Source organism: Streptomyces sp. NPDC088810, from assembly GCF_044750305.1.
Taxonomy (GTDB): domain Bacteria; phylum Actinomycetota; class Actinomycetes; order Streptomycetales; family Streptomycetaceae; genus Streptomyces.
On the sequence record NZ_JBIVJQ010000006.1, the window covers coordinates 167837 to 223004 of the forward strand.

Consider the following 55168-nt stretch of genomic DNA (forward strand, 5'->3'; position numbering starts at 1 on the left):
CTGCTGTGCTGGGCGACCGCCGCGCTGATGACGGCCGGCGCGCTGCTGGCCGGCACGGTGGCGGCCGCCGTACCGCTGGCCGCCGCCGTGTTCCTCGGGCCCACGGCGAACGCCGCCCTCTTCGCCCACCAGGCCGCCGTCACCCCCGACCACCTCCAGGGACGCGTGGTCGGCGGCGTCCTGCTCGCCGCCGGCTCGGCCGCCGCGCTCGCCCCCGCCCTGGCCGGCGCGCTGCTGGCCCGCTGGAGTCCGGTCCCGGCCACGCTGGTCTTTCCCGCGCTGGTCACGGCCGCCGCGCTGACGGCCACCCTGAGCAAGGGCATCCGGACGATGTCCGGCTAGCCCGCGGTCACAGGGGCTGCGCAGGCGGCTCATACGCGCTGTAATGGCGAGGTGGTGAGTGAGGGCGCTGCGGTCAGCGGGACGAGAACGGCGCCGGAGCGTGCCGAAGTCGCCCTCGCCTCGCTGATGGCGTCCCCGGACACCCCCGACCGGCTCCGCCGCCTCCTCGAACAGGCGCTCGTGTTCGCCGGGGCGTCCTTCGCCGGGGTGTACACGCCCGGTGACGACCCCACCCAGCTCTGCCTGGCCGAGTCGGCCGGCCTGCCCCGCACCCTGTACGGCCTGCGGGACTGCTACCCGGTCACCGGCGGCTTCCCGGTCACCGAGGTGCACCGCACCGGACGCCCGCTGTGGCTCGGCCCCGCCGAACTGGCCGGCTGCCCGGACGCGCGCCGCACCCCGTCCCCGGACTTCTCCGTGGCCGTCCTGCCGCTCGGCCCGGCGGGCGCGGGCTGCCTGCTGGCGGTCGGCGAGCACCCCGGCGGCTTCGGCACCGACGACCGGGCCTGCCTGGAGCTGATCGCCGGCGCGGTCGTCGTCCCGGCCCCGGCCGCCGCGGGCGAGACCGGCGAGCTGCCCGAGGACACCTTCAGCCTGGCCATGGACAGCGGCCGGGTCGAGGTCGGCGAGGGCATCCTGCGGCTCTTCGGGATCGGCCGGGACGACTTCGACGGGCGTGTCGAGTCCTTGCTCGGCCGCGCGGTCCCCGAGGACCTGCCCGCCCTGATGTCCGTGGTCGAGGCCGACCACATGTCCATCGGCGACCGCGAGCTGGAGTTCCGCATCCTGCAGTCCACCGGCCCGCCCAAGTGGCTGCGGCTGCGCGGCCGGCTGCTGCCCGGCGGCGAGGGCCGCACCGCCCGGCTGGTGGGCACCGTCGCCGACGCCTCCACGCTGCGCTCCGACGTCACCGACGTGGCCCGGGTGCAGCGCCTGGCCGCCGCCCTCGCCACCGCCGGCACCGTCAAGGACGTCGGCCATGCCGTCGTGGCCGCGCTGCGGGGGCCGCTGCAGGCCGACCGGATCGCGCTGGCCGAACTGGAGAACGACCGGCTGGTCGTCACCGTCCTCGACCCGCCCGAACCCGAGGCCTGGCCCGAGGTGTGGCGCAGCGAGTGGCGCACCGAGTGGCCCGACGCGCCGGTGCGCGCCATGCCCACCCTGGCCGCCGCGCTGCGCGAGGGCCGCGCCCGGATCTGGCCCGCAGGCAGCCCGCTGGAGCCCGCCCTCGCCGAGGTCGGACCGGGCGGCCTGGCCGTGCTGCCGCTGCCCGCCGGCAGCCGCATGGCCGGCGCCTGTCTGATCGGCTGGGACCGCCCGCACGAGTTCGCCCCCGACGAGCGCGCCCTGCTCACCGCCTGCGCCGGCCTCGCCGGCCAGGCCCTGCTGCGCGCCCACGCCTTCGACGCCGAGCACGAACTCGTCGGCATGCTCCAGCGCACCCTGCTGCCCCGCCGCCTGCCCAGGCTGCCCGGCGCGGTCGCCGTCGCCCGCTACCTGCCCACCACCGCGGGCCTGGAGGTCGGCGGCGACTGGTACGACGTGATCCCGCTCGCCGACAACCACGTCGCCCTCGTCATCGGCGACGTCCAGGGGCACAACGCGGGCGCCGCCACCCTGATGGGCCAGATGCGCACCGCCCTGCGCGCCTACGCCGCCGAGGGGCACTCCCCGGACGTGGTCGTCGCGCACGCCAACCGGCTGCTGCTGGACATGGAGACCGACCTCTTCGCCACCTGCGCCTACGTCGACGTGGACATGGAGCAGGGCACCGCCTGGTGTGTACGCGCCGGGCACGTGCAACCGGTGCTGCGGCACCCGGACGGCACCGCGGAGGTCGTGCATGCCGAGGGCGGCCCGCCGCTCGGTGTGCTCGCCCAGGCCGAGTTCCCGATGACCCCGCTGCGCCTCCAGCCCGGCACCGTGCTCGCGCTGACCACCGACGGCCTGGTGGAGTCCCCCGCCGTCGACCTGGACGCCGGCATGGACCGGCTGGCCCGCCGGCTGTCCGCCGCCGACCCCGCCCACCTCGGGCTGGTCGCCGACGCCCTGCTCTCCGGCGCCCACCGCGGCGACGACGTGGCGCTGCTGCTGGTGCGCTACGACGGCATGGCCGTACGGCCGCTGCGGGAGAGCTGGACGGTGTGGCGGGTGCCCGAGGCGGTCCGGCACGCCCGCCGCTTCACCCGGCGCACCCTGCGCGCCTGGGGCGTGTCCCCGGACACGCTCGACGCGGCCCTGCTGGTCGTCTCCGAACTCGTCACCAACGCCCTGGTGCACACCGGCGGGCAGGTCCGGCTCGACCTCAGCCTGGTCAACCACCGGCTGCGGCTCGCCGTGGCCGACGCCTCCCCGCGCAGCCCGGTGAAGCCCACCAGCATCGGCTGGGAGGCCACCGGCGGCCGGGGCATCCTGCTGGTGGAGGCCGTCTCGGAGGCCTGGGGGACGGTCCCGGTCAGCGGCGGCAAACAGGTCTGGGCGGACCTCGTCCCCGACGGCTGACCCCCACTCGGGTGCGCGGGAAAGCCGTTCAGACAGGCTGGAGAGGCGTGCTCCGGCACCCGTGCCTAGGGTCGGTTGATGTGGCACACACCTTCGAAGAACTGGTGCAGAAGCAGCGCGCGGCCGAAGCGGCCCGCACCATGGTCGAGGAACTGCGCGACGCCTACGGGCCGCCGGCCGAGCGGCGGATGACGGGCGCCCAGTCGGGCACCTACGAGACCGCCCTGCGCGCCTGGCGGGACCTGGCCCGCGATGTGCAGACCGCGGTGAGCGAGTACGCCAAGGAGACCGGCCGGCCGCGGCGCGAGGTCGAGGCCGAGGTGGAACGGGCGGCCGCGTCCCAGGACGACCGGTGAAAGGCGGCGGCACCCGCCGCGCCGAGCGCGCCGCCGCGGCCCTGGACGCGCGGCTGCCGCTCACCGAGGGAGGTTCGCTGCTGCGCAAGGCGTTCCCGGAGCACTGGTCCTTCCTGCTCGGCGAACTCGCCCTGTACAGCCTGGTGGTGCTGATCCTGACCGGGGTGTGGCTCACCCTGTTCTTCCAGCCGGAGATGCGCGAGGTCGTGTACGCGGGGTCCTATGTGCCGTTGCGCGGGGTGCGCATGTCGGCCGCCTTCGACTCCACCCTGCGCATCAGCTTCGACGTGCGCGGCGGCCTGCTGATGCGGCAGACCCACCACTGGGCCGCGCTGGTCTTCGTCGCCGCGATCGGCCTGCACATGCTGCGGATCTTCTTCACCGGCGCGTTCCGCCGGCCCCGCGAGCTGAACTGGGTGATCGGACTGACCCTGTTCGTGGCCTCGCTCGCCGAGGGCTTCGCCGGCTACTCGCTCCCCGACGACCTGCTCTCCGGCACCGGGCTGCGCATCGCCCAGGGCATCATGCTGTCCCTCCCGGTGGTCGGCACCTACGTGGCCTTCTTCGCGTTCGGCGGCCAGTACCCGGCCCACGACGTCATCACCCGGCTGTACCCGCTCCACATCCTGCTGCTGCCCGGCGTCCTCATCGGCCTGGTCACCGTGCACCTGATCCTGGTGTTCCACCTCAAGCACACCCAGTGGCGCGGCCCCGGCCACTCCCACCGCAACGCCGTCGGCAAGCCGATGTTCCCGCAGTTCTCCGGCACCTCCGCGGGCCTGTCCCTCACCGTCTTCGGCGTCCTGGTGCTGCTCGCCGGCCTCGCCCAGGTCAACCCCGTCTGGAAGTACGGCCCCTACCGCGCCGACCAGGTCTCCACCGCCTCCCAGCCCGACTGGTACGTCGGCTTCCTGGAGGGCGCGCTGCGGCTGGTGCCCCCCTGGGAGACGAACGTCGCCGGGCACACGTTCATGTGGAACGTGCTGCTTCCGGCCGTCGTCCTGCCCGGCCTGCTGTTCGCCGTGCTCTACGCCTACCCGTTCGCGGAGCAGCGCCTGACCGGGGAGTGGCGGCACGAGCAGCACCTGTGCGACCGGCCGCGCGAGCGTCCCGTACGCACCGGCCTCGGCGTGGCGGGCACGGTGTTCTACGGCGTGCTGGTGATCGCCGGCGGCAACGACGTCATCGCCCAGACCTTCCGCGTCTCCGTCAACGGCATCACCTGGGTCCTGCGCATCGGGCTGATCGTGGCGCCCGTCCTGGCCTTCCTGGTGACCCGGTGGCTGTGCCGGGCCCTGACCGAGGCGGAGCGGGAGCGGCTCGACGAGGGGGTGCCGACCGGTGAGATCCGGCAGACCGTCAGCGGCGGCTACGACTCCGACCACGAGCCCGTCACGTCGTTCCGGCCGGGCGCCCCGCGCAGGCCCCTCACCGGTGCGCGTACTGGAACACCATCCCGAAGACCCCGCGAGCCAGAATCCCCAGACCGATGAGGAACAGCCACAGCCCGAAGACCACGCCGCTCGCCGTCACCGCGAAACCGAGCGCGGTGACGATCGGCCAGCCGCTCTCGTCGGGGAAGAACGCCACCGGCCCGGCCGCGTCCACCACCTCGGCCTCCGTGCGGTCCTGCGCGCGGCTGCCCCGGCGCCGGTACTGGATCAGGCAGAAGAAGGCGACCAGCGCCGCCATCGCGCACGCCACGACCAGCGCGACCGTGCCGGTCTCGTCCTGCGACCACACCCCGTACAGGGCGGCGCTGCCGCCGAAGAAGAACGCCACCCCGCCGAACAGCAACGCCTCCGTCTTCACCGGATCAGCTCCTCTCCGGGCGGCTGCTGGGTCTCGGGGTGGTGCAGGTCGAAGGCGGGCGACTCGGAGCGGATGCGCGGCAGGGCCACGAAGTTGTGCCGCGGGGGCGGACACGCCGTCGCCCACTCCAGGCCGCGTCCCCACCCCCAGGGATCGTCCAGGGTGACCCGCTCGCCCCGGACGGCCGTACGCCAGACGTTGTACAGGAACGGCAGCGTGGAGACGCCGAGCAGCAACGCGCCCAGCGAGGACAGGGTGTTCAGCAGGGTGAAGCCGTCCGCCGGGAGATAGTCCGGGTACCGGCGGGGCATCCCCTGCTCGCCGAGCCAGTGCTGCACCAGGAAGGTGAGCTGGAACCCCGGGAACAGCAGCCAGAAGTGGATCTTGCCGAGCCGTTCGTCCAGCATCCTGCCGGTGAACTTCGGCCACCAGAAGTAGAACCCGGCGAACATCGCGAACACCACCGTCCCGAACAGCACGTAGTGCAGGTGCGCCACGATGAAGTAGGTGTCGGTGAGATGGAAGTCCAGCGGCGGCGAGGCGATCAGCACCCCGCTCAGCCCGCCCAGCAGGAACGACACCATGAAGCCCAGCGCCCACAGCATCGGTGTCTCGAACGAGACCGACCCGTTGACCATGGTCCCGATCCACGCGAAGAACTTGATGCCCGTGGGCACCGCGATCAGGAACGACATGATGGAGAAGAACGGCAGCAGCACCGCCCCGGTGGCGAACATGTGGTGTGCCCACACCACCGCGGACAGCATGGTGATCGAGGTCGTCGCCCCGATCATCGGCACGTACCCGAACAGAGGCTTGCGGGAGAACACCGGGATGATCTCGGAGATGATCCCGAAGAACGGCAGCGCCACGATGTAGACCTCGGGGTGCCCGAAGAACCAGAACAGGTGCTGCCACAGCAGCGCGCCGCCGTTCGCCGCGTCGAAGACGTGCGCTCCGAACTTGCGGTCCGCCTCCAGCGCCAGCAGCGCGGCGGTGAGCACCGGGAACGCGGGCAGGATCAGGATCGACGTGAACAGCACGTTCCAGGTGAACATGGGCATCCGGAACATCGTCAGGCCCGGGGCGCGCAGGGTCACGATCGTGGTGATGAAGTTGACGGCGGTCAGGGTCGTGGACACACCGCTCACCACCAGGCCCATCGCCCACAGGTCGCCGCCCGCGCCGGGGGAGAAGTAGGAGCTGTTCAGCGGCGCGTACGCGAACCAGCCGAACGCCGCCGCTCCGTCCGGCACCAGGAACCCGGACACCACCATCAGCCCGCCGAACAGGTACATCCAGTAGGACAGAGCGTTCAGCCGGGGCAGGGCCAGGTCCGGGGCGCCGATCTGCAGCGGCATCACCGCGTTCGCGAACCCGGCGAACATCGGTGTCGCGAACAACAGCATCATGATGGTGCCGTGGATCGTGACGAACTCGTCGTAGCCCTGGTTGCTCAGCAACTGCAGCCCGGGCCGGGCGAGTTCCGCGCGCATGCCCAGCGCCAGCAGTCCGGCCAGCAGGAAGAAGCAGAACGCCGTGACCATGTAGAGCCGGCCGATCACCTTGTGGTCGGTCGTGGTGGCCCAGCGCAGCAGCGCGCGGCCGGGGCGCGGAGCGGGGGCCGTGTAACGCGTGACGATCTCGAACGTTTCCGGCACCTCTGGCAGATCGGTCATCCCGGGCGAGGTTACTCGCGGTGACCGAGGGGCCGGTCGCGCCACGCCCTGCGCACATCCGGTCGTATCCGCCGCCCGGGCGGGTACCCGGCGCACATGAACACTGCCATGTACCAAGCGGCCACCGGCGCTCAGGTGTTCGGGTATGTCCTGATCCTGCTCGCCGGGCTGGTCTGCGTCGCGGGACTGATCTGGGCCTTCCGGCTGGGCATCAAGGTGCGGGAACGGGAACCGGCGCCGCCGCGCCCCGAGGAGCAGCCCAAGCTGCCGGCGTCCGGGCCGGTCCACGAGATCCGCGAGGTCCGTGAGCCCGACGAGGTGCCGCGCGCGGCCGGCGACAGCGAGCGCTTGACCCCCCACCAGCTCGGCAATGTCGGCAGCAAGCCCGCCGACGACCAGCGCCGCCCCCGCTGGTCGCCCGGTTCCAGCGGGTCCTTCGGCGGCGGAGGCGGCGGCCGGACCTGAACCGCCGCGGACCGGGCCCGTGTTTGCGGGCCCGGCCGCCCGGGGACCCGGTCGGGCACAGATGCACAGCCCCGGGCCCCGGCGGGCCCGGCGAACGGCTCCCGCAGCGGGCGGGGCCAAGAAGGAAGATGAACGACGTGACCGCGCATGCCAGCGAGAAACCGGCCATACCTGACGCGGAGACGGGCTGGGCCGCCGCCCACCGCCTGCGGAACCGGGGAGTGCGCACCTGCGTGCCCGCCGTCCTGGACCGCACCTCGGCGCAGCGGCAGGGCCCGGACACCGAGGACAACATCGTGCGCGGCGAGGACTGACCCCGAGGTTCAGGCCCCGACGTTCAGGCCCGGGTCTTGGCGAGCAGTTCCAGGATCTCCGCGGTCGTGCCGGTCTCGCCGAGCCGCGGGAAGATCCGCTCGACGCTGTTGGCGTGTGCCTCGGCGTCGGCGTCGGCCATGGCGTCCGTGGCCAGGGTGACGTGGTAACCGTGCGCGTAGGCGTCGCGGGCGGTGGACTCCACGCCGATGCTGGTGGCGATCCCGGTCAGCACGATCTGCGTGACGCCCCGGCGGCGCAGCTGGACGTCCAGGTCGGTGCCGTGGAAGGCGCTCCAGTTGTGCTTGGTGACCTGGATGTCACCGGCGTGCCCGGACAGTTCGTCGACGACGACGTCCCAGCCCTCGGGGAAGGCGAGCCCGCGCGGCCCGCGCTCGGTACGGCCGGGCACGGCGTCCGCCCCGTCGGGCGCGAAGGAGACCCGGACCAGGACCACGGGCAGCCCGTGGGTGCGGAAGGCGTCGGCGAGGCCGGACGTGCGGGCCACGACGTCCGGGCCCGGGTACGGCTGGGTGGGCATGGCGACGATGCCGTTCTGGAGGTCGATCGCGACCAGGGCGGTACGGGGGTCGAGCGTGGTGAGCGACATGGGTCGGGTCAGGCCTTTCGGGAATCTCGGGGATCGCGCGGGGTGAGCCGGCCGGGGGAGCGGCCGGGCAGGGTCGTCGCCGGCAGCAGGGCCCAGCCGGCGAGCATGAACAGGGGCCGGCCGGGCAGCCCGGCCGCGGCGGCGGTCCGCTCCGGCTCGGCCTGCCGGTACAGGGCGCTCTGCATGGCGAGGCCGATCAGGCCCTGCGGGACGCCCGGCGGCACACCGGCCCTGAGGCGGCAGCCGGAGCGGGCTGCGGGCGCCGACCGGCAGCGCCAGCCCGGCGGGGAAGGGGGTTCTCCCTCCCGGTGCGGGCGGTGAGCCTCTGCCTCACGGCCGGGACAGCCGTTCCATCAGCTCCAGGGCCGCGAGGACCGTCTGCCGCTCCTGCTCGGTGTAGCGGTCCTGGAAGGCGCGGGCCAGCCACTCCTCCCGGACCTGCCGGTTCCCCTCGACGCGGGCCCGGCCGCCGTCGGTCAGCGTGACCAGCTGGCGGCGGCCGTCGTCGGGGTCGGGGGCGCGACGGATCAGCCCGTGCTGCTCCAGGGCGGCCAGCGTGGTCGCCATGGACTGCGGGCGCACCCCCTCGGCGGCGGCGAGCGCGCTGGCCGTGGCCGCGCCGTGCTTGCCGACCAGGGTGAGTGCCGACTCCTGCGAGGGGCTGAGGTCGGCGTCCTGCGCCACCTCACGGATGCGGCGCCGCAGCCTGCTGAAGACCACGCGCAGATCGCGTGCGGCGCGGGCGGCGGAGTCGGAGATGTCGGCCATGCCGTCAGACTAGGACCGACAGGTGAAGCTGTCCAGTCCAGGCTGTTCAGTTTTGGCTGCCTGTTTGCTGGGGTACTCGCGGCCCCGGACAGCGCAGCACGGCGGTGACCCGACTGAGCTAGAGGAGCGCAGATGAGCCCTCCGGACAGGTCCGGCCTGGAGGCGGCACTCCGGGCCGAGGTGGACGGCGAAGTCCGCTTCGACGCGGGCAGCCGCGGCGCCTACGCCACGGATGGTTCGAACTACCGGCAGGTCCCGCTGGGCGTCGTCGTGCCCCGCACCGTGGAGGCGGGCGCCCGCGCGGTGTCGGTGTGCGCACGCTTCGACGCCCCCGTCCTCTCCCGGGGCGGCGGCACCAGCCTGGCCGGGCAGTCCACCAACACCGCCGTGGTGATCGACTGGAGCAAGTATTGCACCGGGGTGATCTCCGTCGACCCCGAACGGCGCACCTGCGTGGTGGAGCCCGGCATCGTCCTGGACGAGCTCAACCGGCACCTCGCCCGCCACCGGCTCCAGTTCGGCCCGAAGCCGTCCACCCACAGTCACTGCGCGCTCGGCGGCATGATCGGCAACAACTCATGCGGCGCCTCCGCCCAGGCCTACGGCAAGACCGTCGACAACGTCCGGCGCCTGGAGATCCTCACCTACGACGGGCAGCGCGCCTGGGTAGGCCCCACGCCGCCCGACGAACGCGCCCGGATCATCGCCGGCGGCGGCCGGCTCGCCGAGATCTACGCCGGCCTCGACCGCATCGCCACCGAGTACCTGGCCGACATCCGCCGCGGCTACCCCGAGATCCCCCGCCGCGTCTCCGGCTACAACCTCGACTCCCTGCTGCCCGAGAACGGCTTCGACGTCGCCAAGGCCCTCGTCGGCAGCGAGGGCACCCTGGTCACCGTCCTGCGCGCCGAGATCGACCTGGTGCCCGTACCGCCGTACCAGTCCCTGCTCGTCCTCGGCTACGACGACATCTGCGCCGCCGCCGACGACGTCCCCCGCCTGCTGGAGCACTGCTCGCCCAGCCAGCTGGAGGCCCTGGACGGGCGCATGGCCCAGCTGATGCGCGAGGAGGGCGCCTACCTGGACTCCCTCGCCGTACTGCCCGAGGGCGACAGCTGGCTGCTGGTCCAGTACAGCGGCGACAGCCAGGACGACGTCGACGCCCAGGCACACGCGCTGCTGCGCGCCACCGGCCGCGGCGAGAAGGACGCGAACGTCGCCTTCTCCGACGATCCCGCGCGCGAGGAGAAGATGCTCAAGGCCCGCGAGGCCGGCCTCGGCGTCACCGCCCGCCCGCCGGACGACCGGGAGACCTGGGAGGGCTGGGAGGACTCCGCCGTACCGCCCGAACGCCTCGGCGACTACCTGCGCGACCTCAAGCAGCTGTTCCAGGAGTTCGACTACGACCACCCCTCCCTGTACGGCCACTTCGGGCAGGGCTGCGTCCACACCCGCATCCCCTTCGGGCTGCGGACGGCCGAGGGCGTGGCCGGCTTCCGGCGCTTCCTGGAACGCGCCGCCGATCTCGTCGCCTCCTACGGCGGCTCCCTCTCCGGCGAGCACGGGGACGGCCAGTCCCGCGGCGAGCTGCTCACCCGGATGTTCGGGGAACGGCTCGTCACCGCGTTCGGCGAGCTGAAGGCGCTCTTCGACCCCGGCAACCGGATGAACCCCGGCAAGATCGTCCACCCCAACCCGGTCGACGGGCAGCTGCGGCTCGGCCCGACCTGGCGGCCGGACACCCCGGCGACCCACTTCGGCTTCCCCGAGGACGACCACTCCTTCAACCGCGCGGTGATGCGCTGCGTCGGCATCGGCAACTGCCGCGGCCACTCCGGCGGCGTCATGTGCCCCTCCTACCGGGCCACCATGGAGGAGGAACACTCCACGCGCGGCCGGGCCCGGCTGCTGTTCGAGATGCTCGACGGGCACGCCGACTCCGCGATCAAGGACGGCTGGCGTTCCACCGCCGTGCACGACGCGCTCGACCTCTGCCTGGCCTGCAAGGGGTGCAAGTCCGACTGCCCGACCGGCGTCGACATGGCCACCCTGAAGGCCGAGTTCATGTCCCACCACTACAAGGGACGGCTGCGTCCCATGGCCCACTACTCCATGGGCTGGCTCCCGGTGTGGGCCCGGCTGTCGCGCGCCGCTCCGTCCCTGGTCAACTCGGCGCTCCGCGCGCCCGGCCTCGCGCGCCTGGGCAAGCGGCTGGCCGGCATCGACGAGGCCCGCGCGGCACCCGTGTTCGCCGAGCAGTCCTTCCTCCAGTGGTGGCGGGCGCGCGGCCGGGAGGAGCCCGACCCGGCCGACCCGCGCACCGTCGTGCTGTGGCCCGACACCTTCAGCACCTACTTCCACCCGGCCATCGCCCGGTCGGCCGTCCGGGTCCTGGAGGACGCCGGCTTCCGGGTCGCCGTCCCCACCCGGCCGGTGTGCTGCGGCCTCACCTGGATCTCCACCGGCCAACTGCCCACCGCCAAACGGGTGCTGCGCCACACCCTCGACGTCCTGCGCCCCTACCTGGAGGCCGGCACCCCGGTCATCGGCCTGGAACCCTCCTGCACGGCCGTCTTCCGTTCCGACGCCCCCGAGCTGATGCCGGGCGACCAGGACGCGGAGCGGCTCGCCGCACAGACCCGTACCTTCGCCGAACAGCTCGTCCACCACGCCCCCGACGACTGGCGGCCCCCGCAGCTCACCCGGCAGGCGACCGTGCAGACCCACTGCCACCAGCACGCCGTCATGAAGTTCGACGCCGACCGCGAACTGATGCGCCGGGTCCGTCTCGACGCCGAGGTGCTCGACGAGGGCTGCTGCGGCCTGGCCGGGAACTTCGGCTTCGAACGCGGCCACCACGAGGTGTCCATGGCCGTCGCCGAACAGGGCGTCCTGCCCGCCGTCCGCGGCGCCGCCCCGGACAGCCTGGTCCTCGCCGACGGCTTCAGCTGCCGCACCCAGATCGAACAGGGCGGCACCGGCCGCCGCGCCCTGCACCTCGCCGAGGTCCTCGCACTCGCCCTCGACGGCAGCCTGCCCAGCGACCACCCCGAGCGGCTGGCCGACCGGCCCGCCGAGCCGTCGGGTACGGCCCGCTGGGCGACGACCGCCGCCCTGGCCGCCCTCGCCCTGGGCGCCGCGGGCGGGCTGCGGCAGCTGCGGAGGTGACCATGAGCGACCAGCCGGCCGTCGAGGCCGTGGACACCGCCGTCTACACCGTGCCCACCGACACCCCCGAGGCGGACGGCACCCTCTCCTGGGACAAGACCACCCTCGTGCTGGTCACCGTCCGCGCCGGCACCACCACCGGGCTCGGTTACACCTACGCACCCGCCGCCACCGCCCACCTCGTCCGCGAACTGCTCGCCGGCACCGTCACCGGCCTGTCCGCCCACGACGTGCCGCGCGCCAACGAGCGGATGTGCCGGGCCGTGCGCAACGCCGGACTGCCCGGCGTGGCCGCCCAGGCGATCGCCGCCGTCGACATCGCCCTGTGGGACCTCAAGGCGCGCCTGCTCGGCCTGCCCCTGGTCCAGCTGCTGGGCGCCGCCCGCGACGACGTGCCCGTCTACGGCAGCGGCGGCTTCACCACCTACGACGCCGCCCGGCAGGAGCGCCAGCTGCGCGGCTGGGCCGAGGACGAGGGCATCCCCCGCGTCAAGATCAAGATCGGGGAGTCGTGGGGCGCCCGGGAGGACCACGACCTGGAACGCGTCGCCCGCGCGCGGGCCGCCGTCGGGGACACCGTGGAGCTGTACGTCGACGCCAACGGCGGCTACACCGCCGGCCAGGCCGTACGCGTCGCGGGCCCGCTCGCCGACCACGGCGTCACCTGGTTCGAGGAACCCGTCTCCTCCGACCACCTGACCACCCTCGCCGACGTCCGCGCCCGCACCCCGATCGACGTCACCGCCGGCGAGTACGGCTACACCCTCGCCTACTTCGAGCACATGCTGGCCGCCGGCGCCGTCGACTGCCTCCAGGCCGACGTCACCCGGTGCGGCGGCATCACCGTCTGGCTGCGCGCCGCCGCGCTCGCCCACGCGCGCGGGATCGACGTCTCCGGGCACTGCGCGCCCCACGCCCACGCCCATGTCGCCGCCGCCGTGCCCAACCTGCGGCATCTGGAGTGGTTCCACGACCACGTCCGCATCGAGCGGCTCCTGTTCGACGGCGTCCTCGACCCGGGCGGCGGCAGCATCACGCCGGGCGCCGACGGGGCACCCGGCCTCGGCCTGACCCTCGTGGAGGAGCGGGCGGCACCGTACCGGGCCGAGTGAGCCGGAACCGCGTTCCGCAGCGCGTCCCGGGATCCCAGAAGACGCAGAAGAGGAGATGAGCATGTCCCCGACCGTCGTCATCACCGGCGCCAGCGCCGGCATCGGCCGTGCTACCGCCCGCCTGTACGCCCGGCGCGGCGCCGACGTCGTCCTGGTCGCGCGCGGCGAGGGCGGCCTGGCGATGGCCGCCGACGAGGTCGCGGCGCTCGGCGGACGGCCGCTGGTACGGCCCGCCGACGTCGCCGACCCGGCCCAGACGGAGGCCGTCGCCGAGGCCGCGGAGAAGGAGTTCGGCCCGATCGACGTCTGGATCAACTGCGCCTTCGCCAGCGTCTTCGCGCCCTTCGAGGAGATCACCCCCGAGGAGTACCGGCGGATCACCGAGGTCACCTACCTCGGCTTCGTCAACGGCACCCGCTCGGCCCTGAAGCGCATGCTGCCCCGCGACCGCGGCACGATCGTGCAGGTCGGCTCCGCGCTCGGGGAACGGTCGATCCCGCTGCAGTCCGCGTACTGCGGGGCCAAGCACGCCATCAACGGCTTCACCTCCTCGCTGCGCACCGAGCTGCTGCACCGGGGCAGCAACGTGCACGTCACCGTCGCCCAGATGCCCGCGGTCAACACCCCCCAGTTCGAGTGGGTCCGCTCCCGGCTGTCCAAGCACCCCATGCCGGTCCCGCCGATCTACCAGCCCGAGGTGGCCGCGCGGGGCGTGGTGTACGCCGCCGACCACCCGGGCCGCAAGCAGTTCTACGTGGGCGCCACGACGGTGGCCACCATCTGGGCGAACCGGTTGGCCCCCGCCCTGCTCGACCGCTACCTGGCCCGTACCGGGTTCGACTCCCAGCAGACCGACAGCGTGCCGCCCTCCGGTCTGGACAACCTCTTCGAGCCGGTGGACCGGGAACCCGCCGGGGACCAGGGCGCGCACGGCTCCTTCGACGACAGCGCGCACGCCCGCTCCTGGCAGGAGACCCTGGTCCGGCACCCCGCGGTCACCGCCCTCGGCGCGGGCGCCGCCGCGCTGGGCGCCGTACGCGGCTACCGCCGCCTGACGTCCCGGCCCGCCTAGGCTGACGGTGTGCGCCTCCTGCTGATGTCCGACACGCACCTGCCCAAGCGGGCCAAGCGGCTCCCCGAGCAGCTGCTCGCCGAACTCCCGCGCGCGGACGTGGTGTTCCACGCCGGGGACTGGGTCGACACCGCGACCCTCGACCTGCTGGAGAGCCGCAGCCGCCGGCTGGTCGGCGTGTACGGCAACAACGACGGCCCCGAGCTGCGTGCCCGGCTGCCCGAGGTGGCGTACGCCGAACTGGGCGGCCTGCGCTTCGGCGTCGTCCACGAGACCGGCCCCGCCCAGGGCCGCGAGGCCCGCTGCGCCGCCCGCTTCCCGGACCTGGACGTCCTGGTCTTCGGACACAGCCACATCCCCTGGGACACCACCGCCGCCACCGGGCTGCGCCTGCTCAACCCCGGCTCCCCGACCGACCGCCGCCGCCAGCCCCACTGCACCTACCTGACGGCGACCGTCGCCGACGGAGCGCTCACGGACGTGACCCTGCACCGCCTGCCGCCGCGCGGACGGCCCGTGGCATGATCACCGGGTGACTTCCGTACCCGGCATACCCGCCGTCGTACCCACCGGCCGCCTCGCCGCCGAGGCGCAGCCCGTGCTACCACTGCCCGGCGGCCTGGAACTGCGGCCCTGGCGGCTGGACGACGCCGACGCCGACGCCCTGCACACCGCGGGGCGGGATGCGGCGATCAGCCACTGGAACCTCTTCTCCGTCGGCAGCCGTGCCGAGGCCCGCGCCCGGATCGAGCGCCTGCAGGCGCGTCGGCGCGACGAGACCGGGGCGATCTGGGCCATCGCCCCGCGTGGCGGCGCCGCCGTCGGGCTCGCCGGCCTCAACGACGTCGATCTGGCGGGCGGCACCGCCGAGGTCGTCTACTGGGTGCTGCCCGAGGCGCGCGGCGGCGGCCTCGCGGTCGCGGCGACCCGGCGGCTCAGCCGCTGGGCCCTGACCGACCTGGGCCTGCACCGGCTGGTCCTGTGCCACTCGACGGCCAACCCCGCCTCCTGCCGGGTGGCCGAGAAGGCCGGATTCACCTTCGAGGGCACCCAGCGCAGCGCCCTGCTGCACGCCGACGGCTGGCACGACCAGCACCTGCACGCGCGGGTGGCGGGAGACCCCGAGTAGCACGGGCGGGGAAGAACCCGTTGGGTGTGGCGGACGACTCGCCGCCTCGGGGACTTCGTCCTGCGCTGCTCGTGCCCGCGTTCCCGCCGGACCGGTGGCGCCATCGGCATCACGGTGGCCGGCCCGGTCGCCGGAGCCCCGGGTGACCGGGCCCGCTTCCTGTACGGCCCGTACTCCGTGGCCCTCGGCTCGGCGTCCCGGTACGCGGCCACGGCCGTCCTCGCCCTGGTGCTCCTGCCGGGCACCTGGTCGCTGCGGCGACGGTGAAGCGCGGCTCGACGCAACAAATCCGTGGACACCGGGCGGGGCGACTCGCTGTGATGGAGGGCGTGTTGATCGATGCCGCTCTCGTACGCCGGCTGCTCACGGCCCAGTTCCCGCGGTGGGCCGGTCTGCCCGTCCGCCCGGTGCCGCGGTCCGGGATGGACAACGCCACCTTCCGCCTCGGCGGTGAACTCGCCGTGCGGCTGCCGCGGTACGCCCACTGGGCCGGGCAAGTCGCCCGTGAGCAGCGCTGGCTGCCCCGGCTCGCCCCGCAACTGCCGCTGGCCGTGCCGGAGCCGGTCGCCCAGGGCGAACCGGGGGAGGGGTACCCGTACCCGTGGACGGTGTACCGGTGGCTGGACGGCGAGACGGTGACCCCCGGGTCGCTCGCCGACCCCGCGCGGGCCGCCCGGGACCTCGCCGGGTTCCTCACCGCCCTGCAGGGCATCGACACCACGGGGGGACCGGCGCCCGAGCAGAGCAACGCCTTCCGCGGGCTGCCGCTCGGCGCCGCCCGGGACTCGGTGGCCGACGACGCCCGGGTCCGCCCCAAGATCGAGGCGCTGAAGCGGGCCGGGCTCATCGACGCCGGTCAGGTCACGGAGGTCTGGGAGGCGGCGCTCGCGGCACCGGCCTGGGACCGGCCGCCGGTGTGGATCCACGGCGACCTCGACGCCGCGAACCTCCTGGCCCGGGACGGAAGACTGAGCGGCGTCATCGACTTCGGCACGCTCGCGGTGGCCGATCCCGCGATCGACCTGGTGCCCGCCTGGAAGGTGCTGCCCGCGTCGGCACGCCCGGTGTTCCGGGAAGCCCTGGGCGCCGACCGGGCCACCTGGGCACGGGGTCGGGGCTGGGCCCTCGCCGGCTCGCTCCCCGTCCCCGACGACCCCTACTTCCGGGCGGACCCGTCCCGTGTGACGAGGGCCCTCGCCCATCTGGAGCAGATCCTCGCGGACCACCGCGCGGACGCCGGGTGAGGGACCCGCAGGAACCGATGCGCCCCTAAGCGCCCGAGGCGTCGGACCACCCGCGGGGATGGATCGCCCCGCTCGTCCTGCTGAGCGGCGCCCCGCTGCCGCCCCACCGCAGCGCCACGATCTCCGCCGCCACCGACACCGCCACCTCCTCCGGCGTACGGGCGCCGAGGTCCAGGCCGACCGGGGAGCGCAGGCGGGACAGTTCCTCGTCGGTGAGGCCGGACTCGACCAGGCGGCGGAGCCGGTCGTCGTGGGTGCGCCGGCTGCCCATCGCCCCGATGTACGCGGCCGGCCGGCGCAGCGCCTCCCGCAGCACCGGCACGTCGAACTTCGGGTCGTGGGTCAGGACACAGATCACCGTCCGCTCGTCGGTGCGCGTGCCGCGCAGATACCGGTGCGGCCAGTCCACGACGACCTCCACGCCCTCCGGGAACCGCCGGGGCGTGGCGAACACCGGCCGGGCGTCGCACACGGTCACCCGGTAGCCGAGGAAGCCCCCGAGCCGGGCCACGGCCGCGGCGTAGTCGATGGCGCCGAACACCAGCATGCGCGGCGGCGGCGCGAAGGAGTGCAGGAACACCGTGACGGTGTCCTCGCGCCGCTCCCCGTGCGGCCCGTAGTGCCTCAGGCCGGTCACGCCGAGGGCGAGTTCGCCACGCGCGTCGGCGGCGACGGCCGCGTCGAGCCCCCGCGTGCCCAGGCTGCCGGCGGCCGTGCGCGGCCACACCGCGAGGGTGGCTCCGCGCGGCGCCGGCCCGTCGACCACGGTGGCCGCGGTGACCGGCTCACCGGCCGCGACGGACGCGGCGACCGCGCCGAACACCGGATCCCGGGCCTCGGTCACCGGCCGGACCAGGACGGTGATCTCACCGCCGCAGGTGAGCCCGGCCGCGAAGGCGTCCTCGTCGCTGTAGCCGAACGTCTCCAGCCGGACCGCGCCGGTCTCGACGACATCCTGGGCCAGCTCGAACACCGCGCCCTCCACACAGCCCCCGGAGACGCTGCCGACCACCTCGTCGTCCGGGCCGACCGCCAGTGCGGCGCCGGGCCCGCGGGGCGCGCTGCGGCTGACCGAGACCACCGTGGCCAGCCCGAACGGCACCCGGGCGGCGTACCACCGGCCCAGTACCGGGAGAATCTCGCGCATCGTCCGCTCCTCGGCTCAGCCCCCGTCACGGGCACCTCGTTGAACGTTAATTCGTTGGCGCCGCGGCCGCCCTTCTGCTGCACTGCACCGGTCGAGTTCCCGAGAGAACCAGGAGCGAAGATGCGCACTGCGTCGATGTCCACCCCGGTAGCAACCACCCCCTCTCTCAAGGACATGACGCTTCGTGCACTTGCTCAATCTGGGAATCCTCGCGCACGTCGACGCAGGTAAGACCAGCCTGACCGAACGGCTCCTGCACACCGCCGGAGTGATCGACGAGATCGGCAGCGTCGACGCCGGCAGCACCACCACCGACACCCTCGCACTGGAGCGGCAGCGCGGCATCACCATCAAGTCCGCCGTCGTGTCGTTCCCGCTCGACGGCGTCACCGTCAACCTCATCGACACCCCCGGCCACCCGGACTTCATCGCCGAGGTGGAGCGGGTGCTCGGCGTGCTCGACGGCGCCGTCCTGGTCGTCTCCGCGGTCGAGGGCGTCCAGGCGCAGACCCGGGTGCTGATGCGCACCCTGCGCCGGCTGCGCATCCCCACCCTGGTCTTCGTCAACAAGATCGACCGGCGCGGCGCCCGGGACGCGGCCGTGCTCCGCCAGATGGCCCAGCGGCTGGCCGTACCGCTCGTCCCGATGGGGACGACCGCGGGGCTCGGCACGCGTGCCGCCCGCTTCCGTCCCGGCCCCGTCCCGGCCGCGCTGGAGGCGCTGGCGGACCGGGACGACGGCCTGCTCGCCGCCTACCTCGACGGCGGTGTCCCCGCGGGCCGGCTGCGCCGCGCCCTCGCCGCCCAGACCCGGAGCGCGTCCGTCCACCCGGTGTACTTCGGCTCCGCGATCACCGGCGCCGGCGTGCCCGAGCTGATCGCCGGCATCGAGCGGCTGCTGCCCACGGCCGCCGGCGACCCGGACGGCCCGCTGTCGGGCACGGTCTTCAAGATCGAGCGGGGCCCGGCGGGGGAGAAGGTGGCCTACGCCCGCCTTTTCTCCGGCACCCTGCGCGTCCGCGACCGGATCGCGTTCGGGGACGGCCGCCGGGGCACCGGCGAGGAAGGACGCGTGACCGCGCTGAGCGTTTTCGAGTACGGCACGGACACCCGGGCGGACAGCGCCGGCCCGGGCCGGATCGTCAAGGTGTGGGGCCTCGGCGGCATCCGGATCGGCGACGCGCTCGGCACCCCGAACCGGTCGTACGAGCACCACTTCGCGCCGCCCACCCTGGAGACGGTCGTCGTCCCCGGCCCCGGCGCGGACCGGCGCTCGCTGCACCTCGCGCTCACCCAGCTGGCCGAGCAGGACCCGCTCATTGGCGTCCGCCACGACGAGCTGCGGGGGGAGACCTCGGTGTCGCTCTACGGCGAGGTGCAGAAGGAGGTCGTCCAGGCCACCCTCGCCGACGAGTACGGGCTGGCCGTCACCTTCCGCGAGACGACGACCCTGTGCATCGAACGCCCGGTCGGCAGCGGGCACGCCGTCGAGTTCAACAAGAAGGACGACAACCCCTTCCTCGCCACCGTCGGCCTGCGCGTCGACCCCGCCCGGCCCGGCACGGGCGTGGCCTTCCGGCGGGAGGTGGAGCTGGGCTCGATGCCGTACGCCTTCTTCAAGGCCGTCGAGGACACCGTCCGGGAGACGCTCGGCCAGGGGCTGCACGGCTGGCAGGTCACCGACTGCACGGTCACCATGACCCACTCGGGCTACTCGCCCCGGCAGAGCCACGCGCACCAGGGCTTCGACAAGAGCATGTCGAGCACCGGCTACGACTTCCGGGGCCTGACTCCGCTGGTCCTGACCGAGGCGCTGCGCCGGGCCGGCACCCTGGTGCACGAGCCGGTGCACCGCTTCCGGCTGGAGGCGCCGGCCGACACCCTCGGCGCGCTGCTGCCGGTGCTGGCCCGGCTCGGCGCGGTACCGGAGAGCACCGGCACGCACGCCGCGGTCTGCGTGCTGGAGGGCATCGTTCCGGCCGCCCGGGTGCACGCGCTGGAGCAGCGGCTGCCGGGGCTGACCCGGGGCGAGGGCGAGCTGGAGACGGCCTTCGACCACTACGCGCCGGTGACCCGCGGCACGGTCCCCGAGCGGCCGCGCACCGACCACAACCCGCTGAACCGGAAGGAGTACTTGCTGAACTTCATGCGCCGCGTCGGCGAGTGAGCTGACCGATAGTCAACTTACTGGAGAGTCAGAACCTATTGACGCTGTCCGGACATGGCCGGACTGTGGTGGACATGCCGAATCTCCGGATACGTCTGCTGGCTGTGCTGGTCGTCCTCAGCGGATCCCTGACGGTGGCGGGAGTCCCGCCCGCCACCGCCGCCACCCCTTCCGACTCCCTCTGGTTCGACGGCGCCGCGCTGACCGTGCGGGACGGCCGGTTCACCGACGGCCAGGGCCGCGAGATCGTCCTGCGCGGCTACAACGTCTCCGGCGAGACCAAACTGGAGGAGAACGGCGGCCTGCCCTTCGCCTCGGCCGCCGACGCCCGCAAGGCCGCGGCCGCGCTGCGCACCCTCGGCGGCGGCAACACGGTCCGCTTCCTGCTCTCCTGGGCGCACGCCGAGCCCGTACGCGGCCAGGTGGACACCGCCTACCTGGCCGCCGCCACCGAGCAGTTGCGGGCCTTCCTGGGCGCGGGCATCCGGGTCTACCCCGACTTCCACCAGGACCTCCACTCCCGGTACCTGTTCGACACCGGCAGCTGGTACACCGGTGACGGCGCCCCGAAGTGGGCGGTGGAAGCCGGGAGTTATCCCAAGGAGTCCTGCGGCATCTGCCTCTTCTGGGGCCAGAACATCACCCAGAACACGGCCGTGCAGAAGGCCCAGTACGACTTCTGGCACAACGCCCACGGCTTGCAGGACGCCTTCCTGGCCACCGCCCAGAGCAGCATGGCCTATCTCCGCCGGCACCTGAGCGCCGCGGAGTACGCGGGGATCGCCGGCTTCGACCCGTACAACGAGCCGTACGCCGGCAGCCACGACTCCGGGCAGACCTCCCGCACCTGGGAACGCGATCTGCTCTGGCCGTTCTACGTGCGGTTCCGGGCCCGCATGGACGCCGCCGGCTGGCAGGACAAGCCCGCCTTCGTCGAGCCGAACCTCTTCTGGAACGCCAACATCTCCACCCAGAAGCAGGAGGGTGGCCTGCTCGACGCGGGCACCCTCGGCCCCGGCTATGTCTTCAACACCCACTTCTACGACCAGAAGGCCATCTCCGGCATCCTGATGTGGGGCAAGGCGGCCGACGGCCAGTACGCCGCCGACTTCGCCACCGTCCGCGACCGGGCCACGGCCGCCGGCACCGCGGCCGTGGTCGGCGAGTTCGGCCACCCCCTGTCCGGCACGGTCTCCGACAAGGCGCCGACCGTCCTGAAGGCCATGTACCAGGCCCTCGACTCCCGCCTGCCCGGGAAGAGTTGGTGGGCGGAACCGGCCTCCTCCGGCCCGGTGCTGTCCGGCACCCAATGGCAGTGGGACCTGTACAACGGCCGGCACCACGAGCTGATGAACGGCAACCCCGGCAAGGTGCTCACCGCCGGGGACGCCTGGAACGACGAGGACCTGTCGGCGGTACGGCTCGACGACTCCGGGAACGCCGTCCTGCGCCAGGACGCCCGCCTGCTGGACCGCCTCTACCCGGGCGCCACGGCCGGCACCGCCCTCGCCTTCACCTACGAGGACCGCTCCCGCGACGGCTCCGCCACCCTCACCTGGAACCCGGTGCCCGGCTCCCTGCCGAACGTGGCGAAACTGGTCGGCACGGGCCAGTACGGGCTGCTCGTGTGGCGCTCCGGCGACGGCACCGCGCCCACCGAGCTGCACCTGCCGGCGTCCTTCCCGACCGCCGCCACCACGGTCGTCTCCGACCTCGGCACGGTCCACGCCCCGCCCGCACACACCTCCGCCACGCCGGTCGCCGTGGCCGCGGAGCCGGGCGGCACGGGCAGCCGCCGGCTGCTGCTCACCGACGCGGACTCCGGCGTCCTGCACTACGCCCTGGTCACCAACGGCGCCACCGCCCCCTCGGCGGACCTGCTGGCCGCGGCGAAGGCCGAGCTGGCCGCGTGGGCGGCGGCGCGCTTCTGACGGCAGCGCGGTGGCCTCCGGGGTGAGTGGGGGCATCCCGGAGGCCACGGCCCGGTGGAGCGTCAGCTACCGCCGGGGCCGGTCCAGCCGGCCTGCACATGGCCCAGCCGGACCCGCTGCGGGTGGTCGCCGACCGGGACCGACGTCACCTTGCGGCCGGTGGCGAAGTCGATCGCCGTGACCTGGTCGGCACCGCTCTCGGAGACGATGCAGTCCTTGCCGTCGCCGCTGACGGTCGCCCAGTACGGCTTGGACGCCGTCACCAGCGGCCCCTCCTGGAGCGAGGCGCGGTCGACCACGGTCGCGTAGTCGTCCATGGTGCCCGCGACGCACAGCTTGGTGCCCCCGGGGTTCATCGACATGCCGTGGTGGCGGGAGTCGTTGACCCAGGTGGTGTGGTCCTCGCTGGTCGCCGGGTTCTTCGGCAGCGTCTTCATCCGGGTGATCTTGTCGGTCGCGACGTCGTACTCGAGGAAGCCGTTGAAGAACGACACCTGGAAGTACAGCTTGGACTCGTCGGGGGAGAAGACGGCCGGGCGGACCGCGTCGGAGAAGTCCTTCAGCCCGAACGCGTCCAGCCGCTGCCGCATGTCGACGACCTTGACCTGCTTGTACGTCGTCGCGTCCACGACCGTGATGCGCCGGTCGCCCTTGGTCCAGTCCCAGCCCGGGTCGTCCAGAGCGGTGTTGACGTCACCGATGGACATGTTCCAGATGTACTTGCCGTCCTTGGTGAAGATGTTCTCGTGCGGCTTGTCGCCGGTCGCGAACGACCCCAGCTGCTTGCCGGTGACGATGTCGAGCACGTGCACGGTGTTCGCGGTCGAGGCGGAGACCGCCACCCGGGTCCCGTCCGGGGAGACCGCCATGTGGTCGGCGCGGTAACCGGCGACCGGAAAACGCCAGTTGACCTTTCCGTCGGCCAGATCGATGGAGACGACGTCCGCGAAGCTCGGCCGGGACACCACCACCGAGCGGCCGTCCGGCGTCGAGTACATGTCGTCGGCGAACTGGTCGTGGCCCTCGCCGACGCTGTTGCGGATCGCCTGGAAGTAGATCCACTTGATCGGATCCGCGTTGATCTCCGCCATCCGCGCGTCCTTGTCGGGGACGACGTTGATCCGGCCGACCTTGGCGAAGTCGCCGGAGGAGCGGATCACATCGGCGGTGCCGTCCCAGTTGTTCCCGACGAACAGCACCTCGCGCAGGCCGTCGGGGGCGGCGGAGGCTGCGGAGGCGGCGGTCGCCGGGCCGGCGACAGTCAGGGCGAGGGCGGCGGCCACGGAGCACAGGTGCCTGGTTCTGGAGGCAGGCATGACGGCTCTCTTTCCTCGGGGGAATCTGAACACAAGCGCATTCACAGTGAACTTACTGAAAAGTAAGGAGGGGGCGGCCTTCTCGACAAGATGTGTGCACGACAAGATTGACGTCCGGCGGGTGAGGTGACGGAGGGGGACGCGTGGGGGGCAGGCTCAGAGCGCCGACGGGACGGTACGGCGGCCGGTCCGCCGAGGAACGGCAGGCCGAGCGGCGTCGCCGCTTCCTCGACGCGGCCCTGCGCCTGTTCGGCGACACACCCGGCTACCGGGGCACCACCGTCGCCGCGCTCAGCCAGGCCGCGGGCCTGTCCACGCGCCAGTTCTACGAGGAGTTCCGCACCCTGGAGGACGTCCTCGCCGCGCTGCACCTCGAGGTCAACGGCTGGGCCGAACAAGCCGTCCTGGCCGCCCTCGCCACCGCCGACGGCCTGCCGCTGGCCGAGCGGGCCACCGTGCTCTTCCGCGCCTACGCCCGCGACGTCACCTGCGACCCGCGCCGCATCCGCATCGCGTTCGTGGAGATCATCGGGGTCAGCCCCCGCCTGGAGGAGCAGCGGCTCGCCCGCCGCGCCCGCTGGGTCGACCTCATCCGCGCCGAGGCGGACGCGGCCGTGGCCCGCGGCGAGGCGGCGCCGCGCGACTACCGCCTCGCGGCGACGGCCTTCATCGGCAGCGTCAACGGCCTGCTGCACGACTGGACCGCCGGCTGGGTGGACGCCACGCTCGACGAGGTCGTGGACGAGCTGGTCCGGCTGCTGCTGGGGATGCTCCGGCCGGACGGCTGGCGGCCCGGGCACCACTGACCGGGCCCCCAGGTCAGCGGGGGTGCGCTCGGGCTCGGCGCGCGGGATCGGGCCGGAGCTGGTCTGCTGGTGCGGGGGACCGTCGTATCCGTACTCCGGAGAGACCCATGAGTACCTATCGAGTCGCGCAGGTGACCGAGCCGGGCGGCACCTTCGAACTGGCCGAGCGCGAGGTGCCGCAGCCGGGACCCGGCCACGTGCGGATCGCCGTCGAGGCGTGCGGGATCTGCCACAGCGACGCCCTCTTCGTGAGCGGCGGACTGCCCGGCGTGTCCTTCCCGGAGGTCCCCGGGCACGAGATCGCCGGGCGCGTCGAGGAACTGGGCGAGGGAGTGCGGGAGCGCGGCTGGCAGGTCGGCGACCGCGTGGCCGTCGGCTGGTTCGGCGGCAGCTGCGGCCACTGCACGCCCTGCCGCGAGGGCGACTTCATCGTGTGCCGGAACCTGAAGGTGCCGGGCTGGGCCTACGACGGCGGCTTCGGCGAGAAGGTGATCGCACCCGCCGACGCGCTCGCCCGCATCCCCGAAGGGCTGGCCGCGAACGACGCCGGACCGATGGCCTGCGCGGGCGTGACCACGTACAACGGTCTGCGGCGCAGCTCCGCCCGGCCGGGGGACCTGGTCGCGGTGCTCGGGCTCGGCGGGCTGGGCCACCTCGGGGTGCAGTACGCGGTCGCGATGGGCTTCGAGACCGTCGGGATCGCCCGGGGCGCCGAGAAGGCCGACTTCGCCAAGCAGCTCGGCGCCCACCACTACATCGACAGCACCTCCGGCACCCCGGTCGCCGAGGCGCTGCAGTCCCTCGGCGGCGCCAAGGTCGTGCTGGCCACCGCCGGGAACTCCGAGGCCATCACGGCCACGGTGGACGGCCTGGCCCACCGCGGCGAACTGGTCGCCATCGGCGCGGACACCGCACCGCTCGGCATCAGCCCGGCCCAGCTGCTCATGGCCGGCCGGGTGGTGCGCGGGCACCCGTCCGGGACCTCGCAGGACGTGGAGGACACCATGGCGTTCAGTGCCCTGCACGGCATCCGCCCGATGACCGAGCCGGTCCGGCTGGAGCAGGCCGGCGAGGCGTACGACAAGATGCTCTCCGGCGCCGCCCGCTTCCGGATGGTGCTCACCATGGGCTGACACCCCGGGGCCACCGCAACCTGCGCGGTCCTACGGCTGGGGTTCCAGCCGGGCCAGCGCCGCGAGCACCGGTGCCGTGCCGTCCTCGTCGCGGAGGCGGGCGGCCAGGGCGTCGGCGCGCCGCCGGTACGACGGGTCCCGGGTGGCCCGCACCAGCGCGGCGGACAGCGCGTCCACGGTCAGGCGGCGCAGCGGTACGACGGCCGGGGCGACGCCCAGGGCGACCAGCCGGGCGGACCAGAAACCCGCGTCGAACTGGACCGGCACCGGCACGGCCGGCACCCCGGCGCGCAGCCCCGCCGCGGTGGTGCCCGCGCCCGCGTGGTGGACCACGGCGGCCATCCGCGGGAAGAGTGCCGCGTGCGGTACCTCGCCGATGGTCAGCATGTCGTCCCCGTCGGCCGCGAGCCCGCCCCAGCCGCGCTGGATCACCCCGCGCAGCCCGGCCCGCCGCAGCGCCGCCACCACCCGCGCGCTGAGCCTGCGCGCGTCCGGCACCGTGGCGCTGCCCAGCCCGACGAACACCGGCGGGGGCCCGGCGCCGAGGAACTCCTCCAGCTGCCGGGGGAGTTGGGTCTCGGTGTCGTAGGGCCACCAGTAACCGTCCACCTCCAGGCCCGGCCGCCAGTCGCCGGGCCGGGGCACCACCAGCGGGCTGAAGCCGTGGTGCACCGGCCAGAGCCGCCGCTCCCGGGCCCGCCGGGCGGCACCGGCCCGCAGCGGGGGCAGGCCGAGCCGCGCGCGCAGGGCCGGTACCGCGCCGGAGAAGACGTGCTCCACGGCCAGGCTCACCCCCTGCCCGGCGATCCGGTTGGCCGGCCCGCCCCAGGACCCGCCGCCCAGCACCGCGGGGGCGAACTCCCGTGTCGCGGCGACCGGTTGAAGATAGACACCCAGGCTCGGCAGTCGCAGCCCCTCGGCGATGGTGTGCCCGAGCGGGGCCAGCGAGGCGGACAGCAGCAGGGCGTCGCTGTCCCGGGCCGCGTTCAGCAGGTCCTCGGTCATCCGCCCGACCAGGTGCCGCGCCAGCTCCACCACCCGCAGCAGCTTCCCGGCGCCGCTCGTGCTGCGGTGCAGGCCCCGGCCGCGCGGGGACTGCAGTTCCGCCCGCGGGTCCACCGGCAGCGCGTGGAACCGCACCCCGGAGCCGGCCACCAGCGGCTCGAAGCGGCCGTGCGTGACCAGGGTGACCTCGTGCCCGGCCAGGGCGAGCCGGTGCCCGAGCCCGGTGTAGGGGGCGGCGTCGCCCCGGGAACCCGCCGTCATGATCGCAACGCGCACGACAGCCAGTATGGCCGGTCCGCGCGGACCGGTGCCCCAAACGACCCGGTTTCCGCGCACCGGACCTGACGCGCCCGTGCTAGGCGGCGGCGGACACCACCAGGACCGCCGCCGCCAGCAGTGCGCACCCCAGCACACAGCAGGCCAGCAGCCTTCCGCGCAGCGCCCGGTACCGCGCCTCGTACGCCTGCCGCAGCTCCTCCGCCCGTTCGGCCGTGCGGCGCCACGAGAGGCGGGCCAGCGCCGCGTATTCGGCCTCGAACTGCCCTTCCACCTCGCGTCGTTGGCTTTCGGTGAGCCAGCCCAGGCGGGAGCTGAGGCGGGCCGCGGCGGTACGGCCCTCCTCCCGTGCGGCGGCCAGCAGCAGGTGCCCCTCGATCTGCCGGACGAGGTCCTGCTCGTCGTGGGCCGTCACGGCGCCGTCAACTCCCGTTTCCGCACGTCCGGGTGGTGCAGGTCGAAGGCCGGGGATTCGCTGCGGATCCGCGGCAGGGTGAGGAAGTTGTGCCGCGGCGGCGGGCAGGAGGTCGCCCACTCCAGCGAACGGCCGTACCCCCAGGGGTCGTCCACGCCGACCGGCTTGCCGTACTTGGCCGTCTTCCACACGTTGTAGAGGAAGGGGAGTAGGGAGGCGCCCAGCAGGAACGAGAACACCGAGGAGACCGTGTTGAGCGTGGTGAGCCCCTCGGCCGAGAGGTAGTCGGGAATCCGGCGCTGCATGCCCTCGGCACCCAGCCAGTGCTGGACCAGGAAGGTGCCGTGGAAGCCGGTGAACAGCGTCCAAAAGGTGATCTTGCCGAGGCGCTCGTCCAGCATCTTGCCGGTCATCTTCGGCCACCAGAAGTGGAAGCCGGAGAACATCGCGAAGACGACCGTACCGAACACCACATAGTGGAAGTGCGCCACCACGAAGTAGGAGTCGGAGACATGGAAGTCGATCGGCGGTGAGGCGAGCATGACGCCGGTCAGCCCGCCGAAGACGAAGGTGACGAGGAACCCCAGCACCCAGAGCATCGGCGTCTCGAAGGAGAGGCTTCCCCGCCACATGGTGCCGATCCAGTTGAAGAACTTCACACCGGTCGGGACGGCGATCAGGAACGTCATGAAGGAGAAGAACGGCAGCAGTACACCGCCGGTGACGTACATGTGGTGGGCCCACACCGTCACGGACAGACCGGCGATCGCGATGGTCGCGGCGATCAGGCCCATGTAGCCGAACATCGGCTTGCGGGAGAACACCGGGATGACCTCGGAAATGATGCCGAAGAACGGCAGCGCGATGATGTACACCTCTGGGTGGCCGAAGAACCAGAAGAGGTGCTGCCAGAGCAAGGCTCCGCCGTTGGCCGCGTCGAAGACGTGGGCGCCGAACTTTCGGTCCGCCTCCAGGGCGAACAGCGCGGCCGCCAGGACCGGGAAGGCGAGCAGGACCAGCACGGCGGTCAGCAGCACGTTCCACACGAAGATCGGCATGCGGAACATGGTCATGCCGGGCGCGCGCATGCAGATGATCGTGGTGATGAAGTTGACGGCGCCGAGGATGGTGCCGAAGCCGGAGAAGGCCAGACCCATGATCCACATGTCGGCGCCGAGGCCCGGCGAGCGGACCGCGTCCGACAGCGGGGAGTAGGCGAACCAGCCGAAGTCGGCCGCACCCTCCGGGGTGAGGAAGCCGCCCACCGCGATGGTCGAGCCGAACAGGTAGAGCCAGTAGGCGAACATGTTCAGCCGCGGGAACGCCACGTCGGGCGCGCCGATCTGCAGCGGCATGATCCAGTTCGCGAAGCCGGCGAACAGCGGCGTCGCGAACATCAGCAGCATGATCGTGCCGTGCATCGTGAACGCCTGGTTGAACTGCTCGTTCGACATGAACTGCAGGCCCGGGCGGGCCAGCTCGGCGCGCATCAGCAGCGCCATGACGCCGCCGATCAGGAAGAACCCGAACGCGGTGACCAAATAGAGCGTTCCGATCGTCTTGTGGTCGGTGCTGGTGAGCCACTGCACGGCCCTGCTGCTTCTGATCCTCTTCACGCCCCGCCTGTGTCCGCGGCCGGCCCGAGGGTCACACTCGGACGACGCGAGGAGCATCACGGGAGAAGGGTGTGACGATCCGGGCGGTGCCGGACACGAACCGAGCATGAGCAACGACGAGATCTTCGCCGCTGCCTATCGCGAGCACTACTGGGCGGTCAGCCGCTATGTCGCGAGGCGACTTCAGGGGCGGGCCGACGAGGTGGAGGAAGTGGTGGCGGAGGTGTTCACGGTCGCCTGGCGGCGCCGGGCGGACCTGCCGGCCGCGCCGCTGCCCTGGCTGTACGGGGTGGCCCGCAACTGCCTGGCCAACGCGGTACGCGGTTACGGGCGGCGGCGCCGGCTGGTGGACCGGCTCGGCAACGACGAGGCCGCGCACGGCCGGCACATCGCGGCCGGCCCCGACACGGAGGCGCCGGGCGCCTGGGTGCACGAGGCCCTGGACCGGCTCTCCCCGGCCGACCAGGAGATACTGCGCCTCGCCGCATGGGAGGAACTCGGCGCCGACGAGATCGCGATCGCCCTCGGCTGCGGCCGCCGCGCGGCAACCATGCGCCTCCACCGCGCCCGCCACCGCCTCCGCAAGGAAATAACCCGCCTACGCCCTACTGCGCCGGCAACTGACGCGCCCGTCGGGCTGGGGCCGGATTCCGTGGCGGCGCCGGCTGATCCGTCCGTCGGGCTGGGCCTGAGGTCCGCGGCTGCGCCGGCCGGGCCGTCGGCCGGGTCCCGCCTGGGGTCTCAGGCGTCGGCAACTGATGCGTCCCCTGATGCCCGTCCGGGGCGCCCGGCGTCGTCGGGGGATGCGCCTGCCGCGCCCCGCCCGGGACCCGCGGCGTCGTCGGGGGATGCGCGCCTTCGACACCGCCCGCCCCCCGGGGCGTCGCAGGCTGGTGCGCCCTTCGAGCCCCGCGTGGGGCCCGTGGCGGCGCCGGCTGATCCGTCCGTCGGGCCGGCCGGCCCGTTGCCCGGGTCCCGCCTGGGGTCTCAGGCGTCGGCAACTGATGCGTCCCCTGATGCCCGTCCGGGGCGCCCGGCGTCGGCCGATGCGCCTGCTGAGCGCCGCCCGGGACCCGCGGCGTCGTCGGGGGATGCGCGCCTTCGACACCGCCCGCGCCCCGCGGCGCCTCCCGCCGATTCCGATCGCTCCGAGGCACCGACGCCCCCCACCGACGCCCCGCGGCCGGCCGCCTCCCCTGTGACCACCGTCGACGCATGCCTGCGCAAGGACCCCCGACATGAGTGATGAACTCGAGCTTCTCCGACGTGCCAATCCGGTTCCCGTGGACGGGCCCTACTTCGGGGACGGACCGCTGGATCACCGGGCCGAGCGGCGGCTGGAGCGCCTGTTGGAGGACGGGCGGCCGGCGCGTCGCGCACCCGGGGCCCGGCTGCTGTGGGGGTTGGCCGCCACCGGGGTTGTCGTGGCGACCGCCGCTACCGCGCTGCTCGGTGGGCCGAGCACCCAGCCCGCGCTCGCCGCGCCCCGGCCGCTGGCCGTCCGCGCGCACTCCACGCCCGTACCGCTCACACAGCTGGCCGAACTGGCCGATGCCGCCGCGGCAGAAGGCGCACCGCGGCTGCGGAAGGGCACGCACGTGCAGACGTGGAGCCTCGGCATGACGGACGGGAAACCGCCCGTCACCCTGCCCGAGGAGCGGGTCGTGCGCTGGCGGGCGGACGACAGCCACACCGAGCTGGTCGTGGCGACCGACCCGCGCCATCCCGGCCGCCCGGTCCTCACCGACACCGGCGGCGACCCCGGCCCGGTGGCCGACGGCCATGTCCTGAGCCGGACCACGTACCCGCCGAGCTGGAGCGACGCCCCACCGGAGGCACCCCCGCCGCACACCCCGGCCGCCCTGCGCGCCTACCTCGCCGAAACCGTCCGCACCGACTCCCTGAGCACCCCCGGACTCCTCGACGCGGTCGACGAGTTGCTCGACCACTGGACCCTCGGCGCACGCGAGTCCGCGGCCCTGGTCCGGGTCCTCGCGGACGCGAAGGGGCTGCGGCCCCTGGGACAGGTGACGGACCGCCTCGGCCGTCCCGGGCAGGCCTACGTGTACGGGGGCGAGGGCGGAGGCGGCCGGCGGATGCTGATCCTCGACGCACGCACCGGTGCCGTCCTCGGCCTGGAAACCACCTTCACCCGCGACGCCCCCGCCTACGGCGTGAAGGCCGGGGACGTCATGGAGTACAGCGCCTGGATGCGCTGACCGCGCCGCCCGCCCGTCACACTCCGAGCTGCCGGGCGGCGGCCGTCACGGTCTGCTCCAGCAGCGTGGCGATCGTCATCGGACCGACACCGCCCGGCACCGGGGTGATCAGCGCGGCCCGCTCCACGGCCGAGTCGAAGTCGACGTCACCGACGTTCCCCGGGTTGTAGCCCGCGTCGACGACGACCGCGCCCGGCTTGATGTCCTGCCCGCGGATCAGCCGCGGCCGGCCCACCGCGGCCACGACGATGTCGGCCTCGCGGACCGCCGCCGACAGGTCCCGGGTGCGCGAGTGGCAGTACGTGACGGTCGCGTCCCGGGCGAGCAGCAGCATCCCCACGGGCTTGCCGAGGATCGCGCTGCGGCCCACCACCACGGCCCGCTTCCCGGCCGGGTCGACGCCGTACTCGTCCAGCAGCCGCACGATGCCGCCCGGCGTGCAGGAGACGAAGCCCGGCAGCCCGAAGCTCATGGTGGCGAACGAGGCGAAGGTGACGCCGTCCACGTCCTTCTCCGGCGCGATCGCCTCGAACGCGGCCCGCTCGTCGATGTGGTCGCCCACCGGGTGCTGGAGCAGAATCCCGTGCACCCCCGGGTCGGCCGACAACTCCCGCAGCGTGCCGACGAGTTCCTCGGTCGTGGTGCTCGCGGGCAGCTCCACGTGCCGGGACTCGATGCCGGCCTTGCGGCAGCGGTTCTGCTTCATGCGGACGTACGTCACCGACGCCGGGTCCTCGCCGACGAGCACGGTCGCGAGACACGGCGCGGTACCGGTGCGCTCGGTGAGACCGGCGGCCTTCCGCGCGGTGTCCTCGACGATGCGGCGGGCGAGCGCGGTGCCGTCCATCAGCCGGGCCTGGGTCATGCTGCACACTCCTGAGCTGGATCGACTCTCCTCGCCCAGGCGCGCGGCAACCACCACGGACCGCTCCCCGGTGGTACTCCACCTCAGCGCCAGTCACGGCCCGCGTACAGCGTAACCGGAGCGCGTACGACCGTAGGACCCCCGACCGGGACCGCGCCCGCCGGGGTCCGGGCCGGCCGTGCTGCGGCCCGGACCGGCGCGACCCTCCTTCCGGCGGCCTGCCGTACCCGCCGGGTCTACTCGTCCCAGGCCTGGACGATGAGCTGATCGGCGATCTTGCCGTCCCGCAGGGTGACCATCGACTCGGCGAGGACCCGGGTGCCGTCCGCGTACTCGCATGACTCGCTGTACGCGGCCTGGTCGCCCTGCATGACGCACCGGTCCAGCTTGTGCGTCATGTCGCGGCTGTAGATGTCGTCCAGCAACTCGGCGATCTGGCTCCGGCCGTGCAGGACCGTGGGATGACTGGGCTGGTTGTTGCGGTCGACGATGCGGATCTCCGCGTCGTCCGCGTAGAGCGACAGCAGGTTGTTGCCGGTGTTGCCCTCGATGGCCCGGCGCAGTGTCTCGGTGTCGAAAGCGGACCCCGTCGCGGTACCCATGGTGACCTCCTTCAGGCGAGCGCGGCCCGGCCAGGAGCGGACCGCACGGGCCCCATCTCCGAGCGTCCTCCGCCCCGGCTGCCACGGCAAGCCCGGCCGCCGCCTCCGCCTCACGGGTGAGCGCGGCCCGCCGCCCGTGTCCGGGCGGGGGCCGCGGCCGTTGCAGGGGCATGATCTCCCCACGACGTATCGCCGCCGCCGCAGGTCTGGCCGCCGGGATCGCCGGTCTCGCCGCACCGCAGGCGAGCGCGGCGGGCACCGGCGCACCGCTCGTCGGCCGGCTCGGCGCGCTGAGCACGCTGGACTCGCTCGCCACCAGTGACATCCCGGCACCGCACAAGGACCGCGTCCCGCGGGTCAGCGAGCAGGTGCAGGAGCTGAAACACCTCCGCGAGCTGAACCAGCTCAACCAGCTGGAGCAGGTCGTCGCCCCCGCGGCGCCCCTGCTCGGACTGGTCCAGGGCATCCACTGACCGAGCCTGCCGCGCCGAGGGCCGTCCCGGCCGGGACGGCCCTCGGCGCTGTCCGCCACCGGTGGCGCAAAGATCCACGATCAGCCTCGTGGACCGCCCCGCTACCCCTCGGTCGCGCGTAGGGTCGGCGGCGAAGGCATTCGACGGAAGGGACCAGACCATGGCGCAGGAAGTACGCGGCGTGATCGCACCGGGCAAGAACGAGCCCGTACGGGTCGAGACGATCGTGGTGCCGGACCCGGGGCCCGGCGAAGCCGTCGTACGCATCCAGGCCTGCGGGGTCTGTCACACCGATCTGCACTACAAACAGGGCGGTATCTCGGACGACTTCCCGTTCCTGCTCGGCCACGAGGCCGCCGGCGTGGTGGAGTCGGTCGGCGACGGCGTCACCGACATCGCCCCGGGTGACTTCGTCATCCTCAACTGGCGTGCGGTGTGCGGCCAGTGCCGGGCCTGTCTGCGCGGCCGGCCCTGGTACTGCTTCAACACCCACAACGCGCGCCAGAAGATGACCCTCGCCGCCACCGGCCAGGAGCTGTCCCCGGCCCTCGGGATCGGTGCGTTCGCGGAGAAGACGCTCGTCGCGGCCGGCCAGTGCACCAAGGTCGACCCGTCCGTCTCCCCGGCGGTCGCGGGTCTCCTCGGCTGCGGGGTGATGGCCGGCATCGGCGCCGCGATCAACACCGGGAACGTCGGCCGGGGTGACGCGGTCGCCGTCATCGGCTGCGGCGGTGTCGGCGGCGCGGCCATCGCCGGGTCGAACCTGGCCGGTGCGGCGAAGATCATCGCGGTGGACATCGACGACCGGAAGCTGGAGAAGGCCCGCACGCTGGGCGCCACGCACACCGTCAACTCCAAGGAGACCGACCCGGTCGAGGCGATCCGCGAGCTGACCGGCGGCTTCGGCGCCGACGTCGTCATCGAGGCCGTGGGCCGCCCGGAGACCTACCAGCAGGCCTTCTACGCCCGCGATCTCGCCGGCACCGTCGTCCTCGTCGGGGTCCCCACCCCCGAGATGAAGCTCGAACTGCCCCTGCTGGACGTCTTCGGCCGCGGCGGCGCCCTGAAGTCCAGCTGGTACGGCGACTGCCTGCCCACCCGGGACTTCCCCATGCTGATCGATCTCCACCTGCAAGGCCGCCTGCCGCTCGACGCGTTCGTCACCGAGAATGTCCAACTGGACCAGGTGGAGCAGGCGTTCGAGCGGATGCACCACGGTGACGTGCTGCGTTCGGTGGTGGTGCTGTGATGACCGTACGCATCGAACGCCTTGTCACCGCCGGGCAGTTCAGTCTCGACGGCGGCACCTGGGACGTGGAGAACAACGTGTGGATCGTCGGCGACGAGCGGGAGGTGATCGTCATCGACGCCGCCCACGACGCCGAGGCCATCGCTCGCGCGGTCGACGACCGGCGCCTGACCGCCATCGTGTGCACGCACGCCCACAACGACCACGTCAACGCCGCCCCGGCCCTCGCCGACCTCACCGGCGCCACCATCTGGCTGCACCCCGACGACCTGCCGCTGTGGAAGCAGACCCATCCGCACCGCGACCCCGACCGGCATCTCCTCGACGGCCAGGTCATCGAGGCCGCCGGCGCCGACCTCACCGTCCTGCACACCCCCGGGCACGCCCCGGGCGCCGTCTGCCTGTACGACCCCGGCCTCGGCACCGTCTTCACCGGCGACACCCTCTTCCAGGGCGGCCCCGGCGCCACCGGACGCTCCTACTCGCACTTCCCGACCATCATCGACTCCATCCGCAACCGCCTCCTCACCCTGCCGCCGGAGACCAAGGTCCTGACCGGCCACGGCGACGGCACCACCATCGGCGCCGAGGCACCCCACCTGGAGGAGTGGATCGCCCGCGGCCACTGAGTCCGGCGGCGACACACCGCGGACCGCGCGCAAAAGGCGACAGGAGATGTCCGGCTTCCCGGGGACAGTGGACGACGACAGCAGTCGTACCGCAGTCGTACCGCACAGGAGGCCGGACATGTCAGGACCGCTCGTGGGCAAGGTGGCGCTGGTCGCCGGGGCGACCCGGGGCGCCGGTCGCGGCATCGCCGTCGAACTCGGCGCGGCCGGTGCCACCGTCTACGTCACCGGGCGCAGCACCCGCGCCCACCGCTCCGAGTACGGCCGGCCCGAGACCATCGAGGACACCGCCGACCTCGTCACCGCGGCCGGCGGACAGGGCATCGCCGTACCGGCCGACCACCTGGACCCGTCCGCCGTACGGCACCTGGTCGACCGTGTCGCGGACGAGCAGGGCCGCCTCGACGTCCTCGTCAACGACATCTGGGGCGGCGAGAACCTCTTCGAGTGGGACACCCCCGTGTGGGAGCACGACCTCGACAACGGGCTCCGGCTGCTCCGGCTCGCCGTCGAGACGCACGCCATCACCAGCCACCACGCGCTGCCGCTGCTGCTGCGCCACCCCGGCGGCCTGGTCGTGGAGGTCACCGACGGCACCGCCGAGTACAACCGCGACACCTACCGCGTGAACTTCTTCTACGACCTCGCCAAGACGTCCGTGCTGCGCATGGCCTTCGCCCTCGGCCACGAACTCGGCCCGCGGGGCGCCACCGCCGTCGCCCTCACCCCCGGCTGGATGCGCTCCGAGCACATGCTCGACGCGTACGGCGTCCGCGAGGACAACTGGCGGGACGCCCTGCGGCGCGAACCGCACTTCGCCATCTCCGAGACCCCGCGCTACACCGGCCGGGCCGTCGCCGCCCTGGCCGCCGACCCCGACGTGGCCCGGTTCAACGGCCGGTCCCTCTCCAGCGGCGGCCTCGCCCGGGAGTACGGCTTCACCGACCTGGACGGCAGCCGGCCGGACGCCTGGCGGTACCTGGTCGAGGTACAGGACGCGGGCAAGCCGGCGGACGTCACCGGATACCGGTGAACCGGGCGGCCGCCTGGGCCGGCAGATCGGGGGCGAGGTCGGCGGCCATCCGCTCGGCCTCGGGCCGCAGGGCGGCGGGGAGCGGCAGGTGGCCAGGCCCCCGGGGCTGCGGTGGGCGTCCCGGAGGATGCCGATGAGGGCCAGACCGACACGGGAGGCGGCCCGGACGGTGGTCTGGGGGGCGGAGTAGCCGGGCACGGGTGAGCCGTAGATCAGCGCGTACTCGTGGGGGTGGGCGCCCGCGGAGCCGTACCGTCGGGCCATGACTGATCCGACTCGCTTCGCAGGACACGGAGTTCTCGTCACCGGCGGCGCCCGCGGCATCGGCGCGGCCGTCGCCCGGCGGCTCGCCGAGGAGGGCGGCCGGGTGCTGGTGACCGACCGGGACCTGCCCGAGGCCGAGCGGACCGCCGCCGCGCTGCGCGGCCAGGGCCTGGCCGCCGAGGCGTTCGCCTGCGACGTGGCCGACCGCGCCGCCGTCGAGGCGGCCGTCGCCCGCGCCGTCACGGTGTTCGGCTCGCTCGACGTACTGGTCAACAGCGCCGCCCACTGCACACCGGACGTCCCGCGCTACGAGGACGACCCCGACGAGGCATGGGCCCGCGACCTCGACGTCACCCTCACCGGCGCCCACCGCTGCTGCCGCGCCGCGCTGCCGCACCTCGCCGCCTCCGGACGCGGGGCGATCGTGAGCATCGGCTCCGTCAACGGCCTGCGGGACTTCGGCAACCACGCCTACAGCGCCGCCAAGGCCGGCCTCGGCTCGCTCACCCGGACCCTCGCCGGGCACGCGGCGGCCCGGGGCGTCCGGGTCAACCTCGTGGTGCCGGGCACGGTCCGCACCTCGGCCTGGGAAGGGCGCGACGGCGACCTGGACGCCGTCCGTGCCCTGTACCCGCTGGGCCGGGTCGGCGAGCCGGAGGACATCGCCGCCGCGGTCGCCTTCCTCGCCTCCCGCGACGCCGCCTGGATCACCGGCACCAGCCTCGTCGTCGACGGCGGCCTCACCGCCGTCGACACCGGCTTCCACACGGCCGTACGACGCTCCGGCTGACCGTCAGCCCGAGGCCGCCGCCAGCGCCCGGAGCACCCGGTCGGTGTCGGCCTCGGTGGTGCGCCAGTTGCTGAACGCCGCGCGCAGCCCGGGCACCCCGCCGTACACCGTCGGGGTCACGAACGCCTCCCCGGAGTCCGCGACCGCCCGGGCCAGCGCCGCCACCCGCTGCGGCGACGGGTCCCCGGCGAGCGTGAAGCAGACCACGTTGAGCCGGACCGGGGCCAGCAGGCGCAGGCCCGGCAGCGCGTCGACGCCCGCGCCGAGCCGGCGTGCCAGGGCCACCCCGCGCTCCACGATCTCCCGGTGCCCGGCCCGCCCGTAGGCCACCAGCGAGAACCAGGCCGGCAGGGCCCGCAGCCGGCGTGAGTTCTCCGGGGTCAGGTGCAGGAAGTCCGGTTCGCCCTCGGGCCCGCCCAGATACGGCGAGGCGTTGTGGAACACCGCCACCTGCAGATCGCGCCGCCGGGTGAACTGGACGGCCGCGTCATACGGGACGTTGAGCCACTTGTGCAGGTCCACGCAGACCGAGTCGGCCGCGTCCAGCCCGTCGACCAGCGCGGCGTGCTCCGGGGAGAGTGCGGCGAAGGCACCGAACGCCGCGTCGACGTGCAGCCAGAAGTCGTACCGTTCCTTCAGCGCCGCGATCGCCCGCAGATCGTCGAAGTCGACGGTGTTCACGGTGCCCGCGTTCGCGACGACGATCACCGGCCGGCCGGCCCGCTCGGCCAGCGCCGCCTCCAGCGCGGCCACGTCGACGGCCTCCCGGTTGCCGGGCAGCAGCGGCACCTGCCGCAGCCGGTCCCGGCCCAGGCCCAGCACCGACATCGCCTTCGTGATGCTGGAGTGCGGGCTGCCGGAGAGCACGTCGAGCGGGCCCAGCGCGGCGGCGCCGGCCCGGGAGACGTCCACGCCCAGCCGCTCGCCGGCCCACTCCCGGCCGATCGCCAGACCGACCGTGTTGGACATGGTCGCGCCCGTCACGAACGCCCCGCTGTGCGCCTCGCCCAGCCCGAACAGCTCGCGCAGCCACGCCACGGTCTCCCGCTCCAGCTCCTGCGCCCAGGACCCGCCCGCCCCGGACAGGTTCTGGTCGAACGCGGACGTCAGCCAGTCCCCGGCGACGGCCGCGGGCGTCGCGCCGCCGGTGACGAAGCCGAGGTAGCGCGGGCCGGCGGAACCGGAGAAGCCGGGCGCCCACCGCTCGGCGAACCGGGCGAGGGCGCCGTCGCCGCCCGCGCCCCCGTCCGGGAGCGGGGCCCGCCCGGACGGGGGCCCGGGCGCGGCGACCGGCCGCTCGGCCAGCCCCGCCACCTCCCGCACGGCGAGATCGCGGGCGGCCTGCAGCAGTTCCGGGAGCCGGGAGAGATCATCGGCGAGAGTACGGTGCATGCGCCGCAGGGTAGACCGCAGCGGACCTGGTCCACCTGGTCCACTTCACCACAACTGGACCAGCGAGACTGGACCGGTGGACACAGGATTCGTCGCCGCGCTCGGCGACTGGCGCGGCCGCCCCGGACCCCTCGCCCGCACCCTCGCCGCGGCGGTGCGCGACGCCGTGGTCGACGGCCGGCTCCCGGCCGGCACCCGGCTGCCCTCGGAACGGGAACTGGCCCGCACCCTGCGCCTCAGCCGCGGCACCGTGGTCGCCGCGCTCGGCCTGCTGCGCGCCGACGGCTGGCTGCACACCCGGCACGGCAGCGGCAGCGCCGTACGCCTGCCCGCCCGCCTCACCGAGCGCACCACCCCCTGGTCCCTGGACCGGGGCGGCGCCCCCGACGCCGGCCTGGACCTCACCCTCGCGGTGACCGCCGCGCCCCACGAGGCCTACCGCGCCGCCCTCGCCCGCGCCGTCGAACGCAGCGCGCCCCTGCTGGTCGACTCCGGCGTCGCCACGGCCGGCCTGCCCCGGCTCCGCGAACTGATCGCGGACCGCTACACCCGCGCCGGCCTCGCCACCCGCCCCGAGCAGATCCTGGTCACCGCCGGCGCCCAGGCCGCCCTCACCCTGCTCCTGGACCACCTGCACACCGACCGCAGGGCACCCGTGGTGGTGGAGAACCCCGCCTACCCGGGCGCCCTCGCGGTGCTGCGCGCCCGCCGGGCCCGCCTGCTGCCGGTCCCCGTGTCGGCCCCGGCCGGCTGGGACCTGGAGCACCTCACCGCCGCCGTACGCCGGCACCGCCCCCGGCTCGCCTACCTGGTCCCCGACTTCCACAACCCGACCGGCGCCCACATGGACGCCGCCGTCCGCCGCACGCTCGCCGCGCTCGCCGACCGCCACGGGCTGACCGTCCTCGCCGACGAGACCATGCGCGACCTGGATCTGAGAACACCGCCCGGCACCGAACCCCACCTCGCCGGGGCACGGGTGATCCAGATCGGCTCCGCGAGCAAGACCCTGTGGAGCGGCCTCAGGGTCGGCTGGATCCGGGCCACCGCGGACCTCGTACGACACCTGCGGCTCTCCCCGCTGCAGGGCCAGCTGTCACCGCCGCCCCTGGAACAGCTCATCGCCGCCGAACTCCTCGGCGCGCCGCTCCCCGCGCTGCTCGCCGACCGGCGCGCACGGCTGCGCACCCAGCGCGACCACCTCGTCGCGCTGCTCGCCGGCACGGGATGGACGTACACCGTCCCGGCGGGCGGGCTGACCCTCTGGCTGCACCTGGGCGACGCAGGCCCGCACGCCACCGACCTCGCGGCCAGGGCCGCCGCACGCGGCCTCGCGATCACCCCGGGACCCCGCTTCACCGCCGACCGCACCACCCTGACCCGCCATCTGCGCCTGCCGTTCACCGCGACACCCGAGACCCTGACCCGGGCGGTCGGGCTGCTGCGGGAGTGCTGGACGCCCTGAGTGCCGTACGGCCTGAAGTTCACCGTTTCGTCACAGCCTGACCGGAACCACAACCCTGGCCTGCCCGACCGGGTCTAGTAGTCCGAGACCGCGGGAACCGCGCCGGAGAGGGCCGGGGAGGCCCGGGCGAACGAACGGGACAAAAAGGGGAAGGGGACGAGGTCGCATGGGGGTCATACGCAGACGAGGCGTGGTCGCGCTGGGCGTCACGGGACTGGTGGCGCCGCTCGCGCTCGCGCTGACCGCGACGCCGGCCCAGGCCGCGAGCTGCACCACGCGGACGGGGCCGTACCAGAAGCAGGTGGAGAAGTTCCTGGGCCGGCCGGTCGACGGCAAGCAGTCCGCCGCCGACTGCAAGGCCGTCCAGGCCTTCCAGACCAAACACGGCATCATGCCGAACATCGGCTACGCCGGCCCTGTGACATGGGGCGTGATGGACCTCATGAACAAGCAGAAGGCCGTCGGGAACAAGCCGAACAAGGACGGCAAGTGCCCGGTGAACAAGGGCCGGATCGCCTGCGTGAACCTCACGCTCCAGCTCAGCTGGATCCAGGACGGCAACCGGCTGGTGTACGGCCCGGTGCCGGTGCGCACCGGACGCGACGGCTACGAGACCCGCACCGGCCTGAAGAAGATCTACTGGCGGGACATCGACCACCGCTCGACCATCTACGACGTGCCGATGCCGTACAGCCAGTTCTTCGACGGCGGCCAGGCCTTCCACTCGGTGGGCCTGAGCATGTGGAACCCGCCGGGTTCGCACGGCTGCGTCAACATGACCACCAAGGACGCCAAGAAGTACTGGTCGCTGCTGAGGACCGGGGACGACGTCTTCGTCTACGGCCGCAAGCCGGGCACCTGAGCCCGGGCACTCCGCCCTGCCGCGCCGACTCGTGCGCGACGATGCGCGGCAGGGCGGAGCGGGCGGCCGCCCTGGCGGTGGCCGCGGCGTGTACGGGCGCGAGGTGAACGCGGGCGGAATGAACTCCTGCCTCCGGTTGACACATTGACGTGATGAGTAACACGGTCCGAAATGTCCGCATTCCTGCGCACTTACTCACAGCGCCTTCACGTAGCTCGGCATATGCTTCACAGCATGTCCACCACTGTTGCAGCCGTCTCCGAGCGATCGGCCGCGGAGGTCAACGAGGAGATCCGGGCCCTGTGGCGCCGGTCGGGCGGGACACTGACCACCGAGCAGCGCGCGGAGTACCAGCGCCTCGTGATGGAGTGGGCCGCCGCGGCCCCGCGGGCGCGCCGGGCGGCCTGACCGACCCCGCGCACACCACGCCGAACCGTCCGGGGCACCCGTGAGCACACGGGTGCCCTTCTCGTCGTACCCCGGCCGTTCCGTCAGCCCCACGTCGCCGAGTAGTACCGCTGATACGCCTTGCGGTCCTGCTCGGCCCGGATGAACCGGGTCGCGACCAGCGCGATCAGACTGCCCGCGATGACCAGCAGCCCGGGCCCGACGTTCCGGGTGTCCGTCAGCCGTGCCAGCAGGGTGCTGCCCTCCGACGCGCCCGTCACCGGAGCCGAGGAGCCCGGCGAGGCCGCGCTGGGGGCCGCCGCGCCCTGGTTTCCGGGCGCCGACGACGCGGGGGAGGGGGTGCCGCCCGGGGCGCCGCCCGCGTTCTGCGCCGACACGATCAGCTGGACCCCGAGCGCCGTCAGCGCCTTGGTCACCGGCTGGAAGAACGTCGTACCGCCCGTCGTGCAGTCGCCGTTGCCGCCCGAGGTGACGCCGAGCGCGATGCCCTCGGAGAACAGCGGGCCGCCGCTGTCGCCCGGTTCGGCGCACACCGTGGTCTCGATGAGCCCGGTGACCGTCCCCTCCGGGTAGTTGACCGTCGCGTTCAGCGCGGTGACCTGCCCGTCGTGCAGACCGCTGGTACTGCCGCTGCGGAACACCCGCTGCCCGACCGCCGGATCGGCGGCCCCCGTGATCCGCACCCCCTTGCCGCCGCCGATCGCGACGACGTCGGCGCCCGCACCGGCCTTGCCCGCGGTGTACTGCACGAGCGAGAAGTCACTGCCCGGGAAGGAGCTGTTCACCGTCGCACCGAGCTGTTGGTCGCCCTGGTTGTCGGCGAACCAGGTGGACCCGGCCGGCCCGCAGTGCCCGGCCGTGAGGATGAAGTCCGACCGGCCGTTGGTGACGTTGAACCCCGCCGAGCAGCGACCGCCCGTCGACAGGATCGGCTGGGCTCCGTTCAGCCGCGTGGTGAACGTGCCCTTCGTCCGCTCCATGTGCACGAAGTCGCCGATCTTCGCGGCGATCCCGGTCAGCCGGGACCAGTCGCCGGCGGACACCGTGCGGTCCGCCCGCACCACGACCTGGTTCGTCCGGTAGTCCACCGCCCAGGCCGTGCCCGGCACCCGCGGCGCCGAACGCAGCGTGGCCGTCGCCGACTTCAGCTCGTTCATGCTGTGCGACACCATCTTCGCCTCGGCCCCGGCCCGCCGCACCGCCCGCGCCGCCGCCTCGTCGGTCACCGCGACGACCGGACGCCCGTCCGCGCCGATCCAGTTGCCCGCCGTACGGGCCGTGCCGAGCCGCGCCACCAGCGCGGCACCGGGGTCGTCCGTGGCGGCGAACGGTCGGGCGGAGGCGGGCGGAGGCTCGCTCGCCATGGCCGCCTGGGCGACCATGGCGCCCCCCAGGAGGAGTCCGCCGACCGCCGCCAGCCGTGTCACTCGCCGGACGACCCGTCGTCGTGCGTGCCGCATGCATGGCTCCCGAAGCCGAACCCGAACGCGCGCTGCCCCCACAGGCACCGCGGAGCCCTCGGATCGTCGAGGGCCCGCACTTCCATACGGGCCCTTGGGCGGCGGCGTTCACCGACGGCAGGGCTCAGATCTTCCGGGCCACCCCGCCGAACATGGCGACCTCCTCCGGCTCGGCACCGGCCGCGTCCTCCGGGCGCCACCGCGAGCACGACACCACACCCGGCTCCAGCAGCTCCAGACCGTCGAAGAACCGGGCCACGTCCTCGGGCGTGCGCTGCGTGAGCTTCGGAGTGCCGTGCTCGTTCCAGAACTTCACCGCCTCGTCCACGTCCGGCATCGACGGGCTGGTGACGGTGTGCGACAGCACCAGATGGCTGCCCGCCGGCAGCCGGTCCGTCAACCGCCGCACCAGACCGTACGGGTCCTCCTCGTCACCGATGAAGATGACCACGCCGAGCAGCATCAGCGCCACCGGCTCGCTGAAGTCCAGCGTCTTCGCCGCGTGTTCGAGGATCGCGTCGACATTGCGCAGGTCCTCGTCCAGGTAGTCGGTACGGCCTTCCGGCGTGCTGGTCAGCAGGGCCCGCGCGTGCGCCAGGACCAGCGGGTCGTTGTCGACGTACACGATCCGGGACTCCGGCGCGATCCGCTGCGCCACCTCGTGCGTGTTGTCGGCGGTGGGCAGCCCGGTACCGATGTCCAGGAACTGCCGGATGCCCACCTCGCGGACCAGGTGACGCACGGCGCGGCCGAGGAAGAGCCGGTCGGCGCGCGCGTACTCCCCGATGCCCGGGTGCAGTTGGCGGATCTGGTCGCCGGCCGCGCGGTCGACCTCGTAGTTGTCCTTGCCGCCGAGCCAGTAGTTCCAGATCCGGGCGGTGTGCGGCTGGCCGGTGTTGATGCGGGCGCGCAGTGACACGGCCACGTCGTTGGTGGCTGCCGGGTTGTCGGTCACTTGGGTCAGCTCCTGGATACCTGATGAATGAAGAGATACACCGTGCAAGACGCAATCTAGACGCCCGAGTTGATCTCCACCGACCGCCCCGGGTTTTCCACCGCCGGAGCGAGCCGGGCCCAGCTGCCCGCGTCGCCCCACACCGACTGCGCCCCCACGTACGGCCGCAGGCACGCCGTCAGCTCCGGGTCACCGCTGCCGGCCAGCTCGTCGGAGGCGATCCTCCGGGCGACCCCGGCCAGGAAGTCGGCGATCTGCACCCGGGCGTCGTCCCGGGAGTCCACCAGCCGCAGCCCGCCGAGCGCGATCCCGTCCCGCCGGGCGGACTGCACGATCCGGGCGATCCGCCCCGGCGTCAGGGCGTTCTGCTGGTCGTGCACGAGCAGCACCGGCCGCCCGTCCGCGCTCCAGTGTGCGGCCGTCTGCCGGATCGCCGGGAACAACGGATTGAGCATCGGGAAGAGCGCCGGGACGGCCCGCATCCGGGTCCGGTAGGCCTCGGCCGCCGCCCGGTGCGCGGCCAGCCGGCGCAGAATCCCCGCGGCCTCGGATCCGGGAGCCGCCCGCACGAGCGTGTCGACGGCCGCGAAGAACGCCTGCCCGCCCGCGTCCCCCGCCCCGCCGGGGCGCACCCGCAGCAGGCTGTTCGCGGCCACCAGGAACTCCCGCCAGGCCGCGGCACCGAAGACCTCCGGCCCCTGCCGGTACAGCGCGACGGCGTCCGCCGGGTCCGCGGACAGCAGCCCGACGACCCGGTCCACGAGGAGGAACGCCTTCTCGGTCAGATGCACATGGGCCCGCCCGTGGACCGGCCCGCCCTCGGCCAGCAGCCACACCAGCACCGCCCGGTGCTTCTCGCGCAGCAGGTGGCCGGCCTTGTACTCCTCGGCGGGCGAACGGATCCGGCGCCGGATCTCCCCGACGCACTCCGCGGCCACATCCACCGGCAGGGCCACGCTCGCGTGCGCGAACACCTCGGTGTTCCCGCCGGCCAGGTTCTCCCCGTCCGACCCCGACTCGTCGCAGGCCACCTCCCGCGAGCGGCCCTCCGCCACCGCCTCCCGCGCTTCGTGCACCGCGCCGGCCCCGTCTCCGCCCACACCACAGCCCTTCGTCCCGAGCCTCAGGACCAGCATGCCGCACCGCGCCGGCCGACGGCAGCGCACAGCGGCCCTGCGGCACAGGCCCCGGGGGAAGCGCGGTGCAGACCGATCACGTGCTGCTGTGTCAGGTGCGACCGGCGGCCGGCTCCGGAGCGGGGGTGCGGCGGGGGAGCAGGAGCGGAGTGGCCAGCAGGAGCACACCGGCCAGGCCGATGGCCGTGCGCGGGCCGAGCAGGCTGCCCAGCAAACCCCAGAGGGCCGTCAGGAGCGCGGTCGAGGCCCTGGTCGTCACCTGCCAGGCGGAGAGCGTGCGGGTGACCCGGTCGGCCGCGGTGCGTTCGAGGCGGTAGGTGGCGCAGACGGGATTGAAGACCCCGCAGCAGAAGATCAGCCCCAGCTCGACGCCCATCACCAGCAGCAGCCCTCCGGCCCCCGGCTCCAGGAAGGCCAGCCCGACCGGCCAGAGCGCGCGCAGCGCCCCGGCCGCGACCAGGACCCGGTGCTGCCCGTACCGGGTGACCAGAGGTCGGGCCAGCCGCGAACCGAGCAGCCCGCCGATCGAGGGCGCCGCGAAGGCGAGGCCGTACTGCCACGGTGCGAAGCCGAGCGGCCCGAGCATCAGGACGGCCAGCAGCGGCTCGGCGGCCATCACCAGGCCGTTGAACAAGGCGGTGTTGAAGAACAGCGGACGCAGCGTCGCGTCGGCAAGGATGTACCGCCAGCCGTCGAGGAGGTCCCCGGCCCGCATGCGCGCCGCCTCCCGGCGCTCCGGCCGGGGCTCCTGGCCGCCCGTCGCGCGGATGCCCAGCGCCGAGAGCAGGTAGCTGACCGCGTCGGCGACCACCGTCACCACCGGGCCGAGCAGCCCGATCGCGGTACCGCCCAGCGGGGGCCCGACGATCGTGGTCGACCAGGCCGTGGACTCGAACCGGGCATTGGCGACGAGCAGGTCCTCGGCCGGCAGCAGCGTCTTCAGGTACGCGCCGGAGGCGGCGCGGAAGGTGATGTCGGCCGCCGCGACGACGACCGAGACCATCAGGAGCTGAAGGAAGCTGAGCGCGCCGAGCGCGAACGCGGCGGGGATCGTCAGCAGCGCCGTGAACCGCACCAGGTCCATCGCGATCAGCACCGGCCGCTTGCGGCGGAACTCCACCCACGGGCCGAGCGGTACCGCCACGGCCGCGCCCACGGCGGTCCCCACGGCGGAGAGCGCGGCGACCTCGGCCGGCCCGGCGTGCAGCACCCGGAGGGCGATGAGGGGAAAGGCGCCGAAGGCGAGCCACGTGCCGAGCGCGCTGGTCCCATAGGCTGCCCAGAGCCACCCGAACCGCCGCCCCAGCCGGTACCCGCTCTTCATGTCCGACGCGCCCCTCGCCACTCACCCGTACAACCGATCCGCGATCGGAAACATCCAAGCGAGCGCCGTACCCGGCGATCAAACAACCGCGGAGCCGCCGAGCACAACCAATCGTTGTGGCCGTAGGCTGCCGGCATGGACCTCGACGCCGTCCGGACCTTCGTCGCCGCCGCCGACGCGGGTCGGTTCCAGGAGGCCGCCGCCGAGCTGGCGATCACCCAGCAGGCCGTCTCCAAGCGCATCGCCGCGCTGGAACGCCAGCTGGGGGTGCGCCTGTTCACCCGCACGCCGCGCGGTGCCCGGCTGACCATCGACGGGCAGGCGTTCCTGCCCCACGCGCGCGAGCTGCTGCGCATCGCCGAACGCGCGGTCGCCTCCGTGCGCACCGGCCGCCGTCCGCTGCGCGTCGACGTGATCGCCTCGCGCGGCGCGGGGTCGGGCCTGATGCGCGGCTTCCACCGCGCGCACCCCGAGATCGACCTCGACGTGATGTGGCTGTTCGACATCGAGACGGCCATCGCCGCGATCCGCTCCGGTGAGATCGACGCGTCCTTCCGGGCCGTCGCCGCGCCCGGCCGCCCGCTCCCCGAGGACATCGAGTCCGTCCGGGTGCTCGACGAACCGCTCCAGCTCCTCACCGGCCCGGCCCACGCCCTGGCCGGCGCCCGGTCGGTGCCCCTCGCCCGGCTCGCCGGGCACCGGATCTGGATGCCCGGCATCGTCCCCGGTACCGAGTGGGCCGCCTACTACGACGACCTCGTCGCCGAGTTCGGCCTCACCATCGAGGCGACCGGCCCCAACTTCGGCTCCGACGCGCTCCTCGACACCATCGCCGACACCCCGGCCCTGGCCACCTTCATGGGCGAGCAGACACGCCTCGTGTGGCCCGCCGGCCACGGCCTGCGCCGCATTCCGGTGACCGGCCCGACGCCCGTCTACCCGCACTCGCTCCTCTGGCACCGCGACAACCCCCACCCGGCGCTGGCCACCCTCCGCGCCCACCTCGCCACCGCCACGGCCGGCCACGACACCACCGGGACCTGGACACCGGGCTGGGTGCTCCCGCGCTGAACACCACCGCGTCGTCGAGCACCGCGGTGTCCCGGCGTTCCGACGAGGGCGGACAGACCGTCTGACGTGCGGATCCGACGCTACGGAGGGACACTTGGACCAGTGGTCCTGATCGACGCTGCTCCGGCGAGCACCCGGCCGGAGCTGATGAGGGGGACCCATGGGTCTGCTGGCCGTCTTGATCCTCATCGCCGTCCTCGTCGTGGTCGGCCTCGTCATCTGGCTCCTGGTCACGACGAAGAGGCGTCAGGGAATCGGTCAAGGCGAGGACCAGTCCCCTGCCGACGTGACACGGTCGTGGACCGGTCTCCTGGCCGTCATCGCCGGCGACCTCGCCATCGCTGTCGCGGGAATCTGGGGCATCACGAAGGCGGGGAGCCAGGCACAACAAGTGGTGCCCCTGCTCACCAGCGCGTTCACCGCCATCACCGCCATCACGACGGCGTACTTCGGGATCAAGGCTGTGGCCAACACCGCCAAAGAGGCCATCGAAAGCCCGTCGCCCCCGGGGCCCCAAGGCACTCAGGGCCCGGCAGGCCCCCAAGGACCGCCGGGGCCGCCGGGACCGCCGGGACCGCCGGTGTCTCCGGACCCGTCCCCCGCGGTCGTGGCGGAGGCCGGGGGCGAGGAAAAGCCCGCGGAGGGAAGCCTTGAAGCACTCGCGCATCAGATTGCTGAACTCTCGGCCCGGGTAAGCCGGATCACCGAGGACATACGCCGCCCCACAGCGTCGCGGACCACGCCGGGTGCCACCCGCAGGGATCGTTGAACCATCCCGGTCCTGCCGCTAGCGTCGGACTCTCCCCATCACCGTTCGACACCTCACGGAGACATGAGCGGACAGCCGGCTGCACCCGTCATCGACACCCATGTCATCGTCCGCGACGGCGACACGATCCTGTTGTCCCGGCGGGGCAGTCCGTACGGCTACGGCCGGTGGCACATGCCGTCCGGGAAGCTCGACCGGGGCGAGCCGCTGCATGTCGGTGCCGCTCGCGAGTTGCTCGAGGAAACCGGGATCACGGTCGACCCGCACGATCTGCGGCTCGTCCAGGTCGTCCACCACCGCCAGGAGACCGAGGGGGAGCGGATCGGCTTCTTCTTCGAAGCTCTCGCATGGGAGGGCGAGCCCGTCAACAGGGAACCGGAGAAGTGCCTGGCGCTCACCTGGTTTCCCGTGCACGAACTCCCTGACGACATCATCGAGTACCCGAGGGCCGGCCTGCTCGGCTACCTCGACGGCACCGGCCCCCTGACGCTGCACAACTGGACGTAGCGCCATGGCGCGGTAGTTGCTCACTGGTGGACCGCTGCGGTCAGGCGGCGCAGTGCGGCGCGGGCGGGCGGGCCCCAGGTGGGCTTGCCCCCGGGCCGGCCGTGGAGGCCGGCGTGTCCGATGTGGAGGCAGGCGAGGGCGCGCAGCACCGCCCAGCCGCGGGCGCGGCGCAGGGTCGCGGCGTCCGGGCTCGGCCGGTACGTCTCGTGGAAGCGGTCGATGGCGCCGTCCGGCAGCAGGATCCAGGCGGCGGCGAGGTCGCAGGCCGGGTCGCCGGCGAAGAGGTCGCCGAAGTCGATCACACCGGAGAAGGTGCCGTTCGTGGTCAGGATGTTGGCCGGGTGCAGGTCACCGTGCAGCCACAGTCTCGGGCCTGCCCAGTCCGGCGCGGCGGCGGCGTCTTCCCAGACCGCGCGGACGGCGTCCGGGTCGCGCATCAGCCCCAGTTCGGTGGCCGAGGCGAGCCCGTGGGCGAAGTGTTCGGCTGTGCCGGCCAGCGGACCACCGCGGTCCCGGCCCTCGGGCGCCCCCTCGGGGGCGGGACGGTGGAGGGCGGTCAGGAAGGCGGCAAGGGCGACGGCCGCCTCCGCGGCGCGCGTGGCGGGGGCGCGGTCGGCGGGCTCGCCCGGTACCCAGGTGGTGACGAGCCAGGGCCGGGGAAACCGTTCGGAGGGCTCACCGAGACGCTGCGGGACGGGGACCTGCAGAGGAAGGTGCGGGGCGAGGAGGGGCAGCCAGGCGTGTTCCTTGCGGAGCAGCGCGTCCGCGGACCGCGTCGCCCAGGGCAACCGGACGGCGAGGTCGTCGCCGAGCCGCCACACTTGATTGTCCCAGCCGAGCGCTCCGAGCTTCAGGGGACGATCCGCCAGGTCGGGGTGCTGCTCGCGCAGCAGATCCCGGATCAAGTCCTCGGTGATGTCGATCTCGGTGGCTGTCATGCGGAGCAACGGTAGCCGGGCAGCGGCCTGCCTCGGTTGCCCACGCCCCCTGCCGCCTCGCGCACAACTGGCGTCTGGGCGGCAGGGGTTCACGCCCAGCGCTCGTCGGCGTGGGCGTTGTCGTACCTGACCTGGGTGCGGACGCTCGGGTACGGTGGAAAGCGCCCAGGGAGCGCAATGCCCAGGGCCGAGCGCGGCGCAGTTCATGCATCCTCCTCCCGCAGCGCGCCGCCTCCTAGACTGCGGGTATGGACGACACGCGGCTCGAACGGCTCGGTTCCGGCAAGTACCTACTGGTGACCAGCTTCCGAAAGAACGGCACGCCCGTCGCCACCCCGGTGTGGGTCATCCGGGACGGCGGCGCCCTCGGGGTGTGGACGGTCGCCGACAGCTGGAAGGTCAAGCGGATCCGGCGCCGCCCCGACGTCCTGGTCGGCCCCTGCGACGTGCGCGGCAACCCCACCGGCGACCAGACGCCGGCCACCGCCGAGATCACCGACGCGGCCACCACCGCCCGCTACCGCAAGCTGATCGCCCGCAAGTACGGCGTCATCGGCCGCCTCACCCTGCTCGGCAGCCGCCTCCGGCGCGGCTCGGACGGCACGGTCGGGATCCGGGTGACCCTCGGGGAGTGAAGCCTCCACCGTCGGCAGGGTGATGTCCGCGCTGGTACGACGAAGTTGCGTCCCCCGCTGCCTGGTCACAGCCTGGAAGAGCGAGAGCGACTCCCGCTCCGGCAAGGCCTTCGCCCAGCATCACCGCCGATCAAGGGGCAGCTATGGACATGCACCAGGGACCTCATGACCACGGCGACGGCGACCCGACCCTCGGCTCGCACGGCATGCTGCTTCTCGGCGGAGAGGTCTTCCACATGTCGCATCTGCCGATGTTCAAGTACCCGCACCACTTCCAGGTCGTCCTGGAGGTCGACCTGGACGACACCGTGGCCTCGGCGGTCCGCTCGCATCGGCATCGCGTGCCCGGGGAACCGTACGACACGTTCGTTCCCGAAGACTTCCCGATGAGCGAGCTGGATCCACTGGGCTCCGGTCCACGGCGCACGTCGATGACCGGCGACATCTTCTGCGGGCACTTCGAGCGGGAGGGCGGCCACCACCCGCCGCTCGCCGAACGCATCGTCGCGACCGTGCGGAACGTCGTGCACTTCGCAGAACTCGATGTGCAGGCGGAGCACCGCAACGATGCCGAACTCGCCTACCTCTGCTTCGGCCGCGGAGGGCAGCTGTACCTCGCTCACGCGATCATCGCGGCGCCCGACTTCGACCAACTGCTCACGGTCCGGACCGTTCCCGGCACCGCAACCGACCCGCTCGGAGAACGGCTGCCCGACGACGACGCCACCCTGGAGAAGTTCTTCGCGGAGCGCTTCGCCGTGGCCGAACGGGTCGGCATCCCTGGACGGACCGACGGACCGGACCAGCGGGTGGTTCCCCCGGAAACCGTCGACGGGGCGTTCTTCATCGCGCCCCCGAGCGGCGTCCACGGGTTCCGGGTGCAGCTGGAGGCGCAGGGGGAGGTGTACATGGAGACCGGCGACCTTCGCAAACCCGGGCACCATCACGACTGAGCACTCCGGGTGACCCTCGGGGAGCGAGGGCCACCCGGGAGATGCGTCCTACGACGCGTTCAGCACCGAACCCGTCAGCTCCAGGCCGCCGGTCCGCGGCTCACCGGTCTCCAGGTCGACCTGCCGGAACCGCACCGACTCCGCGGACTCCCGCACCCTGTCCTTCACCGTCGGCAGGGCGATGTCCGCGCGGGTACGCCCCGCGGGGATGTCCGCCCACAGGTAGAGCCCGTTCACCTTGGACAGCGGACGCTCGGGGTCGGGCTTCTCCCCGCTCGTCTCCCGCAGCCAGCTCGCCGGGACGTCCTTGGTGGACACTTCCGGCGCGGTGGCCGGTGCGGCCGCGAACAGCACGCCCATGTCCACGTCGACCGCCTCGGACAGCGACACCCGCCACTTCAGCGACTGCCCCTCGGTCACCTTGCCGGCGACGGGCGTGACGGTCATCGTGGGCGCCGGATCGTCGTCGTGCACGGTGATCCCGCCCCGGTAGGAACCGACGACCGCACCGCGGACGGCCTTGACCAGCACGTCGTACGACACGTCGGTGCCGTAGCGGGTGTTGCCCTTGACCTCGACCGGTACGTCGATGTCCTGACCGCCCGGACGCACCGTCACCAGCCGGTCGGTGGTCTTGCCGGTGGCCGGGTCGATGACGTACACCCGGACCTGACCGCTGCCGCCCCGGCCCGTCACCCGCGCCGGAACCCGGTAGGTGCGCACACCCGAGTCACCCTCGTCCACGGTCGTCCGGCCGATGTCGACCCGCGGCAGAGCCTCCGTCCGCACCGCCGGCGTCCCCGGCCGCCAGCCCCACGCGTCCATGAGCCAGGCCCGCCCCGACGACGAACGCGACGTCAGCTCGAGCGACTTGACCGACCCCAGGTCGAGCCCGGCGCGGCCGGCCGCCGGCAACGGCACCCGGATCTCCCGCGCCCAGTAGGACGCGGTCCGCTTGCTGCCGGGCAGCCCGTCCAGCGTGACCCGGCCGAGCTTCGTCTTCTTGCCGGCGGTGTCGGTGAGGGCCACGTCCAGCTGCGTGCCCTTGGAGTTCGGCGGCACGAACAGCCGCAGCGCGAGGGCCTTGGCGCCGGACAGCGACACCGGCTTCCGCACGGTCACCCGGGCCGGGGTGCCGGTGCGCGTCCAGTGCAGCGCGATCGCGTGCCGGCCCGCCTCCCGGCCGATCTCCCACTGCGCGAAGTGCGGCGAGGCCCCCTTGGCACCCTGCCCCAGACAGGCCTTGGCCGGGCTCGGGTCCACCGCGGCGCACAGCTTGCCGCCGGTCACCGACACCCCGCCGTCCGGCAGGAACCCGGCGGACCGCCGGGCACCCACCGCGTGGGTGAGGACCCGCGCCGGATCCGCAGACGGCGCCCGCTTCCCGGAGCCGTCCAGCAGCGGCCGTACCCGGTCGTCCCCGGCGAGGAACAGCCGCGCCGCGGCGGCGATGTACGTCGAACCGGCCCGGTGCTGCCGGTCGGCGGTCAGCCGGGTCGCCGCCCGCTTGCCGCACACCTTGTCCGGGTGCTGCGGCTCGTCGTAGAAGTCGTCCTCGGCGGGTGCCGCGGCCTGGCCGGGCGTCCACTCCGAGTTGAAGAAGTTGTGGTTGGCGCCGATCACGTACACCGCGCTGTGCAGCGCGGTACCGTTGCCGACCCCGCGCGTGCCGTCGACGTACACCTCGCCCTGCAGGTCGGAGACGTCACCGTCGCAGCCCGGCAGGATGGTCACCGACGGCACGTCGGGCACCGGGTTCTGGCCGAAGACGGTCGGGCCGATCAGGACGGTGCCCCGGATGGTCCAGCGCACCGGCCCGTGGTAGCCGTCCTGTTCGGCGGGCGGCGCGGCGAGGCTGTCGAGCGCGGCCCGGTTGACGCCCTCGCCGCCCCGCGAGTGCCCGACCAGCAGCACCCGCGACAGGTCGGCGCGGGGCGCCTCACGGACCACCTTCGGGCCGGTCCCGGGGTGTTCGGCCCAGTCGGCCCAGCGGGCCAGGTGCAGCCGCACCAGCGACGAACGGGCCTGTGCGCCGCCGTCCTCCGCCGCGAAGTCCTGCCCGTTGATCCCGTTGGCCGAGATCGACACGGTCACATAGCCCTGGGAGGCGAGCAGCTTCTGGTCCCGCAGATAGCCGCGGTGGCTCGGCACCGGCTTGGTACCGGCCGGGCAGGGCCAGGTACCGCTGGTGTCGTTGCGGCCCTTGTAGCAGGTGTAGTGGCGGCCGTGCAGGAACAGGGCCAGGGGCCGCCTGCCGGTGGCACCGACGGGCGCGACGACCACCGCGCGCATCTCCACCGGCTTCGAAAAGCTCGGCAGCCGTACCGACTTCAGCCCGTACTCGCCGGTCTTGGTGCGGTACGCGCCGGGCTTGCCCGGGTCCACGCCGTTCGCCGGCAGCGGGGCCGGCAACCGGGGCGCCGACGCGGCACCGGCCGTCTCCGCCGCGTCCAACCGCCGCCCGCCGGACCAGACTTCCAGCCCTCGCAGGCCGGTCGCCCGCCGTCCGTCGAGCGGCAGCCGGAAGGTGTGCCCGTCGGCGGCCGGCCGCGGCACACCCAACAGCTCTTCCCCGGCGCGGAATTCGACTCGCGCGTCCCCCATCGGCACCGGCTTCCGCGACCGCCACACCAGCTGTGGCGCCGAGCCGCCGCCGGCCAGCCGCCACCCCGGTGGCAGCGGCGTGTCACCGGTCGACAGGCCTGGTCTCGCGGGCGGTTGGGAGTGGGCGACTGCCACCCCCGGGGATGCTCCCGCCACCGCGAGCAACGCGGCGGCGGTCACCCATATGCGCCGGGCACGGACCACAGTTCCTCCTCGAACCCCCGACCACGGGCGTCCCGGCCCTCCCGGGCGCCCCTCGCCCCGGGAGGATGAAAAGCGGAGGCTGTGGGTTGCCCGTGCAGGAGAGGTGATCGATCACATCGGGGAGCGGGTGGCGCCCCAACAGCTCCGGAGAACAACTGAGTTCGCGCCTCGGACCCGGGCGCATCCCCGCCCGCCTGCTACGACTGGACGGCCGGTGCGGGGGAAGGGCCACCCATATGAGCCGAACCCAGCGGCCCCTGCGTGCCGCCATCGTCGGAACCGGGCACCGTGCTGCTCGCCGACGGCGCGGTCGGCGAGGTGCTGTCCGTGCACTTCGAGTGGCTGCTCGACGTCCGGCACGGCGCCGACTGCTTCCGCCGCTGTCCCCGCGAGAAAGGGCACAGCGGCGGCCTCATGGTGCACAAGTCCGGGCACCACTTCGACCTGGTCAACTGGTGGCTGGACGACGAGCCCGCCGAGGTCTTCGGCTACGGCCGGCTCGGCTTCTACGGCCGTACGGCGGGCGAACGCCACGGACTGCGCCGTCACCATCGAGGACGACATGGCCGTCCTCGTCCGCTACGCGGGCGGCGCCACCATGACGGAGGAGAGCTGCTGGCAGCGGCCGGCCCCCCGGGTCACCGCCGGTTCAGGTGGCGCGCACGGCGAGGCCGCCGCCCCGAACGCCGGCGGTGTACGGCTCACCCTGCGCCCGCGCCGTCGGCCTCGCGGCCATCCAGGCCTTCGAGACCGGACGACCGGTCGCCGTACGGGAGTTGATCCCGGACCTGTGGCGCGGGTGACCCGCCGGTCAGGTCCAGGCCCGGTACGGCTCGTCCACCAGCTGGAAGACCGGCTCACCGCGCACCGGGTCCTTGGCGGTGGACAGCCGGACCCGGTCGCCGCTGTGGATCCCGATCGGCGGGCCCATGACCCGGCCCCGTACGACGAACCCCTCGGCCATCTCTATCAGCGACACATTGCGTGCCGCGGGCGTGTTGCGGTGCACCACGGTGGAGTGGCGGACCGTGCCGACGCCCTCGCTGCGCTCCGTGCGCAGCTCGCTGCCCTGACAGACCGGACAGAGCAGCCGGTGGTACATCGCGGTGCCGCACCAGGTGCAGCGCTGGAAGAGGATGGCGTCCTTGGAGTCCGCGGCGGGATCGAGAACACCCGCAGCGGAACCGGCCGCCGGATGCGAGGTGCTTGCTGAGTGGTGGTACACGCTGGTCAACTCCCTGCGCTCGGCCGGATCCCGCGTGCCCGGCGCAGACCGGGCACACGTGTGCGCGGTTGCCGTGCCACCGTGCACGCCGTCAGGGTATGGCACTGAGTGTCACTCGTAAAGGCACTCCGTACCCCAAATTTGCGCCAGCTGCAGCTCGCGGATCAGCCGCGGCCGAGCGCCGTCTCCACTTCCTGCACCACCCGCCACAGCGGGGCGTCCCGGCGGGCGACCAGCACCACCACGTCGTCGGGCTGCGCCGATCCGGCCTCGGTGCCGGCCGGACCGAGCCAGGAGGCGGCCACCGGAGCGGCCGCCGGCGGGGTGGCTGCCTGGGCGGCCGCCGTCCGGCCGAACGTCCGCTGCACGTATCCCAGCGCGTGGTCCACCGCCGCGCCCGGGTCGTCCTTGCCGTCCGACCGCAGCCACGAGCGCAGCGCGTTGTTGTGCGCGGCGACGACCGCGGCCGCGATCACGTCGGCGTTCAGGATCCCGTCGGGCCGCCCCGCGAACCGCGCGCGCAGATACTCGGCGAGCGCGCGCTCATAGCGCCACACGACCGACAGCTCGTAGGCGCGCAGGCCCGGCACCTGCCGGGTGAGGCGGTAGCGCTGCACGGAGAAGGTCGGATTCTCGGCGTACATCCTCAGCACCAGCCGGGCCGCGTCGCAGACCCGCCGCACCGGATCGTGCTCCGGGCCGCCCGCCGCGAGGAACGCGGTCATGTCGGCCAGGCAGCGCTCGTGGTCGGGG

Annotated in this window: 53 protein-coding genes, 2 pseudogenes and 1 riboswitch (2 of these 56 cut by a window edge); of the genes and pseudogenes, 33 read left to right on the forward strand and 22 right to left on the reverse strand. The window is 73.4% G+C overall.

Annotated features, from left to right (window positions below; all coding sequences use genetic code 11):
• From ACIP4Y_RS21010 to ACIP4Y_RS21025, 4 genes are all read left to right on the forward strand, one after another.
• On the forward strand, positions 1-342 hold the end of the coding sequence (locus tag ACIP4Y_RS21010) for an MFS transporter (protein ID WP_401395516.1). Its footprint begins 909 nt before the window's first position; 342 of the gene's 1251 nt are visible here — the last part of the coding sequence; its start codon lies beyond the left edge, outside the window; the stop codon is at positions 340-342.
• A gap of 51 nt (positions 343-393) precedes the next feature.
• Positions 394-2844, forward strand: coding sequence for a SpoIIE family protein phosphatase (locus ACIP4Y_RS21015; protein WP_401395519.1), 2451 nt, complete (start codon positions 394-396; stop codon positions 2842-2844).
• 80 nt (positions 2845-2924) lie between these two features.
• Complete coding sequence (locus tag ACIP4Y_RS21020) at positions 2925-3200, forward strand: hypothetical protein (RefSeq protein ID WP_358644339.1); 276 nt, start codon at positions 2925-2927, stop codon at positions 3198-3200.
• Positions 3197-4693: a cytochrome bc complex cytochrome b subunit gene (locus tag ACIP4Y_RS21025; RefSeq protein WP_401395524.1), complete on the forward strand. Its 1497-nt coding sequence runs from the start codon at positions 3197-3199 to the stop codon at positions 4691-4693. Before ACIP4Y_RS21020 ends, ACIP4Y_RS21025 begins: the two co-directional genes overlap by 4 nt.
• On the opposite strand, the gene ACIP4Y_RS21030 is transcribed toward ACIP4Y_RS21025, so the two are convergent.
• Complete coding sequence (locus ACIP4Y_RS21030) at positions 4629-5012, reverse strand: cytochrome c oxidase subunit 4 (protein WP_358644343.1); 384 nt, start codon at positions 5010-5012, stop codon at positions 4629-4631. The two genes, ACIP4Y_RS21025 and ACIP4Y_RS21030, sit on opposite strands and share 65 nt — an antisense overlap.
• A complete protein-coding gene (gene ctaD, locus ACIP4Y_RS21035) occupies positions 5009-6691 on the reverse strand; it encodes a cytochrome c oxidase subunit I (RefSeq protein WP_401395528.1) in 1683 nt (560 codons plus the stop codon). The genes ACIP4Y_RS21030 and ctaD (ACIP4Y_RS21035) overlap by 4 nt, the downstream gene beginning before the upstream one ends.
• 96 nt (positions 6692-6787) lie before the next feature.
• Between ctaD (ACIP4Y_RS21035) and ACIP4Y_RS21040 the strand changes: the two genes are divergently transcribed.
• Positions 6788-7156, forward strand: a complete 369-nt coding sequence (locus tag ACIP4Y_RS21040) for a DUF6479 family protein (RefSeq protein ID WP_401395530.1) — start codon at positions 6788-6790, stop codon at positions 7154-7156.
• Between the two features lie 128 nt (positions 7157-7284).
• Positions 7285-7470, forward strand: coding sequence for a hypothetical protein (locus tag ACIP4Y_RS21045; protein ID WP_401395533.1), 186 nt, complete (start codon positions 7285-7287; stop codon positions 7468-7470).
• Between the two features lie 23 nt (positions 7471-7493).
• Here ACIP4Y_RS21045 and ACIP4Y_RS21050 read toward each other — a convergent pair whose 3' ends face one another.
• From ACIP4Y_RS21050 to ACIP4Y_RS21060, 3 genes are all read right to left on the reverse strand, one after another.
• Complete coding sequence (locus ACIP4Y_RS21050; RefSeq protein WP_401395536.1) at positions 7494-8078, reverse strand: isochorismatase family protein; 585 nt, start codon at positions 8076-8078, stop codon at positions 7494-7496.
• An 8-nt stretch (positions 8079-8086) separates the two neighbouring features.
• On the reverse strand, positions 8087-8302 hold the full coding sequence (locus tag ACIP4Y_RS21055; RefSeq protein ID WP_401395539.1) for a hypothetical protein: 216 nt from the start codon (positions 8300-8302) through the stop codon (positions 8087-8089).
• 106 nt (positions 8303-8408) lie between these two features.
• Positions 8409-8846 carry a MarR family winged helix-turn-helix transcriptional regulator gene (locus ACIP4Y_RS21060; RefSeq protein WP_401395542.1) on the reverse strand — a complete coding sequence of 146 codons (438 nt, stop codon included), beginning with the start codon at positions 8844-8846 and terminating at the stop codon, positions 8409-8411.
• 132 nt (positions 8847-8978) lie between these two features.
• Here ACIP4Y_RS21060 and ACIP4Y_RS21065 point away from each other — a divergent pair, with 132 nt between their 5' ends.
• The 7 genes from ACIP4Y_RS21065 to ACIP4Y_RS21095 all read left to right on the forward strand — a co-directional run bounded on the left by ACIP4Y_RS21065 (position 8979) and on the right by ACIP4Y_RS21095 (position 16571).
• Complete coding sequence (locus ACIP4Y_RS21065; protein WP_401395545.1) at positions 8979-12014, forward strand: FAD-binding and (Fe-S)-binding domain-containing protein; 3036 nt, start codon at positions 8979-8981, stop codon at positions 12012-12014.
• A 2-nt stretch (positions 12015-12016) separates the two neighbouring features.
• Entirely contained in the window at positions 12017-13126 is a 1110-nt protein-coding gene (locus tag ACIP4Y_RS21070; RefSeq protein WP_401395548.1) for an enolase C-terminal domain-like protein, read from the forward strand.
• 61 nt (positions 13127-13187) lie between these two features.
• On the forward strand, positions 13188-14198 hold the full coding sequence (locus ACIP4Y_RS21075) for an SDR family oxidoreductase (protein WP_401395551.1): 1011 nt from the start codon (positions 13188-13190) through the stop codon (positions 14196-14198).
• Between the two features lie 9 nt (positions 14199-14207).
• Entirely contained in the window at positions 14208-14723 is a 516-nt protein-coding gene (locus ACIP4Y_RS21080) for a metallophosphoesterase family protein (protein WP_401395554.1), read from the forward strand.
• A 7-nt stretch (positions 14724-14730) separates the two neighbouring features.
• Complete coding sequence (locus ACIP4Y_RS21085; RefSeq protein ID WP_401395557.1) at positions 14731-15327, forward strand: GNAT family N-acetyltransferase; 597 nt, start codon at positions 14731-14733, stop codon at positions 15325-15327.
• A 24-nt stretch (positions 15328-15351) separates the two neighbouring features.
• Entirely contained in the window at positions 15352-15594 is a 243-nt protein-coding gene (locus ACIP4Y_RS21090; protein WP_401395560.1) for a hypothetical protein, read from the forward strand.
• Positions 15595-15656: 62 nt separating this feature from the next.
• Positions 15657-16571, forward strand: a complete 915-nt coding sequence (locus ACIP4Y_RS21095) for an aminoglycoside phosphotransferase family protein (RefSeq protein ID WP_401395563.1) — start codon at positions 15657-15659, stop codon at positions 16569-16571.
• Between the two features lie 25 nt (positions 16572-16596).
• On the opposite strand, the gene ACIP4Y_RS21100 is transcribed toward ACIP4Y_RS21095, so the two are convergent.
• A complete protein-coding gene (locus tag ACIP4Y_RS21100; protein WP_401395566.1) occupies positions 16597-17718 on the reverse strand; it encodes an XdhC family protein in 1122 nt (373 codons plus the stop codon).
• Positions 17719-17902: 184 nt separating this feature from the next.
• On the opposite strand from ACIP4Y_RS21100, the gene ACIP4Y_RS21105 reads away from it, so the two are divergent.
• Both ACIP4Y_RS21105 and ACIP4Y_RS21110 read left to right on the forward strand, forming a co-directional pair.
• Positions 17903-19885 carry a GTP-binding protein gene (locus tag ACIP4Y_RS21105; RefSeq protein ID WP_401395569.1) on the forward strand — a complete coding sequence of 661 codons (1983 nt, stop codon included), beginning with the start codon at positions 17903-17905 and terminating at the stop codon, positions 19883-19885.
• Positions 19886-19959: 74 nt separating this feature from the next.
• Entirely contained in the window at positions 19960-21816 is a 1857-nt protein-coding gene (locus ACIP4Y_RS21110) for an endoglycosylceramidase (RefSeq protein WP_401395572.1), read from the forward strand.
• Between the two features lie 62 nt (positions 21817-21878).
• Here ACIP4Y_RS21110 and ACIP4Y_RS21115 read toward each other — a convergent pair whose 3' ends face one another.
• Positions 21879-23132 (reverse strand): YncE family protein, encoded by a 1254-nt coding sequence (locus ACIP4Y_RS21115; RefSeq protein ID WP_401395575.1) that lies wholly within the window; start codon positions 23130-23132, stop codon positions 21879-21881.
• Positions 23133-23275: 143 nt separating this feature from the next.
• Between ACIP4Y_RS21115 and ACIP4Y_RS21120 the strand changes: the two genes are divergently transcribed.
• Both ACIP4Y_RS21120 and ACIP4Y_RS21125 read left to right on the forward strand, forming a co-directional pair.
• Positions 23276-23938: a TetR/AcrR family transcriptional regulator gene (locus tag ACIP4Y_RS21120; protein ID WP_358644369.1), complete on the forward strand. Its 663-nt coding sequence runs from the start codon at positions 23276-23278 to the stop codon at positions 23936-23938.
• A gap of 107 nt (positions 23939-24045) precedes the next feature.
• Positions 24046-25071 (forward strand): alcohol dehydrogenase, encoded by a 1026-nt coding sequence (locus ACIP4Y_RS21125; protein WP_401395578.1) that lies wholly within the window; start codon positions 24046-24048, stop codon positions 25069-25071.
• Positions 25072-25101: 30 nt separating this feature from the next.
• Here ACIP4Y_RS21125 and ACIP4Y_RS21130 read toward each other — a convergent pair whose 3' ends face one another.
• From ACIP4Y_RS21130 to ctaD (ACIP4Y_RS21140), 3 genes are all read right to left on the reverse strand, one after another.
• Positions 25102-26337, reverse strand: a complete 1236-nt coding sequence (locus tag ACIP4Y_RS21130) for a glycosyltransferase (RefSeq protein WP_401396134.1) — start codon at positions 26335-26337, stop codon at positions 25102-25104.
• 94 nt (positions 26338-26431) lie between these two features.
• Positions 26432-26767 carry a hypothetical protein gene (locus ACIP4Y_RS21135; protein WP_401395581.1) on the reverse strand — a complete coding sequence of 112 codons (336 nt, stop codon included), beginning with the start codon at positions 26765-26767 and terminating at the stop codon, positions 26432-26434.
• Positions 26764-28383, reverse strand: a complete 1620-nt coding sequence (gene ctaD / locus ACIP4Y_RS21140) for a cytochrome c oxidase subunit I (RefSeq protein ID WP_401395584.1) — start codon at positions 28381-28383, stop codon at positions 26764-26766. The genes ACIP4Y_RS21135 and ctaD (ACIP4Y_RS21140) overlap by 4 nt, the downstream gene beginning before the upstream one ends.
• Positions 28384-28489: 106 nt before the next feature.
• Here ctaD (ACIP4Y_RS21140) and ACIP4Y_RS21145 point away from each other — a divergent pair.
• Positions 28490-28993, forward strand: a pseudogene (locus tag ACIP4Y_RS21145) (RNA polymerase sigma factor); the annotation flags it as partial.
• Positions 28994-29621: 628 nt separating this feature from the next.
• Entirely contained in the window at positions 29622-30602 is a 981-nt protein-coding gene (locus ACIP4Y_RS21150; protein WP_401395586.1) for a CU044_5270 family protein, read from the forward strand.
• A gap of 16 nt (positions 30603-30618) precedes the next feature.
• Here ACIP4Y_RS21150 and ACIP4Y_RS21155 read toward each other — a convergent pair whose 3' ends face one another.
• Both ACIP4Y_RS21155 and ACIP4Y_RS21160 read right to left on the reverse strand, forming a co-directional pair.
• Entirely contained in the window at positions 30619-31467 is an 849-nt protein-coding gene (locus ACIP4Y_RS21155) for a bifunctional 5,10-methylenetetrahydrofolate dehydrogenase/5,10-methenyltetrahydrofolate cyclohydrolase (RefSeq protein WP_358648329.1), read from the reverse strand.
• 26 nt (positions 31468-31493) lie between these two features.
• Positions 31494-31574, reverse strand: a riboswitch (ZMP/ZTP riboswitch).
• A gap of 129 nt (positions 31575-31703) precedes the next feature.
• Positions 31704-32069 carry a nuclear transport factor 2 family protein gene (locus ACIP4Y_RS21160; protein ID WP_358648330.1) on the reverse strand — a complete coding sequence of 122 codons (366 nt, stop codon included), beginning with the start codon at positions 32067-32069 and terminating at the stop codon, positions 31704-31706.
• 170 nt (positions 32070-32239) lie between these two features.
• Here ACIP4Y_RS21160 and ACIP4Y_RS21165 point away from each other — a divergent pair, with 170 nt between their 5' ends.
• From ACIP4Y_RS21165 to ACIP4Y_RS21180, 4 genes are all read left to right on the forward strand, one after another.
• The gene (locus ACIP4Y_RS21165) at positions 32240-32542 is read left to right on the forward strand and encodes a hypothetical protein (RefSeq protein WP_358648331.1); all 303 of its coding nucleotides are present in this window, start codon (positions 32240-32242) and stop codon (positions 32540-32542) included.
• A 160-nt stretch (positions 32543-32702) separates the two neighbouring features.
• On the forward strand, positions 32703-33791 hold the full coding sequence (locus ACIP4Y_RS21170) for an S-(hydroxymethyl)mycothiol dehydrogenase (RefSeq protein ID WP_358643651.1): 1089 nt from the start codon (positions 32703-32705) through the stop codon (positions 33789-33791).
• Complete coding sequence (locus tag ACIP4Y_RS21175) at positions 33791-34420, forward strand: MBL fold metallo-hydrolase (RefSeq protein ID WP_358643652.1); 630 nt, start codon at positions 33791-33793, stop codon at positions 34418-34420. Before ACIP4Y_RS21170 ends, ACIP4Y_RS21175 begins: the two co-directional genes overlap by 1 nt.
• 118 nt (positions 34421-34538) lie before the next feature.
• Positions 34539-35453, forward strand: a complete 915-nt coding sequence (locus ACIP4Y_RS21180) for an SDR family oxidoreductase (protein WP_401395592.1) — start codon at positions 34539-34541, stop codon at positions 35451-35453.
• Between the two features lie 4 nt (positions 35454-35457).
• On the opposite strand, the pseudogene ACIP4Y_RS21185 reads toward ACIP4Y_RS21180, so the two are convergent.
• Positions 35458-35690: pseudogene (locus ACIP4Y_RS21185) on the reverse strand (TetR-like C-terminal domain-containing protein); the annotation flags it as partial.
• Positions 35691-35715: 25 nt separating this feature from the next.
• Between ACIP4Y_RS21185 and ACIP4Y_RS21190 the strand changes: the two are divergent.
• Entirely contained in the window at positions 35716-36507 is a 792-nt protein-coding gene (locus ACIP4Y_RS21190; protein WP_401395595.1) for an SDR family NAD(P)-dependent oxidoreductase, read from the forward strand.
• Positions 36508-36510: 3 nt separating this feature from the next.
• On the opposite strand, the gene ACIP4Y_RS21195 is transcribed toward ACIP4Y_RS21190, so the two are convergent.
• Positions 36511-37899 (reverse strand): pyridoxal phosphate-dependent decarboxylase family protein, encoded by a 1389-nt coding sequence (locus tag ACIP4Y_RS21195; protein WP_401395598.1) that lies wholly within the window; start codon positions 37897-37899, stop codon positions 36511-36513.
• A 76-nt stretch (positions 37900-37975) separates the two neighbouring features.
• Between ACIP4Y_RS21195 and ACIP4Y_RS21200 the strand changes: the two genes are divergently transcribed.
• From ACIP4Y_RS21200 to ACIP4Y_RS21210, 3 genes are all read left to right on the forward strand, one after another.
• Positions 37976-39364 (forward strand): PLP-dependent aminotransferase family protein, encoded by a 1389-nt coding sequence (locus ACIP4Y_RS21200; protein ID WP_401395601.1) that lies wholly within the window; start codon positions 37976-37978, stop codon positions 39362-39364.
• 166 nt (positions 39365-39530) lie between these two features.
• On the forward strand, positions 39531-40226 hold the full coding sequence (locus ACIP4Y_RS21205; RefSeq protein WP_358643661.1) for a L,D-transpeptidase: 696 nt from the start codon (positions 39531-39533) through the stop codon (positions 40224-40226).
• A 222-nt stretch (positions 40227-40448) separates the two neighbouring features.
• Positions 40449-40634 (forward strand): hypothetical protein, encoded by a 186-nt coding sequence (locus ACIP4Y_RS21210; RefSeq protein WP_358643663.1) that lies wholly within the window; start codon positions 40449-40451, stop codon positions 40632-40634.
• Positions 40635-40717: 83 nt separating this feature from the next.
• Here the strand turns inward: ACIP4Y_RS21210 and ACIP4Y_RS21215 are convergent, their stop codons facing one another.
• The 4 genes from ACIP4Y_RS21215 to ACIP4Y_RS21230 all read right to left on the reverse strand — a co-directional run bounded on the left by ACIP4Y_RS21215 (position 40718) and on the right by ACIP4Y_RS21230 (position 45509).
• Entirely contained in the window at positions 40718-42094 is a 1377-nt protein-coding gene (locus tag ACIP4Y_RS21215) for a S1 family peptidase (RefSeq protein WP_401395605.1), read from the reverse strand.
• 124 nt (positions 42095-42218) lie between these two features.
• Positions 42219-43049, reverse strand: coding sequence for an SAM-dependent methyltransferase (locus ACIP4Y_RS21220; RefSeq protein ID WP_401395607.1), 831 nt, complete (start codon positions 43047-43049; stop codon positions 42219-42221).
• Positions 43050-43105: 56 nt separating this feature from the next.
• Positions 43106-44149 (reverse strand): hypothetical protein, encoded by a 1044-nt coding sequence (locus tag ACIP4Y_RS21225; RefSeq protein ID WP_401395610.1) that lies wholly within the window; start codon positions 44147-44149, stop codon positions 43106-43108.
• Positions 44150-44276: 127 nt separating this feature from the next.
• On the reverse strand, positions 44277-45509 hold the full coding sequence (locus ACIP4Y_RS21230) for an MFS transporter (protein WP_401395613.1): 1233 nt from the start codon (positions 45507-45509) through the stop codon (positions 44277-44279).
• Between the two features lie 135 nt (positions 45510-45644).
• Between ACIP4Y_RS21230 and ACIP4Y_RS21235 the strand changes: the two genes are divergently transcribed.
• The 3 genes from ACIP4Y_RS21235 to ACIP4Y_RS21245 all read left to right on the forward strand — a co-directional run bounded on the left by ACIP4Y_RS21235 (position 45645) and on the right by ACIP4Y_RS21245 (position 47856).
• Positions 45645-46580, forward strand: coding sequence for a LysR family transcriptional regulator (locus ACIP4Y_RS21235; RefSeq protein WP_401395615.1), 936 nt, complete (start codon positions 45645-45647; stop codon positions 46578-46580).
• A gap of 160 nt (positions 46581-46740) precedes the next feature.
• Entirely contained in the window at positions 46741-47349 is a 609-nt protein-coding gene (locus ACIP4Y_RS21240) for a hypothetical protein (RefSeq protein WP_401395618.1), read from the forward strand.
• Positions 47350-47412: 63 nt separating this feature from the next.
• Positions 47413-47856, forward strand: coding sequence for an NUDIX domain-containing protein (locus ACIP4Y_RS21245; protein ID WP_401395621.1), 444 nt, complete (start codon positions 47413-47415; stop codon positions 47854-47856).
• Between the two features lie 20 nt (positions 47857-47876).
• Here ACIP4Y_RS21245 and ACIP4Y_RS21250 read toward each other — a convergent pair whose 3' ends face one another.
• Positions 47877-48794 (reverse strand): aminoglycoside phosphotransferase family protein, encoded by a 918-nt coding sequence (locus ACIP4Y_RS21250; RefSeq protein WP_401395624.1) that lies wholly within the window; start codon positions 48792-48794, stop codon positions 47877-47879.
• Between the two features lie 248 nt (positions 48795-49042).
• On the opposite strand from ACIP4Y_RS21250, the gene ACIP4Y_RS21255 reads away from it, so the two are divergent.
• Positions 49043-49429: a PPOX class F420-dependent oxidoreductase gene (locus ACIP4Y_RS21255; protein ID WP_401395627.1), complete on the forward strand. Its 387-nt coding sequence runs from the start codon at positions 49043-49045 to the stop codon at positions 49427-49429.
• Positions 49430-49572: 143 nt separating this feature from the next.
• Complete coding sequence (locus ACIP4Y_RS21260) at positions 49573-50382, forward strand: hypothetical protein (protein WP_401395630.1); 810 nt, start codon at positions 49573-49575, stop codon at positions 50380-50382.
• Between the two features lie 48 nt (positions 50383-50430).
• Here ACIP4Y_RS21260 and ACIP4Y_RS21265 read toward each other — a convergent pair whose 3' ends face one another.
• The gene (locus ACIP4Y_RS21265) at positions 50431-53190 is read right to left on the reverse strand and encodes an alpha/beta hydrolase family protein (RefSeq protein WP_401395633.1); all 2760 of its coding nucleotides are present in this window, start codon (positions 53188-53190) and stop codon (positions 50431-50433) included.
• Positions 53191-53451: 261 nt separating this feature from the next.
• Here ACIP4Y_RS21265 and ACIP4Y_RS21270 point away from each other — a divergent pair, with 261 nt between their 5' ends.
• Positions 53452-53970, forward strand: a complete 519-nt coding sequence (locus ACIP4Y_RS21270) for a Gfo/Idh/MocA family oxidoreductase (RefSeq protein WP_401395635.1) — start codon at positions 53452-53454, stop codon at positions 53968-53970.
• Between the two features lie 31 nt (positions 53971-54001).
• On the opposite strand, the gene ACIP4Y_RS21275 is transcribed toward ACIP4Y_RS21270, so the two are convergent.
• Both ACIP4Y_RS21275 and ACIP4Y_RS21280 read right to left on the reverse strand, forming a co-directional pair.
• Positions 54002-54415, reverse strand: a complete 414-nt coding sequence (locus ACIP4Y_RS21275; protein WP_358643685.1) for a zinc ribbon domain-containing protein — start codon at positions 54413-54415, stop codon at positions 54002-54004.
• 164 nt (positions 54416-54579) lie between these two features.
• On the reverse strand, positions 54580-55168 hold the 3' portion of the coding sequence (locus tag ACIP4Y_RS21280; RefSeq protein ID WP_401395638.1) for a TetR family transcriptional regulator. 185 nt of this gene lie beyond the right edge of the window; the window shows 589 of its 774 coding nt (coding positions 186-774); its start codon lies beyond the right edge, outside the window; its stop codon occupies positions 54580-54582.

Bases quoted from the DNA above. Each gene is read 5' to 3' on its own strand.
- ctaD (WP_401395528.1), bottom strand. From the start codon at position 6,691: ATGACCGATCTGCCAGAGGTGCCGGAAACGTTCGAGATCGTCACGCGT.
- ACIP4Y_RS21040 (WP_401395530.1), top strand. From the start codon at position 6,788: ATGAACACTGCCATGTACCAAGCGGCCACCGGCGCTCAGGTGTTCGGG.
- ACIP4Y_RS21045 (WP_401395533.1), top strand. From the start codon at position 7,285: ATGAACGACGTGACCGCGCATGCCAGCGAGAAACCGGCCATACCTGAC.
- ACIP4Y_RS21050 (WP_401395536.1), bottom strand. From the start codon at position 8,078: ATGTCGCTCACCACGCTCGACCCCCGTACCGCCCTGGTCGCGATCGAC.
- ACIP4Y_RS21060 (WP_401395542.1), bottom strand. From the start codon at position 8,846: ATGGCCGACATCTCCGACTCCGCCGCCCGCGCCGCACGCGATCTGCGC.
- ACIP4Y_RS21065 (WP_401395545.1), top strand. From the start codon at position 8,979: ATGAGCCCTCCGGACAGGTCCGGCCTGGAGGCGGCACTCCGGGCCGAG.
- ACIP4Y_RS21070 (WP_401395548.1), top strand. From the start codon at position 12,017: ATGAGCGACCAGCCGGCCGTCGAGGCCGTGGACACCGCCGTCTACACC.
- ACIP4Y_RS21075 (WP_401395551.1), top strand. From the start codon at position 13,188: ATGTCCCCGACCGTCGTCATCACCGGCGCCAGCGCCGGCATCGGCCGT.
- ACIP4Y_RS21100 (WP_401395566.1), bottom strand. From the start codon at position 17,718: ATGCGCGAGATTCTCCCGGTACTGGGCCGGTGGTACGCCGCCCGGGTG.
- ACIP4Y_RS21110 (WP_401395572.1), top strand. From the start codon at position 19,960: ATGCCGAATCTCCGGATACGTCTGCTGGCTGTGCTGGTCGTCCTCAGC.
- ACIP4Y_RS21115 (WP_401395575.1), bottom strand. From the start codon at position 23,132: ATGCCTGCCTCCAGAACCAGGCACCTGTGCTCCGTGGCCGCCGCCCTC.
- ACIP4Y_RS21125 (WP_401395578.1), top strand. From the start codon at position 24,046: ATGAGTACCTATCGAGTCGCGCAGGTGACCGAGCCGGGCGGCACCTTC.
- ACIP4Y_RS21130 (WP_401396134.1), bottom strand. From the start codon at position 26,337: ATGACGGCGGGTTCCCGGGGCGACGCCGCCCCCTACACCGGGCTCGGG.
- ACIP4Y_RS21150 (WP_401395586.1), top strand. From the start codon at position 29,622: ATGAGTGATGAACTCGAGCTTCTCCGACGTGCCAATCCGGTTCCCGTG.
- ACIP4Y_RS21155 (WP_358648329.1), bottom strand. From the start codon at position 31,467: ATGACCCAGGCCCGGCTGATGGACGGCACCGCGCTCGCCCGCCGCATC.
- ACIP4Y_RS21160 (WP_358648330.1), bottom strand. From the start codon at position 32,069: ATGGGTACCGCGACGGGGTCCGCTTTCGACACCGAGACACTGCGCCGG.
- ACIP4Y_RS21165 (WP_358648331.1), top strand. From the start codon at position 32,240: ATGATCTCCCCACGACGTATCGCCGCCGCCGCAGGTCTGGCCGCCGGG.
- ACIP4Y_RS21170 (WP_358643651.1), top strand. From the start codon at position 32,703: ATGGCGCAGGAAGTACGCGGCGTGATCGCACCGGGCAAGAACGAGCCC.
- ACIP4Y_RS21175 (WP_358643652.1), top strand. From the start codon at position 33,791: ATGACCGTACGCATCGAACGCCTTGTCACCGCCGGGCAGTTCAGTCTC.
- ACIP4Y_RS21180 (WP_401395592.1), top strand. From the start codon at position 34,539: ATGTCAGGACCGCTCGTGGGCAAGGTGGCGCTGGTCGCCGGGGCGACC.
- ACIP4Y_RS21190 (WP_401395595.1), top strand. From the start codon at position 35,716: ATGACTGATCCGACTCGCTTCGCAGGACACGGAGTTCTCGTCACCGGC.
- ACIP4Y_RS21195 (WP_401395598.1), bottom strand. From the start codon at position 37,899: ATGCACCGTACTCTCGCCGATGATCTCTCCCGGCTCCCGGAACTGCTG.
- ACIP4Y_RS21205 (WP_358643661.1), top strand. From the start codon at position 39,531: ATGGGGGTCATACGCAGACGAGGCGTGGTCGCGCTGGGCGTCACGGGA.
- ACIP4Y_RS21210 (WP_358643663.1), top strand. From the start codon at position 40,449: ATGCTTCACAGCATGTCCACCACTGTTGCAGCCGTCTCCGAGCGATCG.
- ACIP4Y_RS21215 (WP_401395605.1), bottom strand. From the start codon at position 42,094: ATGCGGCACGCACGACGACGGGTCGTCCGGCGAGTGACACGGCTGGCG.
- ACIP4Y_RS21230 (WP_401395613.1), bottom strand. From the start codon at position 45,509: ATGAAGAGCGGGTACCGGCTGGGGCGGCGGTTCGGGTGGCTCTGGGCA.
- ACIP4Y_RS21235 (WP_401395615.1), top strand. From the start codon at position 45,645: ATGGACCTCGACGCCGTCCGGACCTTCGTCGCCGCCGCCGACGCGGGT.
- ACIP4Y_RS21240 (WP_401395618.1), top strand. From the start codon at position 46,741: ATGGGTCTGCTGGCCGTCTTGATCCTCATCGCCGTCCTCGTCGTGGTC.
- ACIP4Y_RS21245 (WP_401395621.1), top strand. From the start codon at position 47,413: ATGAGCGGACAGCCGGCTGCACCCGTCATCGACACCCATGTCATCGTC.
- ACIP4Y_RS21250 (WP_401395624.1), bottom strand. From the start codon at position 48,794: ATGACAGCCACCGAGATCGACATCACCGAGGACTTGATCCGGGATCTG.
- ACIP4Y_RS21255 (WP_401395627.1), top strand. From the start codon at position 49,043: ATGGACGACACGCGGCTCGAACGGCTCGGTTCCGGCAAGTACCTACTG.
- ACIP4Y_RS21260 (WP_401395630.1), top strand. From the start codon at position 49,573: ATGGACATGCACCAGGGACCTCATGACCACGGCGACGGCGACCCGACC.